At 43.9% G+C, this 57,671-nt stretch carries 52 protein-coding genes (1 of these 52 running past the window's edge); 6 read left to right on the top strand and 46 right to left on the bottom strand.

The window, feature by feature from the left end:
* The 8 genes from HMPREF3002_RS00430 to HMPREF3002_RS00395 all read right to left on the bottom strand — a co-directional run.
* Window positions 1–770: the 5' portion of an ABC transporter substrate-binding protein gene (locus HMPREF3002_RS00430; RefSeq protein ID WP_070664757.1), read on the bottom strand. 529 nt of this gene lie to the left of the window's left edge; the window shows 770 of its 1,299 coding nt (coding positions 1–770); it begins with the start codon at window positions 768–770; its stop codon lies beyond the left edge, outside the window.
* Window positions 767–1,450, bottom strand: a complete 684-nt coding sequence (locus HMPREF3002_RS00425) for a response regulator transcription factor (protein WP_070664840.1) — start codon at window positions 1,448–1,450, stop codon at window positions 767–769. Before HMPREF3002_RS00425 ends, HMPREF3002_RS00430 begins: the two co-directional genes overlap by 4 nt.
* 5 nt (window positions 1,451–1,455) lie before the next feature.
* Window positions 1,456–2,772 carry a sensor histidine kinase gene (locus tag HMPREF3002_RS00420; RefSeq protein ID WP_061455739.1) on the bottom strand — a complete coding sequence of 439 codons (1,317 nt, stop codon included), beginning with the start codon at window positions 2,770–2,772 and terminating at the stop codon, window positions 1,456–1,458.
* Window positions 2,772–3,755, bottom strand: coding sequence for a substrate-binding domain-containing protein (locus HMPREF3002_RS00415; protein WP_070664755.1), 984 nt, complete (start codon window positions 3,753–3,755; stop codon window positions 2,772–2,774). The genes HMPREF3002_RS00420 and HMPREF3002_RS00415 overlap by 1 nt, the downstream gene beginning before the upstream one ends.
* A gap of 184 nt (window positions 3,756–3,939) precedes the next feature.
* Complete coding sequence (locus HMPREF3002_RS00410) at window positions 3,940–4,335, bottom strand: single-stranded DNA-binding protein (RefSeq protein WP_003004675.1); 396 nt, start codon at window positions 4,333–4,335, stop codon at window positions 3,940–3,942.
* A 101-nt stretch (window positions 4,336–4,436) separates the two neighbouring features.
* Window positions 4,437–5,063, bottom strand: a complete 627-nt coding sequence (gene ytpR, locus HMPREF3002_RS00405) for a YtpR family tRNA-binding protein (RefSeq protein ID WP_070664753.1) — start codon at window positions 5,061–5,063, stop codon at window positions 4,437–4,439.
* A 9-nt stretch (window positions 5,064–5,072) separates the two neighbouring features.
* A complete protein-coding gene (locus tag HMPREF3002_RS00400) occupies window positions 5,073–5,390 on the bottom strand; it encodes a thioredoxin family protein (protein WP_021154296.1) in 318 nt (105 codons plus the stop codon).
* On the bottom strand, window positions 5,387–5,677 hold the full coding sequence (locus HMPREF3002_RS00395; protein WP_003004245.1) for a DUF4651 domain-containing protein: 291 nt from the start codon (window positions 5,675–5,677) through the stop codon (window positions 5,387–5,389). Before HMPREF3002_RS00395 ends, HMPREF3002_RS00400 begins: the two co-directional genes overlap by 4 nt.
* Window positions 5,678–5,819: 142 nt before the next feature.
* Between HMPREF3002_RS00395 and pepA the strand changes: the two genes are divergently transcribed.
* Together pepA and HMPREF3002_RS00385 are read left to right on the top strand one after the other, a co-directional pair.
* Window positions 5,820–6,884, top strand: a complete 1,065-nt coding sequence (pepA, locus tag HMPREF3002_RS00390) for a glutamyl aminopeptidase (RefSeq protein ID WP_070664751.1) — start codon at window positions 5,820–5,822, stop codon at window positions 6,882–6,884.
* A gap of 243 nt (window positions 6,885–7,127) precedes the next feature.
* Window positions 7,128–8,612, top strand: coding sequence for a DUF1846 domain-containing protein (locus HMPREF3002_RS00385; RefSeq protein ID WP_003009791.1), 1,485 nt, complete (start codon window positions 7,128–7,130; stop codon window positions 8,610–8,612).
* A gap of 63 nt (window positions 8,613–8,675) precedes the next feature.
* Here HMPREF3002_RS00385 and folK read toward each other — a convergent pair whose 3' ends face one another.
* The 23 genes from folK to pbp1b all read right to left on the bottom strand — a co-directional run bounded on the left by folK (window position 8,676) and on the right by pbp1b (window position 34,985).
* On the bottom strand, window positions 8,676–9,485 hold the full coding sequence (folK, locus tag HMPREF3002_RS00380; protein ID WP_049475011.1) for a 2-amino-4-hydroxy-6-hydroxymethyldihydropteridine diphosphokinase: 810 nt from the start codon (window positions 9,483–9,485) through the stop codon (window positions 8,676–8,678).
* 25 nt (window positions 9,486–9,510) lie between these two features.
* Window positions 9,511–10,065: a GTP cyclohydrolase I FolE gene (gene folE, locus HMPREF3002_RS00375; protein WP_003019101.1), complete on the bottom strand. Its 555-nt coding sequence runs from the start codon at window positions 10,063–10,065 to the stop codon at window positions 9,511–9,513.
* 8 nt (window positions 10,066–10,073) lie between these two features.
* Window positions 10,074–11,384: a bifunctional folylpolyglutamate synthase/dihydrofolate synthase gene (locus HMPREF3002_RS00370; RefSeq protein ID WP_070664749.1), complete on the bottom strand. Its 1,311-nt coding sequence runs from the start codon at window positions 11,382–11,384 to the stop codon at window positions 10,074–10,076.
* Complete coding sequence (gene folP / locus HMPREF3002_RS00365) at window positions 11,385–12,338, bottom strand: dihydropteroate synthase (RefSeq protein ID WP_070664747.1); 954 nt, start codon at window positions 12,336–12,338, stop codon at window positions 11,385–11,387.
* A 162-nt stretch (window positions 12,339–12,500) separates the two neighbouring features.
* Window positions 12,501–13,232 carry a CPBP family intramembrane glutamic endopeptidase gene (locus HMPREF3002_RS00360; protein ID WP_070664745.1) on the bottom strand — a complete coding sequence of 244 codons (732 nt, stop codon included), beginning with the start codon at window positions 13,230–13,232 and terminating at the stop codon, window positions 12,501–12,503.
* 72 nt (window positions 13,233–13,304) lie between these two features.
* Window positions 13,305–14,498 (bottom strand): acetate kinase, encoded by a 1,194-nt coding sequence (locus HMPREF3002_RS00355; RefSeq protein WP_023919646.1) that lies wholly within the window; start codon window positions 14,496–14,498, stop codon window positions 13,305–13,307.
* A gap of 51 nt (window positions 14,499–14,549) precedes the next feature.
* Window positions 14,550–15,503 carry a class I SAM-dependent methyltransferase gene (locus HMPREF3002_RS00350; RefSeq protein WP_070664743.1) on the bottom strand — a complete coding sequence of 318 codons (954 nt, stop codon included), beginning with the start codon at window positions 15,501–15,503 and terminating at the stop codon, window positions 14,550–14,552.
* A gap of 30 nt (window positions 15,504–15,533) precedes the next feature.
* Window positions 15,534–15,971, bottom strand: coding sequence for a competence type IV pilus minor pilin ComGG (comGG, locus tag HMPREF3002_RS00345; RefSeq protein WP_256263398.1), 438 nt, complete (start codon window positions 15,969–15,971; stop codon window positions 15,534–15,536).
* Window positions 15,958–16,410 carry a competence type IV pilus minor pilin ComGF gene (gene comGF / locus HMPREF3002_RS00340; RefSeq protein WP_024054897.1) on the bottom strand — a complete coding sequence of 151 codons (453 nt, stop codon included), beginning with the start codon at window positions 16,408–16,410 and terminating at the stop codon, window positions 15,958–15,960. The genes comGG and comGF overlap by 14 nt, the downstream gene beginning before the upstream one ends.
* On the bottom strand, window positions 16,400–16,687 hold the full coding sequence (gene comGE / locus HMPREF3002_RS00335) for a competence type IV pilus minor pilin ComGE (protein ID WP_003004353.1): 288 nt from the start codon (window positions 16,685–16,687) through the stop codon (window positions 16,400–16,402). Before comGE ends, comGF begins: the two co-directional genes overlap by 11 nt.
* A complete protein-coding gene (comGD, locus tag HMPREF3002_RS00330; protein WP_003004513.1) occupies window positions 16,653–17,057 on the bottom strand; it encodes a competence type IV pilus minor pilin ComGD in 405 nt (134 codons plus the stop codon). Before comGD ends, comGE begins: the two co-directional genes overlap by 35 nt.
* Window positions 17,047–17,364 (bottom strand): competence type IV pilus major pilin ComGC, encoded by a 318-nt coding sequence (gene comGC / locus HMPREF3002_RS00325; protein WP_003004178.1) that lies wholly within the window; start codon window positions 17,362–17,364, stop codon window positions 17,047–17,049. The genes comGD and comGC overlap by 11 nt, the downstream gene beginning before the upstream one ends.
* Window positions 17,361–18,392, bottom strand: a complete 1,032-nt coding sequence (gene comGB, locus HMPREF3002_RS00320) for a competence type IV pilus assembly protein ComGB (RefSeq protein WP_176745549.1) — start codon at window positions 18,390–18,392, stop codon at window positions 17,361–17,363. Before comGB ends, comGC begins: the two co-directional genes overlap by 4 nt.
* Window positions 18,325–19,266 carry a competence type IV pilus ATPase ComGA gene (comGA, locus tag HMPREF3002_RS00315; protein WP_070664739.1) on the bottom strand — a complete coding sequence of 314 codons (942 nt, stop codon included), beginning with the start codon at window positions 19,264–19,266 and terminating at the stop codon, window positions 18,325–18,327. Before comGA ends, comGB begins: the two co-directional genes overlap by 68 nt.
* Window positions 19,267–19,353: 87 nt before the next feature.
* Window positions 19,354–19,743, bottom strand: coding sequence for a DUF1033 family protein (locus HMPREF3002_RS00310; protein ID WP_070664837.1), 390 nt, complete (start codon window positions 19,741–19,743; stop codon window positions 19,354–19,356).
* A gap of 219 nt (window positions 19,744–19,962) precedes the next feature.
* Complete coding sequence (locus tag HMPREF3002_RS00305; RefSeq protein ID WP_023919654.1) at window positions 19,963–21,066, bottom strand: family 8 glycosyl hydrolase; 1,104 nt, start codon at window positions 21,064–21,066, stop codon at window positions 19,963–19,965.
* 8 nt (window positions 21,067–21,074) lie between these two features.
* Entirely contained in the window at window positions 21,075–22,385 is a 1,311-nt protein-coding gene (locus HMPREF3002_RS00300) for a glycosyltransferase family 2 protein (RefSeq protein WP_023919655.1), read from the bottom strand.
* A complete protein-coding gene (locus tag HMPREF3002_RS11135) occupies window positions 22,378–22,518 on the bottom strand; it encodes a hypothetical protein (protein ID WP_176745546.1) in 141 nt (46 codons plus the stop codon). The genes HMPREF3002_RS00300 and HMPREF3002_RS11135 overlap by 8 nt, the downstream gene beginning before the upstream one ends.
* A 9-nt stretch (window positions 22,519–22,527) precedes the next feature.
* On the bottom strand, window positions 22,528–23,316 hold the full coding sequence (locus tag HMPREF3002_RS00295) for a hypothetical protein (protein ID WP_070664737.1): 789 nt from the start codon (window positions 23,314–23,316) through the stop codon (window positions 22,528–22,530).
* Complete coding sequence (gene wecB / locus HMPREF3002_RS00290) at window positions 23,317–24,471, bottom strand: non-hydrolyzing UDP-N-acetylglucosamine 2-epimerase (RefSeq protein ID WP_070664735.1); 1,155 nt, start codon at window positions 24,469–24,471, stop codon at window positions 23,317–23,319.
* A gap of 323 nt (window positions 24,472–24,794) precedes the next feature.
* The gene (gene rpoC / locus HMPREF3002_RS00285; protein WP_070664733.1) at window positions 24,795–28,448 is read right to left on the bottom strand and encodes a DNA-directed RNA polymerase subunit beta'; all 3,654 of its coding nucleotides are present in this window, start codon (window positions 28,446–28,448) and stop codon (window positions 24,795–24,797) included.
* Between the two features lie 159 nt (window positions 28,449–28,607).
* On the bottom strand, window positions 28,608–32,177 hold the full coding sequence (gene rpoB / locus HMPREF3002_RS00280) for a DNA-directed RNA polymerase subunit beta (RefSeq protein WP_049492125.1): 3,570 nt from the start codon (window positions 32,175–32,177) through the stop codon (window positions 28,608–28,610).
* A 351-nt stretch (window positions 32,178–32,528) separates the two neighbouring features.
* Entirely contained in the window at window positions 32,529–34,985 is a 2,457-nt protein-coding gene (gene pbp1b / locus HMPREF3002_RS00275; RefSeq protein ID WP_023919660.1) for a penicillin-binding protein PBP1B, read from the bottom strand.
* A 182-nt stretch (window positions 34,986–35,167) separates the two neighbouring features.
* Here pbp1b and tyrS point away from each other — a divergent pair, with 182 nt between their 5' ends.
* Window positions 35,168–36,424, top strand: coding sequence for a tyrosine--tRNA ligase (tyrS, locus tag HMPREF3002_RS00270; RefSeq protein ID WP_003004779.1), 1,257 nt, complete (start codon window positions 35,168–35,170; stop codon window positions 36,422–36,424).
* Window positions 36,425–36,486: 62 nt separating this feature from the next.
* Here tyrS and HMPREF3002_RS00265 read toward each other — a convergent pair whose 3' ends face one another.
* The 5 genes from HMPREF3002_RS00265 to HMPREF3002_RS00245 form a co-directional block, all read right to left on the bottom strand.
* Complete coding sequence (locus tag HMPREF3002_RS00265) at window positions 36,487–36,900, bottom strand: DUF3021 domain-containing protein (protein ID WP_023919661.1); 414 nt, start codon at window positions 36,898–36,900, stop codon at window positions 36,487–36,489.
* A 9-nt stretch (window positions 36,901–36,909) separates the two neighbouring features.
* A complete protein-coding gene (locus HMPREF3002_RS00260; protein ID WP_049475198.1) occupies window positions 36,910–37,365 on the bottom strand; it encodes a LytTR family DNA-binding domain-containing protein in 456 nt (151 codons plus the stop codon).
* A gap of 18 nt (window positions 37,366–37,383) precedes the next feature.
* Entirely contained in the window at window positions 37,384–38,226 is an 843-nt protein-coding gene (locus HMPREF3002_RS00255; protein ID WP_049475197.1) for an ABC transporter permease, read from the bottom strand.
* Complete coding sequence (locus tag HMPREF3002_RS00250; RefSeq protein WP_070664731.1) at window positions 38,226–39,092, bottom strand: ABC transporter ATP-binding protein; 867 nt, start codon at window positions 39,090–39,092, stop codon at window positions 38,226–38,228. Before HMPREF3002_RS00250 ends, HMPREF3002_RS00255 begins: the two co-directional genes overlap by 1 nt.
* Window positions 39,093–39,216: 124 nt before the next feature.
* Entirely contained in the window at window positions 39,217–39,534 is a 318-nt protein-coding gene (locus HMPREF3002_RS00245; RefSeq protein ID WP_023919666.1) for a winged helix-turn-helix transcriptional regulator, read from the bottom strand.
* 87 nt (window positions 39,535–39,621) lie between these two features.
* Here HMPREF3002_RS00245 and HMPREF3002_RS00240 point away from each other — a divergent pair, with 87 nt between their 5' ends.
* Together HMPREF3002_RS00240 and HMPREF3002_RS00235 are read left to right on the top strand one after the other, a co-directional pair.
* Window positions 39,622–39,939, top strand: a complete 318-nt coding sequence (locus HMPREF3002_RS00240; RefSeq protein ID WP_023919667.1) for a YciI family protein — start codon at window positions 39,622–39,624, stop codon at window positions 39,937–39,939.
* A gap of 107 nt (window positions 39,940–40,046) precedes the next feature.
* Complete coding sequence (locus tag HMPREF3002_RS00235) at window positions 40,047–40,901, top strand: putative RNA methyltransferase (RefSeq protein WP_023919670.1); 855 nt, start codon at window positions 40,047–40,049, stop codon at window positions 40,899–40,901.
* Window positions 40,902–40,941: 40 nt separating this feature from the next.
* Here the strand turns inward: HMPREF3002_RS00235 and HMPREF3002_RS00230 are convergent, their stop codons facing one another.
* The 10 genes from HMPREF3002_RS00230 to HMPREF3002_RS00185 form a co-directional block, all read right to left on the bottom strand.
* Window positions 40,942–42,246: a response regulator transcription factor gene (locus HMPREF3002_RS00230; protein WP_023919672.1), complete on the bottom strand. Its 1,305-nt coding sequence runs from the start codon at window positions 42,244–42,246 to the stop codon at window positions 40,942–40,944.
* 10 nt (window positions 42,247–42,256) lie between these two features.
* Window positions 42,257–43,903 carry a sensor histidine kinase gene (locus HMPREF3002_RS00225; protein ID WP_023919674.1) on the bottom strand — a complete coding sequence of 549 codons (1,647 nt, stop codon included), beginning with the start codon at window positions 43,901–43,903 and terminating at the stop codon, window positions 42,257–42,259.
* 2 nt (window positions 43,904–43,905) lie between these two features.
* Window positions 43,906–44,517, bottom strand: a complete 612-nt coding sequence (locus HMPREF3002_RS00220; RefSeq protein ID WP_023919676.1) for a YesL family protein — start codon at window positions 44,515–44,517, stop codon at window positions 43,906–43,908.
* 171 nt (window positions 44,518–44,688) lie between these two features.
* Window positions 44,689–46,170: an ABC transporter substrate-binding protein gene (locus HMPREF3002_RS00215; RefSeq protein ID WP_023919678.1), complete on the bottom strand. Its 1,482-nt coding sequence runs from the start codon at window positions 46,168–46,170 to the stop codon at window positions 44,689–44,691.
* Window positions 46,171–46,249: 79 nt separating this feature from the next.
* Window positions 46,250–47,182 carry a carbohydrate ABC transporter permease gene (locus HMPREF3002_RS00210; RefSeq protein ID WP_003004100.1) on the bottom strand — a complete coding sequence of 311 codons (933 nt, stop codon included), beginning with the start codon at window positions 47,180–47,182 and terminating at the stop codon, window positions 46,250–46,252.
* A 13-nt stretch (window positions 47,183–47,195) separates the two neighbouring features.
* Window positions 47,196–48,125, bottom strand: coding sequence for an ABC transporter permease (locus HMPREF3002_RS00205; protein ID WP_003009701.1), 930 nt, complete (start codon window positions 48,123–48,125; stop codon window positions 47,196–47,198).
* Between the two features lie 227 nt (window positions 48,126–48,352).
* A complete protein-coding gene (locus tag HMPREF3002_RS00200) occupies window positions 48,353–50,233 on the bottom strand; it encodes a beta-N-acetylhexosaminidase (protein WP_070664729.1) in 1,881 nt (626 codons plus the stop codon).
* Complete coding sequence (locus tag HMPREF3002_RS00195) at window positions 50,227–51,096, bottom strand: ROK family protein (protein WP_021154266.1); 870 nt, start codon at window positions 51,094–51,096, stop codon at window positions 50,227–50,229. The genes HMPREF3002_RS00200 and HMPREF3002_RS00195 overlap by 7 nt, the downstream gene beginning before the upstream one ends.
* 85 nt (window positions 51,097–51,181) lie before the next feature.
* Complete coding sequence (locus HMPREF3002_RS00190) at window positions 51,182–53,827, bottom strand: alpha-mannosidase (protein ID WP_070664727.1); 2,646 nt, start codon at window positions 53,825–53,827, stop codon at window positions 51,182–51,184.
* Between the two features lie 240 nt (window positions 53,828–54,067).
* Window positions 54,068–55,348: a glycoside hydrolase family 125 protein gene (locus HMPREF3002_RS00185; protein WP_070664725.1), complete on the bottom strand. Its 1,281-nt coding sequence runs from the start codon at window positions 55,346–55,348 to the stop codon at window positions 54,068–54,070.
* Window positions 55,349–55,563: 215 nt separating this feature from the next.
* On the opposite strand from HMPREF3002_RS00185, the gene HMPREF3002_RS00180 reads away from it, so the two are divergent.
* Window positions 55,564–57,639, top strand: coding sequence for a GH92 family glycosyl hydrolase (locus HMPREF3002_RS00180; protein WP_070664723.1), 2,076 nt, complete (start codon window positions 55,564–55,566; stop codon window positions 57,637–57,639).
* Window positions 57,640–57,671: the final 32 nt, after the last annotated feature.

The following is a 57,671-nucleotide window of genomic DNA, read 5'->3' as shown; positions in this document are numbered from 1 at the left end:
TGGTCAAAATCTTTAGAGCTCACCTTGTAATTTTTATTTAGATCTTCCAATTTTTGCAGAAAAGTCAAAGATTCTTTGACTTCTGGAGCTGTCAGCTTGAGCATGCCTCCTTGGAAGAGATGACCTCCATTTGCCGCCAAGGCTTCTTTCCAGGTGTATTCTGTACTCCCAAATTGGTCCAATTGCCCATCCCCATTGGTATCTTTGGTTAGTTTCTTGCAAATCGTATAGAACTCTTCAAGGGTCCAGCCTTCTTTGGGAACCGCGATACCTTCTTTATCCAAGAGATCTTTATTGACACACATCAAAATCGGATTGCTTTCATAAGGTAAGGCATAGGTTTGCCCCTGATAGACACCGGATTCAAAGGCAACGGGATAAAAGGCCGCTTGATCTTTTCGATCCATATAGCCGTTTAACTTTTCTAGCACGCCTCGCGCTGCTAATAAGGAAAGATCTTGCTCAGAGACCATAAACACATCCGGCGTCTTTCCTGAGACAATCTTTTCAGAGAGCCAGTCTGAATAATCTGACTGCGGAATCCCGTTTTCATACTCCACACGGACGTGGGGATGGGATTTTTCAAATTTTTGAATCGCACGATCCAAGGCATGGGAACGTTGACTGGTCGGCACATCCCAGCTAGAACCTGCATAAAGGCCGATATGGAGGACGGTCGGTTGCTGTTTCCACCAATAGAAACCCGCACTCGCACAGAGCGCAACAAGGAGACCGATCCCCCAACAAAGATGCTTTCGCTTCAATTTCATTCTGTATTTCCTTTAGAAAAATCACGTCTCGTCACTCCTGTTTGGACTGACCAGATCGCTAATTGCGTTCGATCTCGTAGGTTTAATTTCGCCAAAATCGTTGATAAGTAATTGCGCACGGTTCCTTCTGACAAGAAGAGTTTGGCCGCAATTTCTTTATTGGACTCCCCATAGCCGACTTCTTGGATAATGCGCCATTCCGTCGTGCTCAAATCCTTGACATTGTCCTCATCTACAGCAATAGAGAAGTTGGTTTTGGCCATTTGTGAGAAAATTTGAAAGACTTTACTAGCGATATTCGGGTTGATCATGGCTCCGCCTTGATGCACCACCTTAATCGCTTCATAGAGTTCCTCTGTCGAGGCTCCCTTTAAAAGATAACCTGAAGCACCATACTTGAGCGCACTATAGATAAATTCATCATCGTCAAAAGTTGTCAAAATAATAATTTTGATATCCGGATAGTGCTCTTTGACTTCTTTTGTCGCCAAAACCCCATCCATGCCTGGCATCCGAATATCCATTAAGATCAGGTCAGGATGTGTCTGTGGAATGCTAGACAAGACGTGATTCCCATCTTCCACTGTGGCCACCACTTCGATATCGGGGTGGGCTGACAAAATAATTTTCAGAGATTCTCGAATCAAGGCCTGGTCATCTGCCACCATTACTTTTATCACCATCTCTATCTCCCTTCTTTATATTTCGGTAAACTGACGCGCGTGAAAAATCCATCGCGGCTTTCAAATTGAAGCTGTCCTCCCAGGATGGAAATACGCTCCATCATCTGTTTGAGTCCATAGCCATAGGTCAAGGTTTCAAACCCAACCCCATTGTCCTGCAACTCGATCAGGTAATCTTCTTCATCCTCAAAAAAATGAAGGCTCATCTGACTGGCATGACCGTGGCGAACCGCATTGGTCATAGACTCTTGGATCACACGAAAGATCGTATCTTCAATCATGACGTCCATATCGACATCGACCCATTCATAATGTAAATCAACCTGCAAGTTGGAAAGTGTCTGGTACTCGCGGATCATCTTTTCCAAAGCATCTTTGAGGGTTCGTCCCTCAAGGGCACCTGGACGGAGGCGGTTGAGAGAGCCCCTCACATCCTGGATCCCTTCACGAACCACTTCTGATACGCTTTTTACCTGCTCTTTTGCCCGATTGGGATCGATATCAATCAAGACTCCGACAGCATCTAAACCTGCCGAGATCCCTGTTAGCGCGTGTCCCAAGGTATCGTGAATCTCCCGAGCAATCCGCTTGCGCTCCCGATCTTCTGCAATCTTCTCAGACAAGGCCATATAGTTGTTCAACTCTGTATTCACCTTCGAAACCATGGCCAACTCTTCTTCCACTTCGTGGTTTTCCGCAAGAACATTCATAATATAGAACAAAAGCGAAATAATGAAGAGCACCATATTCAAAGCATAGAGGGAATTCTTTAAGAAAAAGGCCAGAATCCGGATGGAGGCAGGGTAAAAATGAATATAGACATCCAGAGAAGGAATCGGAAAGAAAAGCGAAAAGACGTCTGAATTGGTCACAAGAAGCATCAAGAAACTCACTAGGATAAACGCAAACCAATACTTGCGGTCTCGCTTGGTATTCAACTCTTTGGAACCATAGAAGATATCCGCAAAAACCAAGAGAATCAGCCCGTTATAAGCTACATTTTGGACCCACATCAAGAGCAACATCAGGAGGATCTCCAGAATGTTCCACTTATCAAAAATGGACCATCGACTCGTTTGAGACCGGTAACGACTCATGGAGATCAAGGCAATTCCAGCAAATAAGAGCGCAGACAACCAAAAAGTTGTAGAGGGCGCAAAAGGAATACGCTCTAAGCGTTCTACTAATAGAGAAGCTTGCCGTTGGGCAATGATATAATTGGTTGCTTGAAGATAGATGATACTGTTGAGCATCACAGCGATAAAATTCACGACCATCAGAATGGCCAAACTGTATCTCACACCTCTAAATTTTCTCATTACTGCCACCCATTCACATCAAAGTGATCGATGTTTTCCTTTGTCATCATCTGAACCGGAATGGTTATTTCTTTTTTGTAGCTCTTCCCATCAGCCATATCTTGGATGACCTCCATCACGCGGTCTCCCATCTTCAAAGGAGACTGGGCAACGGTTCCTACGACATCATCTGTCGAGTGTAGCAAGGCTTTCATATCTGGTGAGCCATCAATCCCATAGATCGCAATGGGATGGGTGATCCCTTGCTCCTTGATCGCTGCTAAAGCTCCTATAGCTGAACGGTCATTCAAGGAGACTAGAGTATCGACATTCCCCCCTGACTGCAAGAACTTACGGACAGCGGGCATAGCGATCTCCGTCTGACCCTTGGTTTCTAGTTCCGAGATAATCTCATATGACCCATGTCCTTTGATAGTATCCTTAAATCCCTGAATCCGCGTATCTGCCGAAACAGTCCCCTTGTGCTCCAAGAGAAGGATCCGAGCATTTGAAGAGCGTTTCATCAGCTCTTTCGCAATCAAGACTCCTGCTTGGTAGTTGTCGGAGACAATGCTGGCATCCGGCTTAAAATGCTTGAGCTGGGTATCAACTGCAATGATCTTAATTCCTTGTTTTCTAGCTTTTTTAAGAGCCCTTAAAATGGGCTGACTATCCCCTTTGACCGGATTAATCACAATCACATTTACTTTTTGGGCGCAAAAATCATCGATCTGCTGGCTCTGCCTTTTTTCATCCAATTCCGGATCTCGAACAGATACAAGAGCCCCTCTCTCATCAGCAATTCGACTAATTTCCGAATGAATACTTTTATAGAACTCATTGTTCATGGTCATATAGGTGACACCGATCTTGGTCTGATCCTTGATGCTACTGGTTTGACAAACGGCATAGATCCACAAGAGGATGCAGGCCACCGGAATCACCAGTAAAACCCGTTTTATCAACCATTTCAACCGTTCATTTCTATCTTCTTTTCCTTTCAAACTCCGTTCCTTTTCTGAAAATTTTGAATATATATTACTTTATTTTACTACTTTTTCAAGAAAAGTGCTGGCTTTTATTGTACAGATGCATATTTTGGATTTATTTTTAAATGAGTCGTTCCCGAATGAAATCCCTAGCAAATATCAAAAAAGCTGGTCTATAAACGAACCAGCTTTTTTGATCCTAAAAGGGAAGATCTTCCTCTTCTAAGATGATATCGGCTAAATCTCCCGTTCCACCATTTTCACGCATCGCTCGCTGAGCGCGGCTCTCTAGCAACTGAAAACTTTGGCAGAGGACCTCTGTCACATACTGCATGACCCCATTTTTCTCGTAGCGGCGCGTCCGAATCTCTCCATCCAAAGAGATCAGGCTCCCTTTACTGGCATAACTAGCCATGGTTTCAGCCAATTTCCCCCAGACAACGACATTGACAAAATCAGTCTCGCGCTCCCCGTTTTGGTCCTTGTAGCGACGATTGACCGCAACGGTCACTCGGGCAACGGATTTGTCTGTGCTGGTTTTATGCAATTCTGGGGCCGCTACTAGGCGACCGATTAAAATAACTTTATTATACATCATTTACCTCCTATCTATTTATTCGAAAAAATTTCAAAAAATGGAGGTGACAAACCAAAATCAAAAAAATCTAGGATCCAAAACATCCTAGATTCTTCTCTTTATTCGTGCCAGTGACGAGCAGGATCAAATGGTGTTCCTGCTACTTCTGCGTCATCCAATTCAATAATGCCTCGTTTTTGAGGAGCATTTGGCAAGTGCAATTCGCGAGGACTGCACATCATGCCATAGCTTTTTTCTCCACGAAGAGCTCCTGGGAAAATCAAGCTGCCATCCGGCATCATGGCACCTGGAAGAGCAACAATGGTCTTGAGGCCTACACGCGCATTTGGAGCCCCTGCTACGATCTGAACCGTCTTATCTGCCCCAACTGCTACTTGGCAGATATTCAAGTGGTCACTATCTGGATGGGCCACCATTTCAAGGATTTCTCCCACCACAAATTTTGGTTCCCGATCATTGACCAAGCGTTCTGAAAAACCTTCTCTTTCCAATTCTTGGTTCAAACGATCCACTTGCTCATCTGTCAAAAAGACTTGGCCCTTGCCTTCGATGGCGAAGAAAGATGAGGCGTCAAAAATATTCCAGGCAACGGTTTCTTGCTTGTCCTCACGGTAAACGCGAGCCACCTTTCCTTTTCTCTCCACCGCTAGCTTTGCTTCCCCACTATTTTTCAGGGTCAGCATCAATACATCGCCGACTTGTTCTTTGTTGTATGTTACAATCATGATTTTCTCCTATTTTAATCCTGCTAAGAATGCTGTAATCTGCGCTTTGGTTTTCCGATCCCGATTGACAAACCGACCGATTTCCTTATCCTTTTCCAGAACCACCAAACTAGGGATTCCATAAACATCCCAGACTTTCGCCAGATCCATATAGGCATCTCGGTCAATCAAGATAAAGGTAAATTCGGGATTTTCAGCTTCAATCTCCGGCAAAAAAGGTTTGAGGTAACGGCAATCCCCACACCAATCTGCTGAAAAGACAAACACCTTCTTGCCATCTTGCTCTACATAAGAAGCAATTTCTTCTAGAGAATTTGGTGTAATCATAGTTTTTCCTCTTCATAATGCAAGAGACCGTCCTCATAGACAAAGCGGTAATGACGCTCATCTTCAAAAATGACACCACCTACTAAGCGCTCTTCACTAGACTCGTAGAGTTCCACATACAGGGTCGCAATCGTCCCCATGGCTTCCATTTGCTCCCGTACTTCTGCCACCAACTCTTCTTGGGTACGGAGACGCTTTTGATCTTTGGCAATTTTATAAACACCGGCCGCAAGAGCTCCTGCACTTGCTACAGCCAGACTAGACAAAATAATTTTTTTAGCTTTCATAGTGCCTATTGTAACACAAAATAAGCAGAGGGACAACGGTCTAGGCTGGATCTCTCCCTCCGCTTTTAGAGACTGATTTCCATAATAACGCTACCATCCTTGTAGAAAAAGTGATAAAATAGCATCAGAAAGAAGGTAACCTATGACTGATTTATTTTCTAAAATCAAAGAAGTAACTGAAATCCCTGCTATCTCAGGTCACGAAGCTCCTGTACGGGATTATTTGCGCCAACAATTGACCCCTCATGTGGACGAAATCGTGACAGATGGTCTCGGTGGGATCTTTGGGGTCAAACATTCAACAGCTGCCGATGCTCCTCGTATCTTAGTAGCTGCCCACATGGACGAAGTTGGTTTTATGATCAGCGAAATCAAAGCTGACGGAACTTTCCGTGTTGTCCCAATCGGAGGTTGGAATCCGATGGTCGTTAGCAGCCAACGCTTCAAACTCTTTACACGTGACGGACGTGAATACCCTGCTATTTCAGGATCTGTTCCTCCTCATTTGACACGTGGAACAGGTGGACCAACCGTACCTGCCATTAGCGACATCGTATTTGATGCAGGCTTTAGCTCTAAAGCCGAAGCTGAAAGCTATGGGATCCGTCCTGGAGATACCTTGGTCCCAGATAGCTCTGCGATTCTCACTGCTAATGGTAAAAACGTCATCTCAAAAGCATGGGATAACCGCTACGGCGTCTTGATGGTCAGCGAATTGGCTAAGAGCCTTTCTGGACAAGCCTTAAACAACGAACTCTATGTAGGGGCCAACGTTCAAGAAGAAGTGGGACTTCGTGGAGCTCACACTTCAACCACTAAACTTGATCCTGAAATCTTCCTTGCTGTAGACTGTTCGCCAGCAGCTGATGTCTTTGGAGACCAAGGTGCGATTGGGGAAGGAACACTGCTTCGCTTCTACGATCCAGGTCACATCATGCTACCAAATATGAAAGATTTCTTGCTCACTACTGCTGAAGAAGCGGGCATCAAATTCCAATACTATTGTGCCAAAGGTGGTACCGATGCAGGTGCAGCACACTTGAAGAATGGTGGAGTCCCATCAACAACCATTGGTGTCTGTGCACGTTACATCCACTCTCACCAAACCCTCTATGCCATGGATGATTTCTTACAAGCGCAAGCCTTCTTACAAGCATTGGTTAAGAAATTGGATCGCTCTACAGTTGATTTGATCAAACACTATTAAGCAGCATCGATCTGAAGCCCCGTAAGGGGCTTTTTTAGGGGGAAAACAAACTTCTCTTGGAAACTTTCCACCGTGAGTCACCATTGAGCCCTTTGGCATCCACATTCCCCTTAGGAAAGTATCTTAGAATATTTTATCTTCCATCTGTTTTCTGATATAATATGAAAGAATGAAATGGTAGGGACGGAACACTCATCCTTGGATTTGTGTGGCAGGCCCTTCCCTTATATACAGGAGTTTTACATGAAAAAACAAGCTTTTAGTTCTGAAAAGTATTTGAACTTGCAACGTGACCACATTATTGAGCGGATCAACCAATTCGATGGCAAGCTCTACCTTGAATTTGGTGGTAAGATGTTAGAAGACTTCCACGCTGCTCGTGTCCTCCCTGGATACGAACCAGATAATAAGATCAAGTTGCTCCAAGAATTGCGCGACCAAGTGGAAATTGTCATTGCCATCAATGCCAACAATATTGAGCACTCAAAAGCCCGTGGGGATCTAGGAATTTCTTATGATCAAGAAGTGCTACGTTTGATCGACAAATTCAATGAATTGGGGATCTTTGTAGGCTCTGTTGTCATCACCCAATATGCTGGACAAGCTGCAGCAGACGCCTTTCGCAAACAACTGGACAAGAGCGGCATCGCCTCTTATCTCCACTATCCGATCAAGGGCTATCCGACCGATATGGACCACATCATCTCTCCTGAAGGGATGGGGAAAAATGACTACATCAAGACTAGCCGCAATTTGGTCGTTGTAACGGCTCCTGGACCTGGTTCTGGTAAGCTGGCAACTTGTATGTCCAATATGTACCATGACCAATTAAATGGGATCAAATCAGGTTATGCTAAGTTTGAAACCTTCCCAGTATGGAATCTTCCTTTGCACCACCCAGTTAACTTAGCTTATGAAGCAGCGACTGCAGATCTAGACGATGTCAATATGATCGATCCTTTCCACCTCCAAACCTACGGGGAAACAACGGTCAATTACAACCGCGATATCGAAATCTTCCCTGTCTTGAAGCGCATGTTGGAACGCATCTTAGGAACCTCTCCTTACGCTTCTCCAACAGACATGGGCGTCAACATGGTTGGCTTTGCCATTGTGGACAATGACGCTGCGATTGAAGCTTCCCAACAAGAAATCATCCGTCGCTATTACCAAACTATCTTGGATGTTAAAGCAGAGCGTGTCGGTGAAGGAGCTGTCAAGAAGATTGAGCTCTTGATGAATGATTTGGGCATTACTCCAAATGACCGGAAAGTGACCGTGCTTGCTCGTCAGAAAGAAGAAGAAACAGGGGAGCCAGCCTTGGCCCTTGAATTGCCAAACGGCGAGATGGTGACCGGAAAAACCTCTGATCTCTTTGGTCCAACGGCAGCCCTCTTGATCAATGCGATCAAGAAATTGGCGCATATTGATAAAGAAACCAAATTAATCGAGCCAGAATACGTCCAACCTATCCAAGGCTTGAAGATCAATCATTTGGGTAGCCGTAACCCTCGTCTTCACTCAAACGAGATCCTCATTGCTCTTGCCATTACAGCCATGAGCAACGAAGATGCTAAGCTTGCTATGCAAGAATTAGGCAAGTTGAAAGGCAGTGAAGCCCACTCAACCGTGATGCTGACAGACGAAGATAAGAACGTCCTTCGTAAGCTCGGTATCAACGTCACCATGGACCCTGTCTACCAATACGATCGCTTGTATCGTAAATAAACTAAGACAAACAAAAACAATCCCTGTTCGAGGGATTGTTTTTTATGGTGCAAAGAAGAGGGACTATTTGACAGCCTCCCATAATTGGCGAATGGGCTTTCTTTGAACAGGGTCCACAAAATGAGGAGCAATTTCATTCAAAGACTCTAGGACAAAGGCACGTTCTGCCACATAAGGATGCGGCAAGATCAAGCTCGGACTGTAACAAATGGTGTCATCCATATAGAGCAGATCTAGATCGATCACACGTGGCCCCCACTTGATCTCACGGACACGCCCCATTTCCTGCTCAATAGCAAGTAAGGTCTCTAGTAAATCCTCTGGGGTCATCCAGGTTTCAACCTCTGCCACCTGATTCAAAAAGGTGTCCTGCTCCACTCCTCCCCAGGGTTCTGTTTCAATCCTTGTGGATGTCTGAAGAAGGCGAATGCCTCGATCCTTGAGTTTTTCTAGCGCCGTCTCTAGTTGCAGTTGTTTATCTCCCATATTGGTGCCAAGCCCAATAAAGGCCCGTTTTTTCTCCCGTTCGATTGTCACCGAACAAGTCTCGAGTGGCAAGGGAACAGGAGCCCAAGGTTTTTTCAACTCCAGACGAACTTTTTCTACGAAGGCATAGCTTTCGAAAATCTTTTGAACCAATTGAAAGGCCACCGTTTCAATCAGATCAATCTTTTCTGCCTGCATCCACTCGGTCAACTGTTCCGCCAAGATCCCGTAATGGATCGAAGCTTCCAAATCACCTGTGCGGGCAGCACGAGTCATCTCATAATCTACCCATAGGTCTAGGACAAAGCGTTGTCCTAATTCTTTTTCTGCTGGGAAAACACCGTGATAGGCGTATACCTCTAAGTCCTTGATCCGTAATTGATCCACTCTGTTCACCTCTTATAGCCAGCCATTAGTGGCCCATGAGTTTATAGGCTTCATTTTTTAAGTCTTTATCTGTCGCAAGCAGTCCACGCGCAGCAGTTGTCACTGTAGCGGTCCCAGGTTTACGGACACCACGCATGTTCATACACATATGCTCTGCTTCTACCCAGACAAGTGCTCCTTGTGCTCCAAGATATTCCATCAAGGCATCTGCGATTTCTACCGTCAAACGTTCCTGAATCTGTGGTTTTTTAGCGTAAACTTCGACCGTACGAGCCAGTTTGGAAAGCCCAGCCACACGGCCATTTGGAATGTAGGCAATGTGCACTTTTCCATAAAATGGTAAAAAGTGATGCTCACACATGGAATGGAAGAAGATATCCTTCTCGACCACCATATTGTTATCAATGATTTCAAATGATTTAGACAGGTGCTCTTCTGCTGTCTGCCCTAGTCCTGCAAATATTTCTTGGTACATCTTGGCAATGCGGGTCGGCGTTTCCTGAAGTCCCTCACGGTTCTCATCTTCACCGACTGCCTCGATGATCATTTTCACTGCTTCTTCAATTTTCTTTGTATCCATATCATCTCCTAGTTGGATTTTTCTGTTTTTAATAAATAAGGTCGTACCTGGCTAAGGAAGTAGAGCGACCCCGTTACAATGAGGAGCTCATCGCCTTCAGCTTGCCAGTTTTGTAGAAACTCTTGCCAGTTGACTTCCTCAAGCTGATGGTTTTTCGCAGCAGCTCTTATCTCTTCTTGAGAATAGGCTCTTGGATCTTCAAAGGTCGTGAGGATCAAGCGACTATTTTCTAGTTCCTGCCACTGAATGAGCATCTCTTCTAAGGCTTTGGTCCGGATGCAGGTAAAAAGAATGGTCTTTTTTTGACTTGGAAAAAGTTCCCGAAGACTTGCGATCAAAGGCGCAACGGCGTGGGGGTTATGGGCCCCATCTAGCAAGATCATGGGATTTTGTGAGACCACTTCCATTCGGCCAGGCCAGATGACCTGATGCAAGGCATCATCCACTAACTCTCTTGACAAGAGTTCACGCCCTTCTCTTTCAAAAAGTACATCACAAATACTGATCGCAAGAGCTGCATTTCTGGCCTGGTGATGACCCAAGAGCGCTACTTGATAGGAGGCTGTTTCTCTTTTGGAACTGTGATAAGAAAAGGATTGGCCCGATAGACAAGAGGCCGCTAGCTCAACTTGGTAATCTCTGTCATAGGCTGTTATCGGTACCTGCTTCTGAATCGCAATACCTTCAATGACTTGGCTGGCTTCTGCTTCTAATTTCCCTAGAACCAGAGGAATTCCTGGCTTAATGATACCAGCCTTTTCACGGGCGATGGAAGCCAGATCTGGCCCAAGAAGGGCAACATGATCCAAGCCAATCGAAGTGATCGCAGTCAGAACAGGCTGACAGACATTAGTACTGTCAAGTCGTCCCCCCATACCGACTTCCATGATCACATAATCCAGCTCCTCGTGAGCAAAATAATCATAGGCGATGGCCGTCATCACTTCAAATTCCGTCAAACCTTGAAAGATGTCTCTTGATTCTTCAGCTTCCAAGAGCTGCTGGTAGCTATCCAGGTAGGCTTGCAGGTCTTGATCTGAAATGGCTTCGCCATTAATGGTGATTTGGTCATTGTAATGGATCAGATAAGGAGAGGTAAAGACTCCAACCCGTAAACCTGCCTGCCTCAAGAGTTGGGACAAGGTAGCAATGGTAGAGCCTTTGCCATTGGTCCCCGCAACATGAATAACCCGACAGTCTAGGTGAGGATTTCCTCTCAACGCCAAGAGAGCTTCCATGCGATCCAAACCGAAATGTGGATCTTGGGAACGATAGGCTTCTAGCCAACGAAGATCCAACTGATGTTCTTTTGTCTTCATTTACTTGTATTGTTTCAAATTAGTATCTGCTGCCTCTTGGGCTTGGAAAATGGCTTGGCCCAGACTGGCTGCCATCTTGTGTAGGGGAATATCATGCACCCGCACCACTTCGACTCCTTGACTAGCTGCAATACTGGTCAAATGGCTCGAAGCCAGGTCCCGATTCCAAAAACCAGTCTCTGTTGCAGGATCTGTCTCAAATCCAGCTTCTTCAATAATATTGACCACAAAACGTTTGCGGGAGACCCCTAGAAAGATCGGATACCACTTTTGGTGGATGGTTTCAAGCTCTTGTAACAAGAGCAAATTCTCGCGCTTGGTCAAACCAAAGCCGATCCCAGGATCCAGCATGATCCGTTCCGTCTGGACACCGGCTTCTTTTGCGACTGCAAGCGAGCGGTCAAAGAAGGTCCACATCACGTCTTGAATCGGTTCTTGAGCCATTGTTTGAAGCTCTGCTTCTGTAAAAGCTGGTTCGAAACCAAAAGTTGGAAAAATAGTGGAACTTGGATGATGCGGTCTTGCCATCACTGGATTAAACATGAGAACTGCGCTGGCTTCATGTTGAGCGACGACCGTGGCCATCTCAGGATCTCCAAGAAAACCCGTAATATCGTTGACAATATCAGCCCCAGCTTCGAGCGCCGCCGCCGCCACCTGGGACTTCCAGGTATCCACTGATATCAAGACATCACTTTCTTTCCGAATGGCTTTAATCACTGGAACCACGCGGTCAATCTCTTCTTGGATCTCCACATAATGACTTCTTCCTGGTCTGGTTGATTCTCCCCCGATATCGAGGATCTGAGCCCCTTCTTGGATCAGTTTTCTCGCCTGTTGCAAGGCTGCATCCACACTCGTATACTTACCCCCATCAGAAAATGAATCCGGAGTGACATTTAAGATCCCACAAAGAAGTGTCCCTTGGCCATTCAGCCATTTTTTATCAATCATTTTCGTTCTCCATCAATTCCTTTCCAACAGCATGATTGCGAACAAAAGAGGCTAGAACAAATGTTCTAAACCTCTGAGTTCATTCTCCATACAGATTGCTTATTTTTTCTGACCTTCTGTACGAAGATTCTGCATCAACACTCATTGGTACCTACCATTTTATCATAATTTATCACGGAAGAAAACTCTCGATACTGGCAATAAACAAAGGAGGAATACAGCCGGATAATAATAAGCTAGCGCATTCAAGGTCATATGGAGACAGATGCTATACTCGATCCGCTTGTAGCGATAAGCCACCCAAGTTAAGATCAATGACATGCCTCCGTAAGCTATCCATTCCCCCAAGGTACTCGGTCCATGTAAGTAAGTAAAAAAGAGAGCACCAGCTAGGTAACCGATCGGTTCTGCTCCTCGAAAGATCAAACGAGGGATGATGGCCCGACAGAGCAGCTCTTCTAGAATCGGAGCGACAAGAATCACGACCATTCCCATAGCAAGAAAAGGAGCATGAGATTGCAGTTCTTTTAGAGCTGCTTGATTTGCCGTCGTACCACCTGCCTCTTGTTTCAATAAGGGATAGGCGAGCAGGTTATTAGCCATCAATAAGAGAAGAAAAAGAAAATTTCTCCCCAAAGACGGCCAGGTTATAACCCGAGCATCTAAGTTCTCCAGAGGGCTCTTTTTGATGACTATATAAAAAATAAATAGCACCGCCACTGTCACCAAGAGAGTGAGGATAGTGACCCACCTTGCATCCATTCCTTCTTGAAGGGAATAAACCATGGTGATGAGGGGGAATTGTGAGAGAAAGAATAAGGGCACAAAAAGAAGGAGCCAGAGGGCATTCTTACATAATGGGTGCTTTCGAACAAATGACTGTATATTTTTCAATGGACAACCTCTTTCTTGTATAAAATAAGAAGACTGGGGCTTTCGCCTCCAGCCTTCTCTCTTTATTACAGTTTACTGATTTTTGAAACGTTCAACGTCACGCGCAATCACCAACTCTTCATCCGTTGGAATCACCAATACCTTCACACGGGAATCATCTGTAGAAATATCTCCGACAACTCCAAAGACGTTCTTTTCAGGGTCGACCTTGCAGCCAAACCAGCTGATTCCATTGATAATAGAAGAACGAACATTTACTGCATTTTCACCGATTCCTGCTGTAAAGATGATGGCATCTGCACCATTCAAGACTGCTAAGTATTGACCGATGTATTTTTGCAAACGATCGATAAAGATATCGTAAGCCAATTTAGCTTTTTCGTCTCCATTGTGCATCGCTGTATGGATATCCCGCATGTCACTAGAAGATCCAGAAACACCCAGAAGACCTGATTCACGATTGAGGATACGGCTGATATCTTCAGGTTTATTGAAATCCTCTGTATGTTCCATCAAGTAAGGAATAATCGCTGGATCGAGATCCCCTGTACGGGTTCCCATCATGACTCCACCTAGAGGGGTGAAGCCCATTGAGGTATCGACAGAGATTCCCTTGTCAACCGCTGTAACAGATACACCATTTCCAACGTGGCAGGTGATCAATTTCAATTCTTCTAATGGTTTTCCAAGAAGTTTAGCAGCTTCACCCGCTACATACTGATGACTGGTTCCATGAGCACCGTACTTACGGACCTTATTTTCTGTGTAATATTTGGTTGGAAGAGGGTAACGATAAGCTTTTTCCGGCATGGTTGTATGGAAAGAAGTATCAAATACCACAACACTGGTAATATTTGGACAAATCTCTCTAAAGGCGCGAATTCCAGCTGCATTTGCAGGATTATGAAGAGGTGCTAACAAAGACAATTCTTCTACTTTTCGAAGGACTTCGTCATCTACCAAGGCAGAATCCTTAAAGTATTCTCCACCAGCAACGACGCGGTGGCCCACACCTGTAATCTCATCGTAGGATTTGATAATATCAAAACGAATCAAATCATCCAACAAAATTTTTACAGCTTGTGTATGGTCCTGGATATCTAATACTTGTTTTTCAGAGCGTCCATCAAATTTAACAGTTGAAATAGAATCTTTCAAACCGATCCGTTCAATCAACCCTTTTGCAAGAACAGTTTCCTCTGGCATTTGGTACAATTGCCATTTCAAACTAGAGCTTCCTGCATTAATAGAAATTGTTTTCGACATATATTCACCTCATTAAGCGTTTTCACTTCCTCTATTATATCAGATCTTTGATCAAATTTCACTATCCTTTAACCAGTTTTGGAAACTTTCCATAAAGTGAACCACCTGGTCTTGATCCTGGAGATCGGTAAAAGGATAGACAAAGGGCTGAACAGACTCTTCTTCTTGTTTTCGTAGGACGAAAATCGTCTTAGCATAGGCTGGATTTGAAAAAAGAGATTCTGGCAAGGTCAGCATGGCAAGAATTTGGGCTTTGTCTGTTAGCCAAGCTTTCAACAGATCACTCTGAGGGCTCGTCAAGAGGTTGTTTGGAGCTAAAAAGATGGCTACTCCTTGAGGTTTCAGGTATTTCAGAGCCTGTTCCATCATGAGGTGATGGGCATAGGTATGGCCTTCGGAGCTCGCCACCTGATAGCGCTGGGCAATTGCATCATCTGGATAATAGCCAATCGGTAAGTCGCTAACGATCAAGTCACTTTCTTTTAAAACTTGAGGACGCACCGCGTCGCCTTGTGCAAAGACAACACTGGATTCCATCACGTCTGCGATACTAGCAGATAGATCAATCAAGAGATCATCTACTTCCAATCCTAAGTAATCAATCGTGAGACGGCTATTGTTGACAATGGTCTCAGCGAGATTTCCAGTTCCACTTCCCACTTCTAAGACATCCAGTTGGTCGCCTTTGGCCAACTGATCGATCAAAAATGTAATGATAAAACCAATCGCATCTGGTGTGAACTGGTGATTCGCTTGTAAAGGTTCCGTCTGAGCAGCTTTCATAAAAAGGAATTGGTAGGCTCTGCGCCATTCTTCCTTACTTAAACCTAGTTCTTTTAATTTTTTGCTATTGTTTTTGACAATATCTAGATCTGTCTTGCCTTCTAAATACATGGCATTTTGTTCAATCAGGGCGTCATAAAAGTTGGTCGACAATTCATTTTGAATACTTTGAGTGTTTTCTAATAGATAGGTATAGGCTTGTTCAATTTTTTCGAAATTCATGATTTCCTCCGCACCCTATCATACCAAAAATTAGTCTTTTTCGCTATTTTCTGATGGCTCCTTCGTCTCTTTTGGCGTCTCTTCAGAAGGCTTTTCGCTCCCTGCCTTCTCCTTATCTTTCTGCGTCTTCTTCTTTTCTTTTTGACTCTTCTTGCTTTCCTTTTCTTCCCTTACAGGAAGAACAAACTCATAGCTTTCTCCATCCATCTTAGCCTGGGCATGAAGAAAACCAGGATCCTTCTTTAGCTGAACTGTTCCAGACTTTAAATGAATCTCTGATGTCTTCTCATCACTCTTTCTCTTTTCAAGAGCCAATTGCACCAAAGCATAGGCCCGAAGGCGATCTTGACTCGTCTTTAAGATCCGTCTCTCCGCAACCTGACGGTGCAGGTAAAACTGAAGCAAGAGACTAAAAATCGCTGCCATCAAGAGGGCGTAGAGCAAGACACCAGCCTTAACTTTTTTCATTTTGCATCGCTGGTACCACATGGTAGACATACTCCCTTTCTAGACCTTCTTCAAAATTCAAACGCAGATGAATCAACTCTCCCTCCTGCCAAATTTGGCTAGAGCGAACTCCTGAAATCATAGGCTGATAGCCCCTGCCCTTATCATCTGTTTTTCGGATATCATCTCCTTTAGATTGACCAATGGCAATTGGTTTTTGATCCTGAACCAAGTAGATATGATTGTCCGCTACTTTTTCAAAATGGCTCCGATCCAATTCCACCTGCAATTGTTGCTGAAAAAGTACCCATTCTTCCTGCTTTTGATGCGCCTGGTAGTCCAATTCAGCATGCAGGAGCTTGGTCAAGCCTTGAAAGACCAACACACCCCCACTGAGCACCAAGAGAGCGACCAAGGCTTCGAGCAGGGTAAAGGCATTGACCTTTCCGTTATTCCACATGCAGTACCACCTTCCCTTGATGATAGACCGTGAGCTGATCGGCATCTTTTTCGACTTGAACCTGAATACCATTGGCCTCCAGATGATTTTGCCCTGTCTGAAGCGCCATTTGAGCGACAGATAAGACCTCTACCTCTTTGAAATCCGCTAGTCGCTCCTTGCGCGAACGCCGGATCTCCCCTAACAATAAGGTCGTAATCATGGCAAATAAACCCAAGGCAACTAAGGATTCTATGAGAATACTAGCGGGAACGGATGCTTTTTTTAATTTTCCCATTTCCAAGCGACAGTTGATAGGTCACCACTCCTCTCTGTGTCTGAAAGTGAACATTGGCCAGGGATGAATTGCCACCTGCTCGGTCTAAACGAATAGTTTTAGGATCTTGCAAAATGACAGAATCAGGAATCTCCACCGTCTGGTAAGGCGTTTGAATCTTCCTTGCAGTCACTTCAACATCCAATTCCGTTTGCCTTGCCAGCGCTATTTTCTGGCTTTCTTGATAGAGGTGTTCAAACTCTGCAAAAAATACTTTTTCTTCCACCTGCTGAAAGCTCGTCTTGATCGATCCCGATAAGCCCAGATAGATAAAACTGACGATCATCAAGGTCAGAAGAGTCTCCACCAAGGTGAAGGCCTTAATCTGCAACCGCACGAGTTTCTCCACTATTTTTCGCATAATAGGCACGGTAGGACTCTGCTTGTTTGTTGGTAATATTTCCATCAGCAATCAGCTTTGCTAGAGTAGCTTGGTCATTGGTATGATTGAGCTCGTACAATTCAGCCTGGCTTTCGACCACCTTCACAACCGCTGCATTTCCTGTCTCTTTCACGGAGTCTTTTTGCTTGGTCAAATTCGGCACAAAGAGCAATAAGAGCACACTGATGATCAATAAGACCACCAACATTTCAATCAGTGTAAAGGCTTTAACCTTATAGGTTTTTAATGTTTTCATAAATGGACCTCCATATTTTGATAAATCGGCAGCAACATGGCTGCATAGAGTAACACAATCACAAGAGCCACAAAGACAAACACCAAGGGTTGTATTACATTCATGGCCTTGTGAACCCGACGAAAGAAATCTTCCCATGTTTTTTCAGCGTAGATCTCTAGCTCACTTCCGAGCTTTGATTTGACTTCACCGTATTCAATCATAAGGGGCAATTCTTTTTTGAAAAAAGTATACCCCCTGACCGTCTCTGAAAAGGACTGGCCACGGTCTAAAGAAAGAGCTAAGTCCCTTCCAATTTCTTGAAAAAGCTGGGATTTTTGCTCCTGCATCATGGAAAAAATCTGAGACAACTCCAATCCTTGCCCAATCAGATTGCCCCATTCTCTGGCATAATAGGCTGTCAAATAAGCTTGAATCATGCCTTTCCCGAAAGGCAGATGAGACAAGCTTCTAAAAACGTTGATCTTGCCTGACTGGCGGTAATAGAGAAAGCCGAGTAAGAAGAAGGTCACCAGTCCCACTCCTAAGGCCAAAAAGAGTTGGGGGAAGGAACTGATCAATTGCGTCCCAATATTTTGAGCATCCATTTGAGGAAGCAAATAATTGCGCAAGCCTAGCATAATCAGAACTAAAAACCCAAGCAAGATAAGAGGATAGGTGCTCACCTCAATCAGCTTTTTCTTGACCTTGCGCATGTTTTCTAGGTAAGCACTGATTTTCTCCAAGCTCAATGCAAGATTGCCATGGAGCTCAGCGAGAGACAGCTGTGTCGTGACCGCATCTGAAAAACCGATCCCTGCCATCATCTCTGAAAAACTCCGCCCCCGCGAGAGATCCTCTCGCATCTGGGAAACCAAACGACTCTCCACTAGGTGAGAGCGATCCAGAAAATCGACAATCTCAGATAGGTGAAAACCACTTGAATAAAGATTCAAAAACAATTCGATGATTTGCTTTTGTTTAGCGGTAGATAATTTTTTCGGCTTGGGCCTGAGCCAGCTGGATATATCCCGATTGAGCCAAGAGATCCATTTGTTGGTTCCAGCGGCTGGCTGAGTGCTCTTGGTAGTTTTCCGTCGCAAAATCGACCACACCTCCTCCTGCAATTAATCGTTGGTAGCAAATACCTTGTAAAACAATCTTGAGCTCTTCCTCACTCACTCCAAGTTCTAAGAGCCTCTCATAAACACCTCGAACGCTTTTCGCATGAATAGTAGAGAAGACGGTGACTCCTGTCAAACTAGCTCGTACGACCGCACGAGCTGTTTCCCTATCTCGGATCTCTCCAATAATGAGAAGGTCCGGCCGATGGCGTAAGGAGAGTTTGATCAGGTTGTCATAGGTCATGCCGATCTGGTCATTCAGCTGAAGTTGAAGCATATTGTCCTGCTTGATCTCGACAGGATCTTCAATAGACATGACTTGCTGGTCCGCAAAGCGCTCTTGGGCTAAAGCATGCATGAGAGTGGTCTTTCCCGAACCAACAGGACCTGCAAAGAGATAGAGACCACGACCGGCCAATTTCTTCTGCAAGTCTGGCAACTGATCAAACCAAAACCGCAATTCACGTTCCTCATCATGCAAGAGCCGAATGACCAAGCTTTCATAACCACGATAATCCCCCACCGTCGACAAGCGAATCGAAACCACTCCATTCTCCAAAGGGTAATCACACGATCCTAGCTGGCTGCGCCTTTTTTCTCCCACATTCATCCCTGCCACGAACTTAAAGTGGCTGATCATAGCCGTCATCTCCTCAAAAGGGAAGGATTGTACAAAACGCCTCTCATCTCCAACCCTCATAAAAACCTGGTACTCCTCTCTCCGAGGGATAAAGTAGAGATCCTGGGCTTCTTCTTTTTTTCCCATACGGATCAATTTTTTTGCAATTTCTTGAACCATAGTTCCTCCTCTCACTTATACTATTCGAAAAAGAAGACAAAAAAAGAAGACTTTCTAGATCGCTCTAAAAAATCTTCCGAATGTCTCTTATGACAGGGTTGTCCCCTTTTTTGAATCGAGTGTATATTGACAAGAACGGTGTTTGCGACTGCCTCTTTCCTTTTCGTAGCCTGGGCGGAGCTTGCTTTTAGGGATCTTGTGCTCGTCTTCTAGGAGGACAATCGAGTGGAAAAACTGCACATCTTCACTGCAGTCCTCACACCACTCTTGCTCCTTGGTATCCCAAAAGATCGTCATGAGATCACTCCGACTCTTATAACTTGGAAAGTGTGCATTCAACTCTAACCATTTCTGCTTGTAGTATTTCAAAGCCTGGTAATAGTCTTCAAACTTCTGACTACTGACGATATCTTCTTCCCAACCTTCTAAAAACCACCAGGGTTCACAGTCCCCATACATTTCAATCACTCGATACATAAACTCTTCCATCCTTTGTATCCTCTATTATATAGAAAATCCTTTGAGAATAAAAGTTTTCTGCTCAGAGCATAATTTTTCAGGTGTTTCCAGGCGATTTTCACAGTTATTTTTCAAAAATAGACTACTTAATTTCTCTTGGGTCCTTTTTTCGAGAATCAAAAAAGAGAGTCCCAACAAAATGACGAGCCATCCTGGGAACTCTCTCTTCTCAAGTATTTAGAACAATTCAAGCGCAATCATGGTTGTCATGGTTGCATCATAATAGTTGTTCAGAGGTAGATCTTGTGTGAAGATATACTTATTCTGTTGCACCAACTTCAGATAGCCTTTTTCGTGTTCAGAAGCATAGACTATCGGTGCCAAAAAACTTGCTGCCTGATGATTGTTCAAGGCTTTTCCTTTCAAGTCATAACCCGCGTACAGGTTTCTTTGACTCTTGAAAAAGTTTAACATCTTTTTCACCAATTTTTGACTGGTTGCATCCTTACTTTGAACAAGATTATATGGAAGGCGACAAGCATTATACGAGTAGGCTCCATCATACTTGGATTCAATCGTCTTGGGATCCGCTACGCGAGTCCCTTGCTCATCTACCCAGATGAAATCAGGTAGTAAACCTGTTTTTGTTTGGGAGCTGATCGTTTGGAGTTGCTGCAACATCTTTTCTTTGATGTCCAACCACTTCGAATCTTTTGTCACTTCATAAAAGATCTGGAATTGCGCTGGCAGTGTATCAGACGTCCGCATCAAATGATAGAATTCCGAATCCTGATTGGCCCAATTTCCCACCGTTAACACACCGGTTTCTTCATTGTAATTGTGTGCGAGAATATCTTCTAAAATCGCTTTGGCTTGAGCCTGGTAGTCTTTGGCTTGCTTTGGCCATTGCTGAGCAGCTTTTAGAAGAGCATAGGCAATATAGAGATCTCCATCTGTGGCGTTATGGTCCTCATCCTTTGCTTTTCCATTGCTGATGGTTTGTTTCCAAGACATCAATTGGGTACCCTCCAAGCGATGATTTAGATAATATTGATAGAGTCTGTCAAAGTCTGCTTGTTGGGCCTGTCCTTTTTCAGCAGCCGCAACAGTAATGAGCATTCCATAACTTTGCGCTTCGGATAACACTACCGTTTGATTGCTATCATTGGTAGTTCGAACATAGGATTCTTTTCCTTTTGAAACAACCAAATGCTCATTCCACTGACGATAAATTCGATTTCGCATGTCCACTTTACTTCTCGTTCTCGCTAAAAACAAGGTCAAACAGAAAATGCAAAGGATGACTAGAAACCATACATATCTCATCTTTTTCGTATTCATAATTTCTCCTATCCTGCGAATCGTTTTGTTTTAACCCATTTAGTTTCTTTCCGGTGCAATAATTTATCCATCACAATCGAAGAGATGGCATCAATCGATACAATGATAAACAGTTGAGAATAGGTGAAGTAGGCAGCTAAGGCCAACCAAATTTGCTTGGTAGTTGCTTGACCAAATTGTGAGGCAAGAGCCACATTAATCTGAAGTAAGTAGAGCCCAATCATCAAGATCCAATTGAACAACATCAATTGCGCAATATAGATATTTTCTGAATCAAAGGCAAATGGAATTTGCACGCCTGGCACCACTGTATGGAGACACATGGCCAGAATATTGGCAAAAAAGATCAAGTCTGATAACACGATAGCTGCATTGAACCAGAAGAAGATACAGGAATAGTTGGTCACTTCTAACTTCACGCGCCAATTTCCCTTACCAAATAAATGCTTGAAGTTAGAAAGAACCACTTCATAATTCCCTTTGGCCCAACGTTTCCGCTGCATATAATAACTCTTCAGGGTCTCAGGTTCCTGTTGAAATGCTTCTGAATTATAGGCTAGAGCAATCAATTTCCCACTTTGCATAATCTTAAAGGAAATATCAGTATCCTCTGTTAAGGCACCGTTTTTCCATCCCCCAATACTCTTGACAAATTCAGTTTGAATAATGAAGTTGGTTCCTGGAATCCGTCCAATCTTAAAGAGATGCCACATGCCTACATGGTGAACCCGTTGGGTGACAACAATTTCTTGGTTGATACAGCGGGTCAAGAAGTTTTGACCGGCATTCCGCGTTTTATTGCGACCAAAAGAAGCCACATGACGCTCCGGATCTTTGAGCACTTCTTTCACAAGGAAATAAAGAGCATTCTTTTCAGGCATGGCATCTGCATCATAGACACAGATATAGTCTCCGGTCGCCATAGCCAAAGCGTCATTTAACACACCGGCTTTCCCACCTGTCCCACTGCGATTGATGATGGTCAAATCACGTCCTGCATACTCTGGCAATGCTTTAACTGCCAAACACTCTTCATAAGTGCGATCGGAACAATTATCCGCAAACAGTAGTAATTCTACACGATCATGTGGGTAGTTCAAATCAAGGATCGCTTTGGCTGTCTGTGCAATAACCACATCCTCATTATGGGCAGGTACGACGATCGTCACTTTTGGATAATAAGGAAGCGGATCCGTATTGACACGAAAATCACTGTGTTTAAACCAAAAATGAACGGCTGAAAAGAGGATTACTAGGCCCCAGGCTAAGGACAGCCAAATCGAAATCAAGGCAATAATCATCACAATTTGACTAATCATGGTCCACCGCCTTAAAGTTTTTATTGACACGGCGGTAAATCACCGTATAAGCTACAAATAATACAATAAAGCACAAGGCAAAAAATACACTAATGCTTACAGCTATATTAAAAAATATATTTGTAAGAGACATGTTTTCCTCCTAATATTCCACAATAATATCTGTTTCAAGTTGACGTTTTAAGTAACGAATCATTTCTTTATAGCGATGGTATTTTGTGCGATTTGATTGATCTACTACAAGAAAGCCGGACTGAAATTGGATAGCTTGCACCCCATCTTCTCCTTGGAACACCAGTCCTTCCAACTGTGGTTTTAAGACTGTCATATAATCGCCCTTCAGATCCCGCTCGCTATCAGAAGATAAGATCAAGAAATTACCATCTGATACATAATACAAGCTTTCATTTGGCTTTAGATGATGCGTTACCAAATAGTTGATTTGGTTCAAGGTCCGATTGTACTCTCTCGGTTGCAATTGGAAGAACAATTCCTCGTGCGACCAGTGAATGAGTAAGGCTTGAATCGTATCATTGGTTTCCCCACCATAAGAAGCGATGCGGTTGCGGTAATCTGCGTAAGCTTCTGGCTCTTGATCCTTCACTTTTGCAATCTCTTTAAAGAGGTGGTAGCGAATTTGGGTCAAAATTCCAATCAAGATTGGAAAACTAAAGAGCAGAAGCAAGGCTTGATGAAATGGGATATAGACAACACCCGCCACCAAAAAGACAATCCCTAGGGCAAATGACAACAGGATGGTCCATGTCAACAACAAATCTGATAAAACAATAGCAGAAAATAATCCTAAAACAAAGAATAATCCTTCTTCAATCAGAATCTCTCTTGCAAAAAACAAGCAGTAAAGTAAAAGAAGTACTTCGAAAACAATCAAAATTAGCAACCATCTACTTAACTTTTCCGTTTTTTTCATTTATTCTTTCTCTCCCTCATGAAATTCTTCAGCAGCATCTCCCTGGCCAAAGTAATGTTTAATAGCTTGCACGATTCGCTCAGAAGCTCTTCCATCTCCATAAGGATTTCGGGCATTTGCCATTTCTAGATAAAGATGTTCGTTGGTTAAGAGCTCCATCATCGTGGATTTGACGACGGCAGGATCCGTACCAACTAATTTCAAAGTTCCTGCTTTGACCCCTTCTGGGCGTTCTGTTGTATCACGCAATACCAATACCGGTTTCCCCAATGATGGTGCTTCTTCTTGTACCCCACCTGAATCCGACATGATGAAGTAACTTCTCGAAGCCAAGTTGTGGAAGTCAAGCACATCTAAAGGTGCAATGAGATGGATCCGATCATGATCTCCTAATAGATCGCTTGCCGCCTCTTGTACCGCTGGACTAAGATGCACTGGGTAAACCACTTCAATATCCGGTTCTTGATCCACCATTTCTCTCAGAGCTCCAAAGACCGCTCTCATGGGAGCTCCTTGATTTTCTCTTCGATGCATGGTGACAAGGATGACTTTTTTAGCTGGATCTAATTGATCCAGTACTTCGTGATGATAGTTCTCTTGAACCGTGAGTTTCAGCGCATCAATAGCAGTATTTCCTGTCACCACAATAGAGGATTCCGGATGATTTTCTTTTAAGAGATTGGCCTTACTTTCGCTAGTCGGCGCAAAATACAGATCCGCTAGATCATCCGTCATTTGACGGTTCATCTCTTCTGGATACGGAGAATATTTATCAAAGGTTCTCAAACCAGCTTCGACGTGGCCAATGCGGACTTGATTGTAAAAGGCAACCAAACTCGCCGCAAAGGTAGTGGTCGTATCTCCATGAACGAGCACCATATCTGGCTTTTCTTTTTTGATAACTGGATCTAATTGATTCAGAATTTTAGAGGTAATGTCTAATAAGGTCTGGCTTTTCCCCATAATATCCAAATCGTAATCAGGTACGATGTTAAAGGTTTCTAAAACCTGGTCCAGCATTTGACGGTGCTGGGCAGTGACCACCGTAATGGTCTCAATGGTCTCCCTCTGCTTTTGCAACTCCAACACCAAAGGGGCCATTTTAATGGCCTCCGGTCGCGTCCCAAACACAACCATAATTTTCAATTTTCCCATAAACTTCCCCCGTTGACATACATGTAATTCGACATTTTTTTAATTTGTGTACATCTTTTTTCATTCTACCGCCAATGACTTTAAATGTCAAACCGATTTTGGGTTTTATAAAGAAATTACTAATAGTTAGTCATTTTATTATTTTGACGTTTAGAATACATATCCATTTAATCACTAATTGTAAGTATTTACAGCACGACTTCTACCGGGCTAATATTTTTGGTAAAAAAATAATTCAATAATTATACAATTATTTTTTAAATAATAAATTTTTATAATTTTTTCAAAAAAAAGCCGGAACATGTAGTTCCGACTTGTTTTTCTTATTCTTCTACGACTTCAGCAGTTTGAACTTCATCGACTGTTCCATCTGTCAATGGCACTTCTTCGATGATTTCAACTTCATTCACCGCTTGTGGTTCCAAGTTACGGTAGCGGGCCATACCAGTACCAGCTGGGATGATCTTACCGATGATAACATTTTCCTTAAGTCCAAGGAGATGGTCTTTCTTACCACGGATCGCTGCGTCTGTAAGGACACGCGTTGTTTCCTGGAAGGAAGCCGCTGACAAGAAACTGTTGGTTTCAAGAGAGGCTTTGGTGATTCCCATAAGGACCGGACGAGCAGTCGCAGGAACTCCACCAGAGATAAGGACATCCTTATTAGCATCTGTAAAGTCTGTGATATCCATGAGCGTTCCCATCAGAAGGTCTGTATCTCCTGGATCCATGACACGTACTTTACGGATCATTTGGCGAACCATGACCTCGATGTGTTTGTCGCCGATTTCTACCCCTTGGCTACGGTATACTTTTTGTACTTCCGCAAGGAGGTAAGTTTCAACAGACAAGACATCACGAACGGCAAGGAGATGTTTTGGTTGGATAGACCCTTCTGTCAGAGCTGCACCACGAGAGACTTGATCTCCCACTTCGACTTTCATGCGAGCAGTGTAAGGGACAACGTATTCGCCCTCACCAGTTGCACCACTGACAAAGACTTTCTTAGTCCGAGTTGAAGCATCTTCTTCGATCGCTGTGACTTCCCCTTTGACTTCTGTGATGACCGCTTCCCCTTTTGGATTACGGGCTTCAAAGATTTCTTGGACACGAGGAAGACCTTGCGTAATATCGGTATTTGAGGCAACACCACCCGTGTGGAAGGTACGCATTGTAAGCTGTGTACCCGGTTCCCCGATAGATTGGGCAGCGATGGTTCCGACTGCTTCACCCACTTCAACCGCATCACCAGTCGCCAAGTTGATACCATAACAGTGACGGCAGACACCATGGCGGGTGTTACATGTAAAGACAGAGCGGATAGTGACTTCTTCCACACCAGCTTTGACAATTTCACGTGCTAGGTCTTCTGAAATCAAGGTATCTGGACCGACGATGACTTCACCTGTTTCAGGATGTTTAACAGATTTCTTGGTATAACGACCCGTCAAGCGTTCTTCGAGTGGCTCGATCATTTCCTTGCCATCAGTAATGGCACGGATCACAAGTCCACGGTCTGTTCCACAGTCGTCTTCACGGATAATAACGTCTTGGGCTACGTCAACCAAACGACGAGTCAAGTAACCTGAGTCGGCTGTCTTCAAGGCCGTATCGGTCATCCCTTTACGGGCACCGTGAGTTGAGAAGAACATTTCGAGTACTGACAAACCTTCGCGGAAGTTTGACAGGATTGGCAATTCCATGATCCGTCCGTTTGGAGCGGCCATCAAACCACGCATACCGGCAAGTTGCGAGAAGTTTGAGATGTTACCACGGGCTCCAGAGTCCATCATCATAACGATTGGGTTCTTCGGATCTTGGTTATCCACCAAGCGTTTTTCCAATTTCTCACGGGCTGCACGCCATTCAGCTGTAACGGCATTGTAGCGTTCGTCATCCGTGATCAAACCACGACGGAATTGTTTGGTGATTTGTTCCACACGTTTGTGAGATTCTTCAATGATTTCTGCCTTGTCTTCAACGACCGGAATATCGGCAATCCCCACTGTCAAACCAGCAAGGGTTGAATGATGGTAACCCAAGTCTTTCAAGCGGTCCAAGAAAGCAGATGTTTCAGTTGTACGGAAGCGTTTGAAGATTTCTGCGATGATATTTCCAAGATTTTTCTTCTTGAATGGAACGTTTAATTCCAATTTCTCAATCGCTGCTTTGACATCTTGACCAGGTTCCAAGAAGTACTTAGCTGGAACGCCTTCTGTCAAGTTGGCATTATTTGGCTCTTGAAGATATGGAAGTTCTGCAGGCATGATATCGTTAAAGAGGATCTTACCAACAGTTGTCAAGAGAATCTTGTGTTGTTGCGCTTCTGTCCATGGTTTGTTCAAGCTATCTGTCGCAATTCCGACACGGGTATGCAAGTGAACATAGCCATTGCGAAGAGCCATGACCGCTTCATCACGGTCTTTAAAGACCATGCCTTCACCTTCACGACCAGCTTCTTCCATAGTGAGGTAGTAGTTCCCCAATACCATATCCTGAGATGGGGTAACGACTGGTTTACCGTCTTTTGGATTCAAGATGTGCTCAGCAGCCAACATCAAGATACGAGCTTCTGCTTGAGCTTCTTCTGAAAGCGGTACGTGGATGGCCATTTGGTCCCCGTCAAAGTCGGCATTGTAGGCTTCACAGACAAGCGGGTGCAAGCGAAGAGCTTTCCCGTCAATCAAGACAGGTTCAAAGGCTTGGATCCCCAAACGGTGAAGGGTCGGTGCGCGGTTCAAGAGAACTGGGTGTTCTTTGATCACTTCTTCTAGGATATCCCAGATGCGTTCATCTCCACGTTCGACCAAGCGTTTTGCAGCTTTAACGTTTTGCACGATATCACGCGCAACGATTTCACGCATCACGAATGGTTTGAAGAGCTCGATCGCCATTTCACGTGGCACACCACATTGGTACATCTTAAGAGTTGGACCAACGGCGATAACGGAACGTCCTGAGAAGTCAACCCGTTTACCGAGCAAGTTTTGACGGAAGCGTCCTTGTTTCCCTTTGAGCATGTGGCTCAATGATTTCAGTGGACGGCTACCTGGTCCTGTGATTGGACGACCACGACGACCATTGTCGATCAATGCATCAACGGCTTCTTGGAGCATCCGTTTTTCGTTTTGCACGATGATACCAGGGGCATTCAACTCAAGCAAACGTGCCAAACGGTTGTTCCGGTTAATCACACGACGATAGAGGTCGTTCAAGTCAGAGGCAGCAAAACGGCCACCATCCAATTGGACCATCGGACGAAGATCTGGTGGAATAACTGGAAGGATGTTGAGAACCATCCATTCTGGCTTGTTACCAGATTTGTAGAAGGCATCCAAGACATCCAAACGACGAACAGCCTTCACACGTTTTTGACCAGTTGCAGTCTTCAATTCTTCTTTCAAGAGAGCAATTTCAGCTTCCAAATCCACTTGTTTCAAGAGGTCTTGGATCGCTTCTGCACCCATCTTAGCTACAAAGGAACCTGGTCCGTATTCACGCAAGCGTTCACGGTATTCACGTTCTGTCATGATGGATTTGTGCTCAAGTGGTGTATCTTTTGGATCGATCACCACGTAAGCTGCGAAGTAAATGACTTCTTCAAGGGCACGAGGGCTCATATCCAAGGTCAATCCCATACGAGAAGGGATGCCTTTGAAGTACCAGATGTGTGATACAGGCGCTTTTAACTCGATGTGTCCCATACGTTCACGACGAACCTTGGCACGTGTTACTTCAACCCCACAGCGGTCACAAACGATCCCTTTGTAACGGATCCGTTTGTATTTCCCACACGCACATTCCCAGTCTTTTGTAGGTCCAAAGATGACTTCATCAAAGAGACCTTCACGTTCTGGTTTCAATGTACGGTAGTTGATTGTTTCAGGTTTCTTGACCTCTCCATAAGACCATGAACGGACCTTGCTTGGAGAAGCTAGGGTGATTTGCATACTTTTAAAACGATTTACATCAACCACTATTTCTTACCTTTCCTTGTTTTCATACTTGTTTCATTTGGATACAGCTTAGGTGGGGAAAGAAAGAAAACTTTCTTGCCACCTCCTTGTGTCTGTATCTTGTTATCGAATCATCCTGTCAGAAGCATTGGTTTCTCACAAGACAATCATTTTTACTGATTATTTTTCTGATTCTTCAGCATCAAAGGCTGCTTTTGCTTCCTTAGCTGCTTTTTCACGTGCTTTTTCAAGGTCATCCACATGAATCACATCATCGTCTTCCCCTTCATCGAGGTCACGAAGTTCCACTTCTTGATCATCTTCGTCCAAGACACGCATGTCAAGACCAAGAGATTGCAATTCTTTGACAAGAACGCGGAAGGATTCTGGTACACCTGGTTTTGGAATTGGTTTACCTTTGGTAATCGCTTCATAAGCTTTCAAACGTCCGTTGACATCATCTGACTTGTAAGTCAAGATTTCTTGAAGGACATTTGATGCACCATAAGCCTCAAGGGCCCACACTTCCATTTCCCCGAAACGTTGTCCACCAAACTGAGCTTTCCCTCCGAGTGGTTGTTGGGTAACCATTGAGTAAGGGCCGACTGAACGGGCATGGAGTTTATCATCAACCATGTGGTGAAGCTTGATCATGTACATGACACCGACAGAAACACGGTTGTCAAACGGCTCACCTGTACGTCCATCGTAAAGAATGGTCTTGGCATCGCTATCCATACCAGCTTCTTTCACAGTATCCCAGAGGTCTTCTGAGCTTGCTCCATCAAAGACTGGTGTTGCGATGTGAATACCCAAGTTACGAGCGGCCATACCAAGGTGAAGTTCCATAACCTGACCGATATTCATACGTGATGGCACCCCAAGAGGGTTCAACATGATATCAACCGGTGTACCGTCTGGAAGGTAAGGCATATCTTCAACTGGAACAATACGAGACACAACCCCTTTGTTTCCGTGACGACCGGCCATCTTATCTCCGACGCGGATCTTCCGTTTTTGTGCGATGTAAACACGAACCAACATGTTGACACCCGATTGCAATTCATCTCCGTTTGCACGCGTAAAGATCTTAACATCGCGAACGACTCCATCTCCACCGTGAGGTACACGAAGAGAAGTATCACGCACTTCACGAGATTTATCTCCAAAGATCGCGTGAAGGAGACGTTCTTCAGCAGAAAGGTCTTTTTCACCCTTCGGTGTTACCTTACCGACAAGGATATCGCCTTCTTTTACTTCCGCACCAATACGGATAATACCTGTTTCATCCAAGTCACGAAGAGCATCTTCCCCAACGTTTGGAATTTCACGGGTAATTTCTTCAGGGCCTAACTTGGTATCGCGTGTTTCTGATTCGAATTCTTCCAAGTGAACAGATGTGTAGACATCTTCTTTCACCAAGCGTTCGCTCATGATAACGGCATCCTCGAAGTTATACCCTTCCCATGTCATGTAAGCGACAATTGGGTTTTGACCAAGGGCCATTTCCCCTTTTTCCATCGATGGACCATCAGCGATAAAGTCGCCTTTTTCAACGACATCGCCAACTTTTACAAGGGTACGTTGGTTGTAGGCGGTACCTGAGTTTGAACGACGGAATTTTTGGATATGGTAAACATCAAGAGATCCATCTTCCCGACGAACTTCTACCTTGTCCGCATCTGCATAGGTAACTTTACCATCGTGTTGAGCAATGACTGCAGCTCCTGAGTCATGGGCAGCTTGGTATTCCATACCAGTACCCACATAAGGGGCTTTTGGATCAATCAATGGCACAGCCTGACGTTGCATGTTGGCACCCATGAGGGCACGGTTGGAGTCATCGTTTTCCAAGAAAGGAATACATGCTGTCGCAACAGCAACTACTTGTTTTGGAGATACGTCCATGTAGTCGACTTGATCAGATGGGAATTCTTGGTTGTTACCACGGTGACGTCCCATAACGATTGGCTCAGCAAAGCCACCTTTTTCGTTCAACTTAGAGTTGGCCTGAGCGACGATGTACTCATCTTCTTCATCGGCTGTCAACCAAACGATTTCGTTGGTGACTACACCTTTTTCACGGTCCACTTTACGGTATGGCGTTTGGATGAAACCATATTTGTTCAAGTGTCCATAAGATGACAAGTTGTTGATCAAACCGATGTTTGGTCCTTCAGGTGTTTCGATCGGACACATACGACCATAGTGGGTATAGTGTACGTCACGCACTTCATATCCAGCGCGGTCACGTGTCAAACCACCAGGCCCTAAGGCAGACAAACGACGTTTGTGAGACAACTCAGAAAGCGGGTTGTGTTGGTCCATGAACTGTGACAATTGGGAAGAACCAAAGAATTCTTTAATTGCTGCAGTTACTGGACGAATGTTAATAATTTGTTGTGGTGTCAAGACATCGTTATCTTGTACAGACATCCGTTCGCGAACGTTTCGTTCCATCCGTGAAAGTCCAAGACGCACTTGGTTGGCAAGCAATTCACCAACGGCACGAATCCGACGGTTTCCAAGGTGGTCGATATCATCCACACGGCCAAGGCCTTCTGCAAGGTTCAAGAAATAGCTCATCTCTGCCAAGATATCTGCTGGAGTTACGATGCGTACTTTGTCAGATGGGTTGGCATTTCCGATGATGGTGACAACGCGGTCTGGATCTGTTGGAGCGACAACTTTGAATTTTTGCAATTCTACTGGCTCTGTCAAAACAGCAGCATCATTTGGGATGTAGGTGATTTTGTTCAAACCGTTATCCAATTGTTCTGAGATGCTGTCGATCACATCGCGCGTCATGACAGTACCAGCTTCTACAAGGATTTCCCCTGTTTCAGCATCTACCAATGGTTCTGCGATGGTTTGGTTCAACAAGCGGTTCTTGATATTGAGTTTCTTGTTGATCTTGTAGCGACCAACTGGTGCCAAGTCATAACGACGTGGATCAAAGAAACGGGCTACCAACAAGCTACGTGAGCTTTCCGCTGTTTTTGGTTCACCTGGACGAAGACGCTCGTAGATTTCTTTGAGAGCTTCATCTGTCCGTGAATCCATTGGATTTTTGTGGATATCTTTTTCAATGGTATTGCGAACCAATTCGCTGTCCCCAAAGATATCGATGATTTCATCATCTCCAGAGAATCCAAGAGCACGCACAAGCGTTGTAAATGGAATCTTACGTGTGCGGTCGATACGTGTGTAAGCAATGTCTTTTGAGTCGGTTTCAAGCTCTAACCAAGCCCCACGGTTAGGAATAACAGTTGATCCATAACCAACCTTACCATTCTTGTCCACCTTATCATTGAAGTAGACACCTGGTGAGCGGACCAACTGAGATACGATAATCCGTTCTCCACCATTGATGATGAAAGTTCCCATTTCAGTCATGATTGGGAAATCACCAAAGAAAACTTCTTGGGTCTTGATTTCACCTGTTTCTTTGTTGACCAAACGGAAGGTCACAAAGATTGGTGCTGAGTAGCTGGCATCGTGGATGCGCGCTTCTTCAAGCGAATACTTAGGTTCGCGGATTTCATAACCCACAAATTCCAATTCCATTGTATCCGTGAAGTTTGAGATGGGAAGCACATCTTCAAATACTTCCTTCAAGCCATGATCCAAGAAATCTTTGAATGAGTCTGTCTGGATTTCAATCAAGTTTGGTAAATCAAGAACCTCTTTGATTCTTGAAAAACTACGACGGGTCCGATGTTTCCCGTATTGAACGTCATGTCCTGCCAAAGTTTTTAGCTCCTTTTTCCATACTAGGATAGCTTGGTGAAATGACTTTCACCACCTATCCGGTTTTAACTACAATTGTGTGATTTGCATCACGTGAAGAGCTGTCTCTTCACCTCATTCGTCGCTTTTTGTAATTTTTAGAAAAATTAAATTTGTGTAACAAACTAGGTTTTTTCTGAAAAATAGGCACAAAAAGAGCAGCTAAATCGACTTATTCAAGTAAGATTTAACTGCTGTAAGCTCTTATTTGGACAATATTTCAAATAAAGCACACGACAAATTAGTTATCACTATTATACCGTTTTTTGCTCCAAAAATCAAGGCTTTCTCTAGGTTTTCTACTGGATCAGACTAGCGTCGATTGCCACGATTTGAGCTGTTTCGATTTGAACTATTGCTTGATGAACTATTGGTTGTCGAATTGTTCTTATTATTCGACTGATTTCCACTGCTATTACCGAGAATCGCTGCCCAAGCACTTTGATAATCGCTATCCGATCCCCCGATGGCAAAGCGGTATTGAGTGGTTGGCGCTCCGTTTTTGGCCCAAAGACTCGTCACCATTTGACCGCTCACATCGATATCCCGGCCATTGACATTGACGCGACCCGGTCTTTCACCAGTCGATTTGAGCACTTCAGAGCGGATCACACTCTTATCGAGAGTGAATTTATCCTGAATTCCGAAGAGACTTGGATCTGCTTGGTAGATCGCATTTGCCAACTGCGCCATGTATTGGGCATTGTTGTTGTATCCAGTCAAGGTCTGCATGGAAGCATTGTTGTCATGGCCAATCCAACCTCCTAAAGAAACATTAGGGGTGGACAGCATGAGCCACATATCCCCATTTGAGTTAGTGGTACCGGTTTTTCCAATCCAGTCAGCACCTGCCAGCGTTGGATTGACTTGGCTAATCCGTGACTTAAAGGTCGTTGTAGCACCAGACGTAATAACCCCGCGCAAGAGATCCTGCATAATCGTTGCCGTCGCTGGAGAGTAAACACGAACAGGATCTGCCTCGTGCTTGTATACTACATCCCCATCTCGATCAATGATTTGCTCTACCATGTAGCGTTTGAGGTAGTTCCCATTGTTAGCAATGGTTTGGAAACCATTGGTATGTTGGGCAACAGTGACCTCAATTCCTCCCCCCATTGGCAGACTCTCAATGCCATATTCAGGGATATCATAGCCCATTTTCTTCATGTAGGATGGGACATCCACACCCTTTTCACGAAGGGTCCGGTAAGTCCAGTAAGCTGGAATATTCCATGAGGTATTGAGGGCCTCACGGAGATCCATCATGGCTGTCCCTCGGCTATCCACGTGCATGATTGGCTCACCACTTGAGAAATTAGTCGGGTAGTTAGAAAGGATGCTATTGCTTCCCATCAAGCCTTGGTCGATGGCAATCCCATAGGCCAACAATGGTTTGATAGTAGAACCTGGGGAACGCTCTGTATCAAAAGCATGGTTGTTTTGGTTGCCGTCAAAATTCCGTCCACCGATAAATCCTAAAACGGCACCCGTTCGGTTGTCCATAAGGACATTCCCAACTTCTACAAGACCCGTCCCATCATCCAAGACGCTTCCAAAATTCGCTACTGCCGCCTGCATCGCATTGTGAACCGGTTTGTTAATCGTGGTTTGAATGGTGTAGCCACCTTCGCGCAACTCGCTCTCAGCTAATTCCTGGTAAGCCTTGACGGTTTCATTATTTTTCAAGTCTTGCTTGGTGACATTGTCTCGCTTGATCAAGTAATCATACATGGCCTCTTTTGCTTCTTCCATGGCTTGGAAGTAGAGGTAGTCATGCGGTGTTTTCTCGATGCCATCTGGAGCCATGAAGTCTTTGGTCAAGTCGTATTGAGCATAGGTCTCATAGTCTTTTTTCGACAAGACTCCCGTCCGGTACATATTGAACAAAACGTCTTTGGCACGCGCCAGACCTAACTCGAGATTCTCCTTGCTCTTTAGGCTACCGTCTGCAGCATAAGGAGAGTAGACAATCGGACTTTGTGGCAAGCCAGCGATAAAGGCTGCTTGTGGAACAGACAAGTCTTTTGCAGAGACGCCAAAGATCCCTTGAGCTGCAGCTTCCACACCTGCAATATTTTGTCCCCGATTGTTTCGTCCAAAAGGCGAAACATTTAAGTAGGTGGTTAGGATTTCATTTTTATCCATTCCCCGCTCTAAAGCCAAGGCATCGACAATCTCTGTCGCCTTACGAGTAAAGGTTGGAGCGTCTCCCACGACTTGCTGTTTGATCAATTGCTGGGTCAGGGTTGATCCCCCACTAGAGGAACCCACGCCGGCTACAGATCCAAGTGTTGCCCGAAGAACGGCTTTAGGCACAACCCCCTTGTGGCTTTCAAAATTCTCATCCTCAGTAGCGATCACAGCCTTCTTGACATTGTCTGAAATGGCATCTCCAGCTACGGGCGTACGGATCAAATCACTGTCCACTTCTGCAATCAAGCTCTTATCGGAATAAGTCAGTTTTGAAACACTGCTAACGTTGCGGACCTGCTGGACCAATTCTTCTGTCTTTGGAACCTTGACATTGCTAAAGAGGCTCGCCGCATAACCAATCCCGATCCCTGCGCCAAATAAAAAGAGGCACACGAACAGGGCGATCATCACATCCCACAAGAGTTTGAGGGTGCGCAAAAAGGTCGCAAAAATATCGCCGACAGACCAGCTACTTTCCTCATTTTTTTCCTTATTCGGAGTTTCTGTATACATCTTTGCAAAGAATTTTTGAACCTTCTTCCAAAACTCTTGCAGCTTCTCTTTTAATTGATTCACTGATTCTTTCTCCTTGTTCCCTATATTATAGCAGATTAGACCCCTTGTTTTCAATCACAAGAGCGTAGAAATCGTCACTCATTCTGCCTGGGTAAGGACAAGAAAATGATGGAAAGCATTGCCATTTCCGTGGTTTATGGTAGAATAGAGAAATGAATAAACTTATAAAGGAGAAAAGACACATGCACATTTTTGATGAGCTAAAAGAGCGTGGTTTGGTATTTCAAACGACGGATGAAGAAGCCTTACGCAAAGCACTGGAAGAAGGTCAGGTTTCTTATTATACTGGTTATGATCCAACTGCTGACAGCCTTCACCTTGGTCACTTGGTTGCCATCTTGACGAGCCGTCGTCTTCAACTAGCAGGCCACAAACCTTATGCGCTCGTTGGCGGTGCGACTGGTCTCATTGGTGATCCGTCCTTCAAAGATGCTGAACGTAGTCTCCAAACAAAAGAAACTGTACAAGAATGGGTTCGCTCTATTCAAGGGCAATTGTCTCGTTTCCTCGATTTTGAAAATGGGGACAATAAAGCCGAAATGGTCAATAACTACGATTGGTTTGGAAGCATTAGCTTTATTGACTTCCTTCGTGATGTCGGAAAATACTTTACGGTCAATGCTATGATGAGTAAAGAATCTGTTAAAAAACGGATTGAAACAGGGATTTCTTACACAGAGTTTGCCTACCAAATCATGCAAGGCTATGACTTCTACGTCCTCAACCAAGAACACAATGTAACCCTTCAAATCGGTGGATCTGACCAATGGGGAAACATGACAGCCGGTACTGAGTTGATGCGTCGTAAAGCAGATAAAACTGGTCATGTTATGACTGTGCCTTTGATCACAGATGCAACTGGTAAGAAATTCGGTAAATCAGAAGGCAATGCGGTCTGGCTCAATGCAGACAAAACATCTCCATACGAAATGTACCAATTCTGGATGAATGTGATGGATGCAGATGCTGTGCGCTTCTTGAAGATCTTCACTTTCTTGTCACTGGACGAAATCGAAGAGATCCGCAAACAGTTTGAGGCTGCTCCTCATGAACGCTTGGCTCAAAAGATCTTAGCGCGTGAAGTGGTTACCCTTGTCCACGGCGAAGAAGCCTACAAGGAAGCCCTCAACATCACAGAACAACTCTTTGCAGGAAATATCAAAAACCTTTCTGTTAAAGAACTCAAACAAGGCCTTCGTGGTGTGCCAAACTACCAGGTCCAAGCAGAAGACAACCTCAACATTGTTGAACTCTTGGTCACAGCTGGTGTGGTAAATTCTAAACGCCAAGCCCGCGAAGATGTTCAAAACGGAGCTATCTACGTCAACGGCGAACGCATCCAAGACCTTGACTATGTCTTGAGCGATAGCGATAAATTAGAAAATGAGTTGACCGTTATCCGTCGCGGTAAGAAAAAATACTTTGTTTTAACTTATTAAGAAAGTAAAACCACGAAGTTTGGTATGAACTTCGTGGTTTTCTTATACACTTTTTTCTGGGACTATTTCCCTTTTCTGCGATGCAACAATGCTTGGTTAATTCGTTGAGTTTTTTTATGGAGCTGCCAAATCTGGTACAGCCAGATCAGGCCGTAAATGGCTAGAAAGATCAACCAAGGAATCGGGCTCCGTAAGGCTGTCCCCCAGCCAAAAAACAAGTAGGTTAATGCTAAGATGGCAGCTGTCGCAACTAAATGCAAGGCCACACGCAAACTATAGGTCAAAAACTCTTCTTCCTCAAGAATGAATGTCAAGACCCCCATTGTCCCACTCATCAAAAAGATCGCCAGGATATTGCGGACATTTACAGCGGGATAGACGATGTTGGGATAGACATGGGATAATAACACCAAACACAAATAAAAGAAGGATCCTGTCCTCATACCAGATACAAAATAAGCTATAAATCGTTTCATCACTTTCTCCTATACCCCTAAATAATCCATCAAGGATTTGACATATTTCCGACTGACACTTGATTTCACTCCGCGTGTCAGTTTAGCCATCATATTGCCTGAAAAACTATCCGATAGCGATTCTAAATGGTCGATATTCATCACCGCGTGGCGTGATATCTGTAAAAAATTACGACGATTAACCCGATGTTGAAAATTTGTCAAAGTATCTCTGACGGTGAACGTTTTGTATGTCGTATAAATGGTTAGCTGATTCTTATCAATCTCAGCTAAAATAATGTCATCAATTTTCACCATGATCAAATTATCTTCTGTTTTGATAGGGATCACTACTTGATTCACTGTCGAAAACTGTTCGAGATAGTCCATCACCTCTCGTGCTTGATCAGATAATTGCTTGGCTTGAATGACCACACAAGGGTCGTTTTCTGGGATATCCTGTTTTTCCTCAAAACGAATCTTCATTCCTACTCCAATTCTCACTTACTTTCTTTTACTCGATCTTTTTGCTAAGGAAATCCAAATCCCCAAAGCTAGAATAATGCCTCCTAACACTATAAGGTATGTTTGTTCCTTTGTCAATAAAGCTTGCCATTTGAGCTGAACGCCCATTTTTTCTTGAAACTCTTGAAGAAGATTATCTTGACCTTTAAAGGTCTCACTTAATGCTTCTTTCATGAGTACTTGCCGATAAAGTGATGCAATATAAGTTGCTGGAGTACATTTCATTAGTAGTTGTGCAAAATCAGGTAGAACACCTAAAGGTACATAAGTCCCTACCAAAAAACCGGAAGCTGTACCCACTATGGTCGCAAACTTTCCAAGACTATCTACGGATTGGAAAAAATAAACAAAAATGGCATTTACTAAGCTAGAAAGCAGGCTACTAAGCAACATGATGAGGAGCACTTCAGGTAATAGAGAAAGGGTTGGAACTTCTCTAAAATAGCCACACATCAGCACATACATAAGGGCCTGCATGAAAAAAGAGATGATGATTGCGCTCGTTAGATACGAAAATGGTAACCGCCACTTTCCTTGATCCGATAAATAAAGATCCTGATCTACTTGATGTTCACGGTCCTTTACTAACTGAGTCAGGGCAGCCAGACTTGTCGTAATCCCTGTCACTGCCAGCGTCCCGCTCATTAACCAATTATTTAACACAGGACCACTATTGGGGAGCTGAGCCCAAGCATCTGTTAAATTTTTTTGAAGAAAAATAATGTAGAGAACAAAGGAAATCAAGGCTCCCAACAGGGAGAAGAAAACTCCTGAACGATTCCTAAAATACAATAAAAAATTTCGCTTTAGTAAGGCTAGCATTAGCGAACCTCCCTTCCTGTAAGTGCAATAAAGGCATCATCCATGGTACCTGGACGAAACTCAAAATGGGCTATTCTATCTCTAACTTGTGCCAGATAATCAATGGCTTCCCTTTCACTCTCGGGTTGAAAAACATATTCTAATGGTCCTTGTTGTTCTACTGACATTCCCGAAGATTTGAGACTTTCTATCTGCTGCATCTCCTTGAAACGAATCTTCAAGATGTTTTTTGCATACTGGCTCTTAATATCTAGTGCTGATCCCTGAGCAATCACTTTCCCATGGTCCACAATATAAATCTGATCAGCTTCATCTGCCTCGTCAAGATAATGCGTGGTCAAAACAACAGTCATTCCCTCTTCTCTCTGCAATTGATAGAGCAAATCCCATATAGACTTCCGAGTTTGGATATCCAAACCTGTCGTTGGTTCGTCTAAGAAAAGAATATCTGGTTGTGAGAGCAGGGCACGCGCAATGTCAACCCGACGCTTTTGGCCACCTGAAAGCGTCCCGTATTTCTGCTTTTGGAAAGCTGATAGACCTAGCCGATCAATGAGACTAGATACACGATTGGGTTTCAAGCCTTTATACTGTCTCGCACGAATGGTCAGATTTTCTCTAACCGTTAGCATCTCATCTAAGACACTAGTCTGGAAGACCACACCAATTTTAGTACCTGGTTCATAGATGATTTCACCTTGCGTTGGTTGTTTCAAACCAATCAACATGGAAATCGTCGTTGATTTCCCCGCCCCATTTGGTCCTAGAATCGCATTAAACGTTCCCTTTTCAAACTGTAAGTGAATATTGTTTACGGCTATATGATTTCCATATCGTTTACTGATGTTTTTAGCTTGTAATATCATGTTCTCTCTCCTTTTGATAGAACCAGTCTAGCAAAAAAGCCGTTTAAAAAACGGCTTTTGGGGATAAGTGGTCAAAATGAAGAGATGAGTGGCGAGATAGAAGAGATTAAAATGAGGAAAAAATTTATTGCAACCATTCTTTTCCCCATTGATTCAAGTCCTTTAAAATCGGCATCAGTGACTTGCCTTTTTCTGTCAGCTCATATTCTGTATGGAGTGGCATCGTTTTAAAATCATATTTCTCAATCAATTGGTTCTCTATTAAAACATCTAATCCACGTGTCAAACTGATCGTTGTAATCCCTTCAACTTCTCTTCTCAATTGATTGAAACGAACTCTCTTATGCTTGTTTATAACCCATAATATATTCATCCTCCATTTCCCACCAACCACATCTAAGACTCGAGACATACTACAGTTCCAATTTTTATTTGTTAACATTTTTTCTCCTTACAAAAATGTGCCTACTATTCAGGTAGTTTGTAAAGTATTATAATCTATTTATCATTTATTTTAAAGGAGTCACTTATGTTTATTGTAAATCTTACCTATATCAAGCCCCTTGATGAAGTTGAAAAATTCTTAGAAAAACACATAGAGTTTTTAAATCAGTATTATACAAAAGGTCATTTTATCGCATCTGGAAGGAAAAATCCAAGGACCGGCGGTATCATTCTCATGAGAGCTAAAAATAAAGAAGCCGTTCAAGAAATCATTACACACGATCCATTCTATCAAAATGAGATTGCTCAATATGAGATCATTGAATTTGAGGCAAGTAAATATTGTCCAGAATTGAAAAACGTCCTGAACAATCCATTGGACGAAAATGAGGAAATTAAATAAAGAGACTCAAGTTCCATTCAATACTGCGTAGGATCGTTAAAAAAGTGTGACTTAGTACCATTAAAACATCGGTTGCTATCTAGAGGCTCTTTTGTTACACTACTAATATGAATACACCGATTAAACCAAAGTTACAACGATTTCAAACAGCCACTGCTTTTGCCTGTCCCGTCTGTCAACTGGACCTAGAACTTGTGGAGACCAGTTTTAAATGTCCCAAGGGCCATTCTTTTGATTTGGCGAAATTTGGCTATGTCAACCTGGCTCCCCAGATCAAGCAATCAAAGGACTATGACAAAGAAAATTTTCAGAATCGCCAGCTGATCTTAGAAGCAGGTTTTTATGAGCCGATTCTAACAGCGATCGGACAAAAAATTCCGACCAGTGATGCCAAGATTCTAGATACCGGTTGTGGAGAAGGCTATTACTCCCGAAAGCTACAAGAGGCTTATCCCGAAGCTACTTTCTATGCATTTGATCTTTCCAAGGAATCTGTGCAACTAGCTGCCAAGAGTGACACTAGCTGGAAGGTCAATTGGTTTGTAGGAGACTTGGCTCATCTACCCATTCAATCCAAGAGTATGGAGGTCATTTTGGACATCTTCTCCCCGGCTAATTACGCTGAATTTGAGCGTGTCTTAAAGGCTGAAGGGGTGATCATTAAGGTCGTCCCAACCTCTTCTCATCTGAAAGAAATTCGTCAGCTGGCCCAAGATCAATTGACCAAGCAATCCTACTCCAACCAGGAAATTTTGGAGCACTTTAAAGACCACTGCCAGATCCTCTCATCCGAAACGGTCAGCCTCACCAAGAGTTTAACTCCTGAAGAACGCCAAGCGCTCCTCGCCATGACCCCTCTTCTATTTCACGTTGACCAAGAAAAGATCGACTGGAATCAACTCACAGAAATCACCATTGAAGCGGAGCTGCTGGTTGGGAAAATCAAGATACAAAGGACGTAAAATGAAAAGTGAAAAGGCTGAGACAAATCGTCTCAGCCTTTTACTCATCTTCTGCCTGCTCTGTCATGACTTGTAAGCGATAGGTTTTAGGCGATTTTCCACAGAGTTTACGGAAAACCTTGTAGAAATAGCCCACATTGCTGTAACCGACTTTATAGCAGATATCTTCAATGCTGTCATTGGTCGATAAGAGGAGCTGCTGGGCGGCCTTAATTCGCTGTTTGTTGAGGAGTTCTGCGAAAGTCGCATTGGTTTCTCGTTTAATCAATTGGCCTAAATAGACTGGATTGATAAAGAGACCCTGACTGATGTCCTTGAGTGACAGCTCTTTTTGGTAATCACGGCTAATCACTTGGAGGACACTCGCTACATTTTCATTCATCCGATAGTGGGATAAGAAACGGGACAACTCTTCCTGGATAAAGCCAATCATCTCGCTAAAAGTGGCAGTTTCTTGGACTTTCTTGACTACATCAGCTAAATTATCACCTTGCAGGTATTCAAACAAATGAAAGACATCCATCAAAAATTGGATAAAGAGCTGCTTGGTCAGTGAGACCTTAGGGGTCTTCTCAAGGATCATTTTTTCTAACCAATCCAGTTCTTCTAAGATCTGTTGGATATTTCCTTGCATGATCACCCGGTAGGCTGGTTCATAATAATTGAAGACTTCCTCGTCTTGATTGAGAGGGGTCGCTCCATAAAAGAGTCTCCGCTCCACTAGGTCCTTAAATTGATGAAAGTGCTCCTTATAGGGTGGCTCAAAGGCCTTCTCAATCATGGCTTCTTCTTCTTGATCTGAGATAAAGAGTTGAAGATTTTGCCCGAGAACTTGGTAAGACGAGCTGATAAAACCTTTTTTCTCCTTAGCAATCCCAATCCACAGTGAATTCCGGCCTGCGATATACCGACAAAACTCTTCCTCAGAGATGTCATCGTGAATCAAGCGGTTGGCCAACTCTTGGCTTGGTTGCTGGATTTGGTGCTGGATTTTTTCTAGGATATTGCCCATCTCCACCTTATTGACAGGTTTGAGCAGGTAGTCTGCCACGCGCAAATTGAGGGCTGTCTTGACATATTCAAAATCCTGATAGCCTGACATAATGATAAAAGCAGCATCTGGAATTAAATCCTTCATCTCTGCAATCATCTGAAGTCCGGTCTTTCCAGGCATATTGACATCCGTGATCACCACATCCACCGGATGTTCTCGCACATAATCAAGAGCCTGATCTGCATCTTCAGCAGTTGCGACCACTTCCATATTCCAGTGGTCAAAGGGGATTAATTTTTTTAACCCTTCTGTAATCATATACTCATCGTCTACTAATAAGACTTTGTACATTCTGTCTCCTTTATTCATCTTGAATGGTTATCGTATAGGTCACTCCATGGTGAGGTTGGGAGAAGACTTGGATATGGTAGCGATCTCCAAAGTAGAGTAGCATGCGTTCATGAACATTGACAATTCCGATGGACTGCCGCCCACTCTTTTCTTCGATTTCTGAGCGTGGATTGCGATTGGCTAGTATCTCTTGAATTTTTTCTAGCTGTTCTTCTTCCATCCCGCGCCCATTATCAGTAACTAGAATCATGACTTGCCCTTCTCCTTGCAAGACTTTGACACTAATCACATTGTCCTTGCGTTTGTGGTCCACTCCATGTGCAAAATAGTTCTCGACCAAAGGCTGGATGGTGAATTTTGGAATCTTCATTTTTTCCAAGCCTGGATCGATCTTAAAGCCATAGGCAATTGATTTTGGATAACGTACCATGCAGAGGTAACTGTATTTGCGACAAAATTCTAGCTCATTTTCAACTGTCGTCACTCGCTCATCTGAGATATTATTGCGCAAGAGACTACTAAACTCATAGATAATATCACCCAACTCTTCTTGCTCTTGCATGACGGCATACATCCGGATAAATTCCAGTGTATTGTACATGAAGTGGGGATTGATCTGGGCTTGTAGGGCCCGCATATTGGCATCCTTTTGGCTGAGCTGTAGCTGGTAGATATCTCGAATGTTCTTATCCATATTGTCTAACATGGTATTGATCATATTACCAATAACCAGCAGTTCTTGGTCCTTGGTCGAGGTATCAATCCGTCGTTCACTATCGCCTTGACTGATCAGATTCATGGTATCGACCAGATCAAGGACTTGACGACGGTAATTTTTGAAAATTTGCCGCATTAATAAGTAAAGGATCAAGAAAATCAAGAAAGCAATGGAGAGAAAAGTGGTCAGGTTGGCTAGACCCTTTTTGAGCAGATAACTTTCAGAAACAGCTACATCCACCTTGTAGCCATAGATCGTGCTACGGGTTTGCCATTTAACATCTTTTGATTGTCCCTTATCCCCTTCATGGTACATCTCTTTCCCAAAGGGAGTGAAGATCCGCACAGCGACCGGAAGATCACCTCTGGCATTGTCAATCGCTGCCGTCAAAATTTCCTGGTCCAGCGTCATATAAGCAATCCCAACTCCAGCACCCGTTGTCGGGTCTGTCAAAGGAACTGGAATAGCTGTTGCAGGAGCCTTGTAATGGTCCGCTGAGACCTGCTTGCCTCCCTTTGATTGCCGGGTAGAGACAAATACCGTCTTGTAATCAGACAAGGTGACATCGATGCCCTCGATGTTTTTATTGCTCAAATAGAGGCTGTCAATATTCTTATGTAGGGACAATTGGATATAGGAAGGGAATTGGGCATTCAATCGCCAAGTCTCATACTCCGATGGTGACAAGGTAAAATAGCGATAAATCCCTTCTAATTTTGCAGGGTTTTCAACGAGGCTACGACCTTCTTGTGTGACCCGTTGATAAGAGGTCTCGAGATCCGTCACCACTTCGGTCAAGACCCGTTGGGCGATCCGGTCGGCTTCAGCTTGCTGGTTTTTCCAAGAGATCCCCGCAACGACCAGGCCCATAATAGTCAAAATGACCACCATGACATAGGCGTAGAATTTTAAAAGCGTACTTAACCAAATTTTTTTCATCGTTAGGATACCAATTTTTCGTGGATGTTTTGATAAACAGGGTCAAAGATATCATTGACAAAGAAATGCCATACACCGATCAAGACGAAAAAGAGAAGGGCTGGCATATAGTAGCTAATGACGCCAAGTAGCGCAGTTCCAAGGATGAGCTTCAGAACCGGACGAATGTCCAGCAACATTCCGATCAAACTAAGCTTGATACTATTAGCATAAGAAAGATCGAAATGAACTTGTAATTTCAAATAAACGGCGTAAGCTAGAGGCGCTACCAAGAGGAAAACCAGATTAAACAAGAGAACCAAAATTTGGAAGAAATTCAAGTGAGGGATCTGGATCATGAGGTACATGCCATAGAGGAGAACCCCTTCAATGGCAAAGAAGGTATAAAAGACTTGATTAGCCGGGCGTAGATTTTCTTTGAAGAGTTCCCAAGCGCGTGACCAATGATAGTCCTTGTAGGTCATGCCATTTTCCGCATAGAGGCTCATGATAGTGGCACTAGCCGGTCCTACTCCCAAGAGAACACCCCCACAGATCGTCAAGACCCAAAAAATCCCTGTTACCAGCATAGCAACATAGACTCTCGTAAAAATGAACTCGATGATTTTTCCCATCATTCAGCCTCTTTTCCAATTAGTGATTCTATTATACCATAAAAATAAAACGCTTTCCCCCTATTTGCATTGGTAAATTGAAATATTGATTTTCATTTACAGGATTCATTTTCATAAAGACACAAAAAGGCTCTGGAGATCCCTCCAAAGCCTTTTTCGCACTACCTGCTCTTATTTTTTAGAAGCAAGGAATTCGTCGTATTGTTTTTGCATTTCGTCAAGCACTTTTTGGTAAGCACCTTCTGATTTCAATTTTTCAAGCATCTTAGGAACTTCTACTTCAGGATCCACAGTACCAGTATTGATCGCACCTGCGAATTGGTTCAAAGTATTTGTAAGAGCTGTGATTTCTGATTTCACTTTATCTGTGTTAAAGATGAAGCCAAGTGCTGGAGATTCTTTTGCAGTTTCCAAGTCTTTCTTAGATTGTGCAATTTGTTCATCTGTTACGTTTTCGTTGATGTAAAGAATCCAGTTGTTACCAGTGTTCCATCCAGACATGTGAGTGTTTCCGTTGTAGCCATCCAAGACTTTGACACGGTTTTCTTTGCCAGGAACTTTTTCCCAGTTCTTGCCTTCTGGTCCATAAACAAGGCCGTTCAAGAGTTCTGGATCAGTGTTCAAGAGGTTCAACACTTCCATGGCTTTTTCTTTGTTCTTAGAGTTGTTTGAGATAACAAAGTTAGCTACTTGAGTAGTGTTGTTCTTCTTGTAAAGTTCAGTAAATGGTTTGATGTCGATCTTACGGTTTGCTACACGAGTAAGCAAGCTGTTACCGTAGTCAGCTGGTCCTACTGTTTCTTCACGAACCAACCATGTATCTTGAGAAAGATCATAACCAGTGTCGCTCGTTGCTACGTCTTTTGGAATGTATCCTGCTTCGTAGTATTTGTGAAGAGTCTTCAAGTTTTCTACATAACGAGGAATTGTGTAACGGTCAACGATCTTAGTGGTGTCACCTTTCAAGTCAACAACGAATGGAAGTCCATCAACAGCCACATAGTCGAAGTCATCTGAAGGTCCACCGTAGCTCTTGTTCATTGCAAATGGAACAACGTTTGGATCTTTTTCTTTGATAGCTTTCAAGACTGGTTCAAGAGAAGCATAGTCTTTCACGTTTGAAACGTCGATACCATATTTTTCAAGAAGTGGTCCGTTGAAGGCAAAGTTTTGAGAAGATGCCACGTTAGCTGCTACTGGAACAGCATAGATCTTGCCATTTACAGTGTTCCCTTTGATGTAAGCTGGGTCAAGTGCTTTGTAAAGGTCTTTTCCTTCTTTCTTGTACAATTCTGTCAAGTCAGCATAAGCACCTTTTTGAGCGTTGATCACGTAGTTATTAGCAAAGGCAATATCATAGTTTTCACCAGATGAGATGATAACGTTCATTTTTTGTGCGTAGTCACCCCAACCAAGGTATTGGATATCCAATTTTGCGCCGACTTTCTTTTCAATGATCTTGTTGGCATTTTTAAGAAGAACATCCAAGTTATCAGGTTTATCACCGATTTGGTACATCTTGATGATTGGTTTCCCGTCTTCAGTTGTTGCTGATTTCTTGTTATTACCTGTAAGGCTTCCACAAGCAGCAAGAGTAGCTCCAAGAGCAATGACACTAGCAGATGCTAACGCGTATTTTTTCCAATTTTTCATAAGAAAAATCTCCTTTATGTTATTTTCTTTTTAGACTAAGTTATGAGTTGAAAATCTTACTGATTTTCAATGAACGATGTTATTCTTTCACACCACCGATGGTCAAGCCTTTTACAAAGTAGCGTTGGAAGAATGGATAGAGAATGGCGATTGGCACTGTTGCCACAACCACCATGGCCATACGTCCTGTTTCCCGTGGGATGGATTGTACAGCTCCTGCCAATTGGCCGGATACCCCGACGTTTTTAGCGATGTAATCCATATTGTTTTGGATTTGCATCAAGAGGTATTGCAATGGGTAAAGGTTGTCACTCTTAATATAGAGGAGGGCGTTGAACCAGTCGTTCCAGAATCCTAAAGCAGTGAACAAACTGATAGTCGCAATCCCTGGAAGAGACAATGGCAAGCAGATTTGGAAGAAGATCCGTGTTTCACTTGCCCCATCGATCCGAGCGGATTCAAGGATAGCTTCTGGAATGGTCCGTTTAAAGAAGGTCCGCATCAAGATGATGTTAAATGGACTGAGCAACATTGGGATAATCAAAGCCCCGATGGTATCACCTAACTGCAAGAGTTGAGTGGTCACAATGTAGCTTGGAACCAACCCTGCACTAAAGAGCATACTAAGGAGTGAAAATACGGTAAAGAACTTGCGGTATTTAAAGGTACTCCGTGAGATTGCGTAAGCATAAGTTGTGGTGATAAAGACATTACATGCTGTTCCCACAATGGTCACAAACAAGGTAATGAAGAGGGCTTGTAAGATTTTGTCTTTGAATTGTACCAAGAAGAGGTAACCATCAAATCCAAATTTTGCTGGCCAGAATTGGAAGCCATGGACTGCCAAACTTTGTTCGTCTGTCAAAGAGATCATGACAACGAAGATGAAGGGAAGCACACAGGTCAAGCCGACCAAGGTCAACAACAAGGTAAAGAAAAAGTTGCTCTTCTTACTGAAAGAATGGATCCCGACATTATCAATTTTTTCTTTTTGAATGGTTGATTTTTTCATACGATCCTCCTTTCTAGAAGAGAGCGGCATTCTTATCAATGCGACGGGCAATGATATTTGAGATTAACACAAGAACCAAACCGACTACCGATTGGTAAAGACCGGCTGCTGCTGTCATCCCGATATCCCCTGACTTGGTCAAACCGTTGTAGACATAAACATCAATAACGTTGGTCACACTATAGAGCGCTCCAGCATTATGCGGGATTTGGTAGAATAGACCGAAGTCTGCGCGGAAGATATTTCCGACTGCAAGAATGGTCAAGACCGTAATCAAGGAAGACAACTGAGGAATGGTGATGTTGCGAATGCGTTGCCACTTAGACGCACCATCCACGGTCGCTGCTTCATAGTAAGTTGGGTCAATTCCCATGATGGTTGCATAGTACATGACACTACTATAACCAAAGCCTTTCCAGATCCCTAGGAAGAGGAGAAGCGCTGGCCAGATCCACAATTCCGAATAGAAATTGATGGCCTTCATGCCAAATGAAGTTAAGATGTGGTTGACCAATCCTTTGTCCACGTTAAGGAAGGCATCGGTGAAGAAGCTGATGATAACCCATGATAAGAAGTATGGGAAGAGCATGGAGGTTTGAAGCACCTTGACCACTCTTTTTGATCTCAACTCACTAAAGATGATGGCGATTCCAACGGAAACAATCAATCCTAAGAAGATGAATCCTAAGTTGTACAATACCGTGTTTCTTGTAATAATGTAGGCATCTTTGGAACTAAAGAGGAACTTGAAGTTGTCAAAGCCAACCCACTTACTCTTCATGACACTGTCAATAAAACCCTCTCCCGTAATATGATAGTCCTTAAATGCTACGATATTCCCAAAAACCGGAATATAGAAGAATAAGATTAACCACGCTGCACCAGGTAAGACCATTAAAAGAAAAATGAAATTTTCTCTCAGAGTCCTTACAAACTTTTTCATTTAACTCCCCCCTTTGAGCCTTGAGCGTGTTTATTTGCTTTGGTAGCGTTTACATCACCTATTATAAGATAGCCCATTTACATTTTCAAACTCCTAATTATAGAAAAAATTCTACAAATTTATGACATAGCTTTAAAAAAGGAGTAGAAAAGGGTGATCGTAAAGACAACTCTTCTTCTACTCCTATCGACCGCGGATGAGATTTCTGTCATCCGACTTGGCATTTTTTACGTTGTATAAATGGTTGAGGCAGTCGCAATAGTATGCCACTGATTAGCCGTTGTGGCTGCGAAGTCCTGATCTCCGTAGAAATCGTTGAATGGCAAGATCTCTACTTCTAGTTCATCGATACGAGAGATTTCGCCTGCTAGGTAGTTTTCAATCCGACTTTCAGCTCGCTTGATCCGTTGCAAGAGTCCACCCATCCGGATGTCTACGGTATCCAAGCCAAAGACCTTGTTTTCTTTCAACCATTGGTGGCTAAAGAGGTCATGGAAGGTTTCAATCTGACTTCTGAGTTTTGGCAATTCTCCTCTAGCGATTTGTTGCAAGCTCTCTTTATCACCTGCTTGATAGGCCTCACGAATGCGTCGGCCCACATCCACTTTATTACTTAAAATGGCATTCAACTGAGCCTGAGTCTCAAAGAGATAGGCGTAGACACCAGCTTTTTCTTTAATGTCAGAAAGAATTTCAGCCGCCTTGGCAAAGTATGGCTTGTCCTGTTCAGGAGTCATGTGCTTGTCAAGGATTGGGCAAAGAACATCCTGATAAAAGACATAGCGGTTAGGATTGATACCACTAAGATTGTCTGGTAGGTCTGGCAAGAGGTTGGCAAGATCCAGCTGCATAAAGTCCTCAACAGATAGACCTGTATTAGTCTTGAAGTGGGCAGATAGACGCTCTAAATCATTGCGATAGCTAAGTTCTGCCCAGATTTGCAAGCTTGGCAAGATAGAGAACTGGGCTGTTTCCCCACCATTGTCCCCCCAACCCGTCACGATAACTTCCTTGATTTGGTTGGCACGGCAAGCTTTATTGGCTTCTACTGCAATGAGACGGCTGAAATGGTTGTGGGGCGTAAAACCAATCCACTTCCAAGCCCCACCTGCAAAGGCAATATCCTGGCTAATCTTGTGGTGGTTACTGAAGTTACGATTGTATTTTTCTTCGCTATCCTGATAATAATCCCAGTAAACCAAGGTCACACGGTCTTTGAGACGGTCAAGGTAAACACGCGTTTCTTCTGGAATTTCCACCTCACGGTCGTACTGGCCATCTGCTGACATGAGCTTGAAGAACATATCGCTCCACATCTGGCAGTGGAAACCATACTTATCGGCAATATCCAGCACGCGCTCCAAGTGTTGACACATGAGGAGGCTACGATCCACCACACCATTTAGGATAAGGTAGCGTCCCAAACCAACCAGGTGGGCTTCGTCCATCCCGATATTGACCTTGCGAGTTTGTAGTTTAGACAACGTCGCAAACATACCGTCAATCAGGTCGTAAACTTTTTCTTCACCGATGAGAAGAATATCTTCTACATCGCGGAGCTCTTGCACTTCTTTGACGCCCCATTTGACAAAGGCTGATAAGTGAGCCAAAGTTTGGATACATGGCACAAAGGTCATGTCAAACTGCTGGGCGTAGCTTTCGATTTCCTGTAACTCTTCAGCTGAGTATGCTCCACGGAAATAACCAAAGTAAGGTTGTCCTTCAATTTGATAAGTGTCTTCCATGTAGAGCTCAAAGGTTGAATAACCCATCAGAGCCAAGACTTCAATCATCTGCTTGGCAGATGCGACATTGAGCACGGCATTGCGCGAACAGTCCGCCATATAGGCTAAATCTTCATAGGCCGCCTGCTCTTCAATCTCTACCTTGTCCCCTTCTGCTAAAGCTGTTGCGAGCACAGATAAGGCACGGTAGAGTTGATGAGGTTTACGGTAGGTCAATTGATACTGCCCATTCTCCCCCTTGATAGAGATGGAAGCATGGTCAGACTGAGCGACTGCCACTTCTACATCTGGTAGAGAAATGTGATTTTGGAGCAACTCTAAAGCTTGCGCTTGTTTACTGTTGATTCCGGTAAAACTTACCATTGGTTTTCCTCCTGTAACCAGTTGACAAGGGCACCGTAGAGATTGGCATCTGCCTGATAGGTGCAAGCTTGAATGACTGGAGCGATGGTATATTCTTCATATCTTTCCACAAAGGCATCTACGGCTTTTTGCACGCCTTTGATAAAATCAAGGTTCTGACTGATAGAGCCGCCTAGACTAATCACATCTGGATCAATCAGGTACTGGATATTGAGCAGTCCTTGAGCAAGATTACGATTCATGCGCTCAATAGCTTCTTGGCAAAGGGCATTACCTGCTGCCGCCTCTTGGTACACCTTGCGGCCATCCCAATCGGTTTGACCAGATTTTTCAATCACATAGCGAACCATGTTTCCTGTAGAAGCGAGTTGTGACCAGTTATTGAGTCTTTCTGCGGGCTCGATTGTGGTCATGTAGCCAAACTCACCGCCCAAACCATGACGACCACGGTGTAGCTTCCCATTGATAATCATGGCTCCACCGATTCCTGTACCAATCACGACACAGGCTGCATTTTCAATCTCAGGATGAGCTAGCAGTTCACTGAGTCCAACACAGTTGGCATCATTTTCTAGGTGGATAGGAAGCTTATGATGAGCAAGCGCCTCATACCATGAAAAACCATGGATGTAAGGAATGGCACTGATCCCTTCAATTACCCCTGTTTCTTGATGAACGGCTCCTGGCACACTCATGGCAATCCCACGGTAGTCACGTTCTGACAATCGCTGATCCAACCAAGCTAGCAACTCTTCCAGAGTCTCTGGCGTTGCGGTGCTGGCCTTATCTAAAATCTTTCCATCAGGAGTTAGACTAGCAAACTTAATGCCAGTCCCTCCGATATCAATCGTTGCAATGGTCATTGCTTTTACCTGTAAAAAGGAGCGAATCAGCAGTCGGTTCTTACTCTTTTCGCTCCTCCTTTCTTTTTATGTTATCTTTTTGAAATTAGATTTCTTCTTTTTTGATCCATTCTGTCCGGATTTCTTGCGGTGCCAATAAACCTGTATGGACCGGATACGGTTGTTCCAGAAGATCGACAACCGTTTGTTGTCCTTCTGACACGCGAACATTTTCTTGACTCATATTGTAGTAACGAAGGACGTATCCTTCTTCATTTTCAGCCACCTTAAAGGCTGTTGGGCAGACTTGTGGCAAGTTGAGGGCTGCATGGTTGAAGAGACTACCTGTTGCAGCAACTCTACCTTCTTGTTTTGCAACTTGAAGAGCTGTAAATGGCACCTGGAAGGCTTTAGCACGACGGAAGGCCGAGAAGCGTTCCCCTGCTTGATGGCATTCTACTGCAAACTCAACTTCGATATCGCGCAAGCACTGAGCTTCTGGCGTTGGGAAGTAGCCCCAGTCACCTAGCTCACCTGAAGCACGGAGAAGGGTTACAGCCATGGTGTCGTCCTCAAGGATTTCGTATTCGTGCAATCCTTTATTGGCTACTGTCACTCCTTTAACATCGTCATACAAGCTAACAAAGGCTTGTTGGTGTTGTGGATTTTCAGGATTTTCCCAAGAAGCTGCTGGTTTATTTGGTCTTGTAACAACTTCATAGATGCTTTCAGAATCATTACTTGGGCGTGTGTTATGAGTTTTGACCAAGAGACGAATGCGGTGGTCTTTGGCTGTATTGGTAAAGCGAGTCTTGAAGCGAATTTGTGGATCATCTACAAAAATGGTCATCTCCGTTTCAAGAGGAATGGTTGTCAACTCTTCTGAACGACCTGCATCTCGTTTCATGAACTCGATGATACCTCTTTGTTCAGCATCCAATTTTTCATCTGCGCTAACTGGAATAGTCAAGTCATGTTTGAGCAAAACCTTAGCATAGCGAGCATTGTTTTCCAGAATTTCATAACCTTTCAGTTTTGCGAAAATTGGCTCTGTTCCTTTTGGTTGGAAATAAATGTACTCATTCCCGATATCGCCACGGTCCTCAAATTGGATAAAGTCCTCGTAAGCTTCGTTTGTAGTCTTGTCGTAGACTGTGATACCTTCATCTACACTTACTGTCACAAATGGAGTATCAATAACTCCATTTTGGAAGATACCATCGCTTTGTGCTGCTGGCCCTTCGACTAGTTGGAAGCTTGACCAAGAAAGTGGTGCAAGGTGAATTGGAATTGTCACGCGCACTTGACGTGCAATATAAGGTTGACGGAATTTATCCTTAGGCAGGGTATAGCCAAAGCTTGCTCCCAAGTCCTCAATCTCTGCTTCTACAAGATGCCCCTCTAAATCTTCTACGTGGTAGTCTGGCAAGCTCAAAGCGGCCATTTTCTTGAAGCCTTCTGTCGGATGCAATTCCTTAAATGGACAAACTGCTACATCGACAATCGTGCTGACAGTGTCCACCTTATTATGCAAGCCAGTATTGACGACCGTAAAGAGGTGTTCACTCTGGGCTTTTTGAGTCGCTAGTTTACCCTTCCATTCGTTCAGAAGGTTGGTCTTGACAAAGTTTCCGACTTGATTGACCTTGGCAAAACGAACTTCCATCTCACGGTGAACATCATCCACACTACATCCACAAATACTATCGTGTGGCGCATTTTGTAAGAGTGTCTTCCAGGCATAGGTCAATTGATCCTTGTGGTTGTGCCCACCAGTAATGATGGTCAAAGGTTCCACCACTTGCTCTAGCAAATTGCTGTTTTCTTGGAAGGCTTGCTTGAGATAAATCCGAGAGGAAGACGTGTTTGCCAGTGTGTACCAACCATCGGTTTCCTGACTGGTCAATTCTCCCGTAACCGTAGATAATTGCTCAGGAAGCGCACTTTCCACTGCTTGCACATATTCATCAAAGGAACTATGAATAAAGGTCACGTCAGGGAACAGTTCGTTAGCCACGCGAATAGCTTCACTCAAGTTTCGTTGAACCGGTTGGTGGTCGCAACCGTTCATCATCAACCATTGGTTGGTTGAGGCATAGTCACGAACGTCTGCCAATTTTTGTTTCCAGAAAGCCAAAGCTTCATCTTTATCCACTGGAATTTCGTTCCCGTTACTGTACCAGTTAGCAAAAAGAATACCCAGCACACGGCTACCATCCGCCCCTTGCCAGTACATTTCAGAAAATTGAGAGGTAAACTGCTCATCTTCGAGGACTTGGTTGTCAAATCCGATTGGTTTGACCCCACGCCCAAAGGCTGCTACGTGAATCCCTGATTTTTGAAGGATTTGAGGAGCTTGTCCCATATTTCCAAAGGTATCAGGGAAGTAACCAATTTGAGTTGATTTGCCCCATTTGGCACATTCAGCTTGACCAATCAAGGTATTGCGGACGTTGGCTTCACTGGAGATTAGGTAATCATCCTGCAAGATATAAAAGGGACCAATCTTGAGCTTGCCTTCGTCGATATAACGCTGCACCTTGTCACGGTTTTCAGGGCGAATTTCTAAATAGTCATCGAGGACGATGGTTTGTCCATCCAAGTGGAAACTTTTGAATTCAGGGTCATTTTCAAAAAGATCAAAGAGATTGTCAAAGAGTTCCACCAATTGCATGCGGTGACTTTCAAAAGGTAGATACCACTCACGATCCCAGTGGCTGTGAGAGATAATATGTACAACAACATTTTCCATGAGTAAAACCTCATTCTAACTTAAATTTTTAATGTTTTAAATATAAACTTGTGATTCTAACAAGAATCAGTGAAGCTAAAGCGTGCTCCTTATACTCAATGAAAATCAAAGAGCAAACTAGGAAGCTAGCCGCAGGTTGCTCAAAGCACTGCTTTGAGGTTGTAGATAGAACTGACGAAGTCAGTAACATATATACGGCAAGGCGAAGCTGACGTGGTTTGAAGAGATTTTCGAAGAGTATTAGCAAATATCCAAGTAATCCAAGACTAATTCGCAGAACATCATGTTGGCCCAAGAGAACCATTCACGCGAGTAGAAGGTTGGATCATCTACATGGAAACTTTCGTGCATGACACCTGTTCCACCATCGCAGGCAACCAACTGGTCCAGCAACTGTTTTTTCTCAGCTTTATCTGTCGTTGTCAATCCTTGAATGGATAAAGCAATCGGCCAGATATAGCGATAAAAGGTATGAGAACTTCCGAGCCCACTAGCATACTTCCCTTCATAGAAGTAAGGATTTTCAGGGCTCAAAATCGTCCGACGAGTGGCTTGGTAGACTTCATCGTCGATGGCGCAGTAGCCAAGATAGGGAGCCGCCAACAAACTTGGTACGTTCGGATCATCCATGATGCTAGCATTTCCCAAACCGTCTACCTCAAAGGCATAGATTTTCTCGCCCTTGCTATTAGTCGTGTAGGCGTAATTTTCGATCCCTTCTTGGATCTCCGCTTGCAGGCGTTTGGCATCTGCAATGATGCTTTCACTATCGGCTAGATTCAAGTCTGCAAAGATTTCTTGTACATAGCCCAAGACAACCACTGCGAACATATTGGACGGAATCAAGTAACTATACTGACAGCAGTCATCACTTGGACGGAAGGCTGACCAGGTCATGCCTGTCACGGCAAAATCAGGACCAAAACCATCATTTACCAAAGTGTCTTCCTTACGATCAGTATCCCGAACAAAGCGATAAGGAGAGTTCTTGTGGTCTTGCTCCACCGTCCAAAGATGAAGAATTTCCTTGGTGGCTGTGACAAAGGTTTCATCAAACTGGCTAGTCTCACCAGTTTCTTTCCAAAGGAGAAAAGCTAATTGCAAGGGATAGCACAGCGAATCCACTTCATACTTGCGTTCCCAAATCCAGCCATTGAGATCTGTATGGTCGGTCTCGTGGTGACCCTTCCAGTTCTCTTCAATGTTGAAGGAGTTGGCATAGGGATCCTTGAGAATCAAAGTCATCTGACGTTTAACCAAGCCAGCAATGGTCTGGCGCAAGAGAGGGTCTCTTTTAGCCACATGAAGATAGGGTCTCAATTGAGCAGTAGAGTCACGCAACCACATAGCTGGGATATCCCCTGTTAGCACAAAGGTTGAACCGTCTTCTAAAATTTCAACTGTATTGTCTAAAGTGTCTGTATAGCAACGCTCAAAGACATCCACCCATTCAGGGTACTCCTTGGCACGTTCTGCTACTTGGTCCAGCCATTCTCGCACGATTTCTTTTGAATAGGTCATTTATTTTCCTCACACGTATCGATTCTTTCCTATTCAGTATAAAAGATTTCAAAAAGGAAATACATACGCAAACTATAGCCCTTTTTCTACAAAATTTTCCATTTGATAAAAACGCTATCATATTTGACAACGCTTTGATACAATGAAGAAAATACCACTGCGTGTTCCAAGAAAAACACAGATCATTTAAGGTTGATGAAGAAAAAGGAGACAAGATGCGCACACATTGCCAAACCATCGATACCCGCTGGGGAAGCGATAATCATCCCCACTATTCGCACGGGAACACCCTCCCTTATACCGGAGTCCCTTTTGGGATGAACTACTTCCTTCCTCAGACGACACACGAACAAGGGGCTTGGTTTTTCAACCCCAATCTCCCTATTTTTCAGGGATTTCGCCTCACCCACCAGCCTAGTCCTTGGATAGGAGACTACACTTGGTGCCTCATCACGCCCATCACGGGGGAAATTGCAAGTTCCGACCTCTTCCGTCGCCAAAGCAGTTATTCGATGAAAGAAGCTATTTTCCAGCCCCACTACCTCCGTATTTTTTCGGAACGTTATCAGATTCAAAGCGAGCTGGTTCCAAGCCGCTACGGGGCTGTCATGCACTTTCGAGCACCAGAAAGACTGACACTCTGCTTTCATGCAGCAAAGGAACTAGAGGACTTGACCCTGACAGACCAAACCTGCCACTTCCGCATTCTGGATCAGGCCCATACCGCAGATACTTCCTACTCTTTCTATCTCCAGTGGCAATTTAGCCAGCCGATTGAGAACGTCACTCACATCGATCATGATCTTTTTCTCACCTTTTCTAGCAAGGAAGTGACCGTCCAATTAGGAACTTCTTATCTGTCCCAAGACATGGCTCACAGCCATCTTCCCAACCCTTCCCTAGAGGAAGCTAAAAAAGAAGCAACCGATCAATGGAATCAGCTGCTAAAACGAATTGAAGTGAAGGATACCGGAGGGCGTGACCAAGCCTTTTTCGACCATTGCCTTTACAGACTCCTCCTTTTCCCTCAAACTTTTTATGAAACGGATACTGAGGGAAATGACTGGCACCTGGATGTCACCCATAATGAAATCAAATCAGGAAAAGCTTATACGAATATCGGATTTTGGGACCTCTTTCGGACCTCTTTTCCGCTCTTTAGCCTTGTCTACCCCGATTACTACCGTCACTTTCTCGAAGGATTTTTAAACACTTACAAGGATACTGGTTTTCTACCAAAATGGTTGGCCCCAGATGAACGAGGAATGATGCCAGGTACCCTCATCGATGGCGTCTTTGCGGATGCTGTCACAAAAGGGATCGCACCAGACCTACATGAAAACATGCTGACAGCCATGCTCCAGACGGCTCAAAAAACAGATCCCACTCAACATTTTGGTCGCCATGGCAATGAAAGCTACAAGGCCCTTGGCTACCTACCCGAAGATTTTCATGAAAGTGTTAGCCATAGCCTAGATTATGCCTATAGTGATTTTTGCATTGCTAGCGTTGCCAAGCAATTGGTTCATACAGAAACAGCCGCTCGGTATGCTGCTTCCAGCCTCTCCTACCGAACATTGTACGATGCCCAAACAGGCTTTATGAGAGCACGATCCACCAATGGAACCTTTAAAGAACCCTTCTCTCCTACCAGCTGGGGAGGAGATTATGCAGAATGCTCTGCAACCCAGGCTACTTTTGGAGCCTTACACGACCTCTCCGGCCTGATAGAGCTGATGGGCGGTAAAAAAGCCTTCACCCAACGATTGCTGGATCTGGCCAATCAAAAACCTCAATTTGATGTAAGAGGATATGGCTATGAAATCCATGAAATGAGTGAAATGGCCCAAGCCCCATTTGGGCAGATTGCCATCTCCAATCAACCCAGCTTTCACCTTCCCTACCTCTTCCGCCACAGTCTTCACCCCGAATATACCAATCTCCTGATCCACCAGATCCGTTCCCAAGCTTTCCATCCAAATTTCCAAGCCTATCCAGGTGATGAGGACAACGGTAGCCTATCTGCTTGGTACATCTGGTCAGCCCTTGGACTCTATCCAACCTGCCCAGGAAAACCAATCTATGATCTAGGGCTCCCCCTCTTTAAAGAAGTCCTTCTCCATCTTCCCAAGCAAGAGCTCAAGATTTGCGCCAACTCACACACTGCAGGCGCCTATTTCATCCAAAAAGCCCTATTAGATGGTAAAGAGAAACAAGAGATTTCCCATCAAGACCTCCTTGAAGCCCAATTGCTCCAATTTGAGCTTTCTTGGCTCCCCCCACATGCATAAGAAAAAGAGGCTGGGACAAAAGTCCTAGCCTC

The sequence above is a fragment of the Streptococcus sp. HMSC065E03 genome, assembly GCF_001815045.1.
In the GTDB taxonomy this organism is placed as follows: Bacteria; Bacillota; Bacilli; order Lactobacillales; family Streptococcaceae; genus Streptococcus; species Streptococcus parasanguinis_AD.
The sequence above is the reverse complement of the archived record's forward strand: the minus strand, read 5'-3'. Positions and strand labels throughout refer to the sequence as shown.

Bases quoted from the DNA above. Each gene is read 5' to 3' on its own strand.
- HMPREF3002_RS00265 (WP_023919661.1), bottom strand. From the start codon at position 36,900: ATGAAACGATTTATAGCTTATTTTGTATCTGGTATGAGGACAGGATCC.
- HMPREF3002_RS00200 (WP_070664729.1), bottom strand. From the start codon at position 50,233: ATGGTAAGTTTTACCGGAATCAACAGTAAACAAGCGCAAGCTTTAGAG.
- HMPREF3002_RS00185 (WP_070664725.1), bottom strand. From the start codon at position 55,348: ATGACCTATTCAAAAGAAATCGTGCGAGAATGGCTGGACCAAGTAGCA.
- HMPREF3002_RS00370 (WP_070664749.1), bottom strand. From the start codon at position 11,384: ATGAAGACAAAAGAACATCAGTTGGATCTTCGTTGGCTAGAAGCCTAT.
- HMPREF3002_RS00260 (WP_049475198.1), bottom strand. From the start codon at position 37,365: ATGAAGATTCGTTTTGAGGAAAAACAGGATATCCCAGAAAACGACCCT.
- folP (WP_070664747.1), bottom strand. From the start codon at position 12,338: ATGATTGATAAAAAATGGCTGAATGGCCAAGGGACACTTCTTTGTGGG.
- comGG (WP_256263398.1), bottom strand. From the start codon at position 15,971: ATGAAAAAAGTTAAGGCTGGTGTCTTGCTCTACGCCCTCTTGATGGCA.
- comGF (WP_024054897.1), bottom strand. From the start codon at position 16,410: ATGTGGAATAACGGAAAGGTCAATGCCTTTACCCTGCTCGAAGCCTTG.
- HMPREF3002_RS11135 (WP_176745546.1), bottom strand. From the start codon at position 22,518: ATGTCTCTTACAAATATATTTTTTAATATAGCTGTAAGCATTAGTGTA.
- HMPREF3002_RS00225 (WP_023919674.1), bottom strand. From the start codon at position 43,903: ATGAAAAAAATTTGGTTAAGTACGCTTTTAAAATTCTACGCCTATGTC.
- ytpR (WP_070664753.1), bottom strand. From the start codon at position 5,063: ATGATTGTAACATACAACAAAGAACAAGTCGGCGATGTATTGATGCTG.
- HMPREF3002_RS00250 (WP_070664731.1), bottom strand. From the start codon at position 39,092: ATGATATTACAAGCTAAAAACATCAGTAAACGATATGGAAATCATATA.
- HMPREF3002_RS00230 (WP_023919672.1), bottom strand. From the start codon at position 42,246: ATGTACAAAGTCTTATTAGTAGACGATGAGTATATGATTACAGAAGGG.
- HMPREF3002_RS00205 (WP_003009701.1), bottom strand. From the start codon at position 48,125: ATGAAAAAGTTTGTAAGGACTCTGAGAGAAAATTTCATTTTTCTTTTA.
- HMPREF3002_RS00295 (WP_070664737.1), bottom strand. From the start codon at position 23,316: ATGAAAAAAACGGAAAAGTTAAGTAGATGGTTGCTAATTTTGATTGTT.
- HMPREF3002_RS00215 (WP_023919678.1), bottom strand. From the start codon at position 46,170: ATGAAAAATTGGAAAAAATACGCGTTAGCATCTGCTAGTGTCATTGCT.
- comGA (WP_070664739.1), bottom strand. From the start codon at position 19,266: ATGGTTCAAGAAATTGCAAAAAAATTGATCCGTATGGGAAAAAAAGAA.
- HMPREF3002_RS00395 (WP_003004245.1), bottom strand. From the start codon at position 5,677: ATGAAAGCTAAAAAAATTATTTTGTCTAGTCTGGCTGTAGCAAGTGCA.
- pepA (WP_070664751.1), top strand. From the start codon at position 5,820: ATGACTGATTTATTTTCTAAAATCAAAGAAGTAACTGAAATCCCTGCT.
- HMPREF3002_RS00180 (WP_070664723.1), top strand. From the start codon at position 55,564: ATGCGCACACATTGCCAAACCATCGATACCCGCTGGGGAAGCGATAAT.
- HMPREF3002_RS00310 (WP_070664837.1), bottom strand. From the start codon at position 19,743: ATGTATCGAGTGATTGAAATGTATGGGGACTGTGAACCCTGGTGGTTT.
- HMPREF3002_RS00220 (WP_023919676.1), bottom strand. From the start codon at position 44,517: ATGGGAAAAATCATCGAGTTCATTTTTACGAGAGTCTATGTTGCTATG.
- tyrS (WP_003004779.1), top strand. From the start codon at position 35,168: ATGCACATTTTTGATGAGCTAAAAGAGCGTGGTTTGGTATTTCAAACG.
- folE (WP_003019101.1), bottom strand. From the start codon at position 10,065: ATGGATACAAAGAAAATTGAAGAAGCAGTGAAAATGATCATCGAGGCA.
- HMPREF3002_RS00210 (WP_003004100.1), bottom strand. From the start codon at position 47,182: ATGAAAAAATCAACCATTCAAAAAGAAAAAATTGATAATGTCGGGATC.
- wecB (WP_070664735.1), bottom strand. From the start codon at position 24,471: ATGGGAAAATTGAAAATTATGGTTGTGTTTGGGACGCGACCGGAGGCC.
- HMPREF3002_RS00305 (WP_023919654.1), bottom strand. From the start codon at position 21,066: ATGAATACGAAAAAGATGAGATATGTATGGTTTCTAGTCATCCTTTGC.
- HMPREF3002_RS00300 (WP_023919655.1), bottom strand. From the start codon at position 22,385: ATGATTAGTCAAATTGTGATGATTATTGCCTTGATTTCGATTTGGCTG.
- HMPREF3002_RS00195 (WP_021154266.1), bottom strand. From the start codon at position 51,096: ATGACCATTGCAACGATTGATATCGGAGGGACTGGCATTAAGTTTGCT.
- HMPREF3002_RS00400 (WP_021154296.1), bottom strand. From the start codon at position 5,390: ATGATTACACCAAATTCTCTAGAAGAAATTGCTTCTTATGTAGAGCAA.
- comGE (WP_003004353.1), bottom strand. From the start codon at position 16,687: ATGGGAAAATTAAAAAAAGCATCCGTTCCCGCTAGTATTCTCATAGAA.
- HMPREF3002_RS00385 (WP_003009791.1), top strand. From the start codon at position 7,128: ATGAAAAAACAAGCTTTTAGTTCTGAAAAGTATTTGAACTTGCAACGT.
- HMPREF3002_RS00410 (WP_003004675.1), bottom strand. From the start codon at position 4,335: ATGTATAATAAAGTTATTTTAATCGGTCGCCTAGTAGCGGCCCCAGAA.
- comGC (WP_003004178.1), bottom strand. From the start codon at position 17,364: ATGAAAACATTAAAAACCTATAAGGTTAAAGCCTTTACACTGATTGAA.
- HMPREF3002_RS00245 (WP_023919666.1), bottom strand. From the start codon at position 39,534: ATGTTAACAAATAAAAATTGGAACTGTAGTATGTCTCGAGTCTTAGAT.
- HMPREF3002_RS00235 (WP_023919670.1), top strand. From the start codon at position 40,047: ATGAATACACCGATTAAACCAAAGTTACAACGATTTCAAACAGCCACT.
- HMPREF3002_RS00350 (WP_070664743.1), bottom strand. From the start codon at position 15,503: ATGAATTTCGAAAAAATTGAACAAGCCTATACCTATCTATTAGAAAAC.
- HMPREF3002_RS00190 (WP_070664727.1), bottom strand. From the start codon at position 53,827: ATGGAAAATGTTGTTGTACATATTATCTCTCACAGCCACTGGGATCGT.
- HMPREF3002_RS00355 (WP_023919646.1), bottom strand. From the start codon at position 14,498: ATGTCGAAAACAATTTCTATTAATGCAGGAAGCTCTAGTTTGAAATGG.
- HMPREF3002_RS00240 (WP_023919667.1), top strand. From the start codon at position 39,622: ATGTTTATTGTAAATCTTACCTATATCAAGCCCCTTGATGAAGTTGAA.
- HMPREF3002_RS00420 (WP_061455739.1), bottom strand. From the start codon at position 2,772: ATGAGAAAATTTAGAGGTGTGAGATACAGTTTGGCCATTCTGATGGTC.
- HMPREF3002_RS00255 (WP_049475197.1), bottom strand. From the start codon at position 38,226: ATGCTAGCCTTACTAAAGCGAAATTTTTTATTGTATTTTAGGAATCGT.